At 62.7% G+C, this 56,008-nt stretch carries 54 protein-coding genes, 1 pseudogene and 1 riboswitch (2 of these 56 only partly in view); of the genes and pseudogenes, 32 read left to right on the forward strand and 23 right to left on the reverse strand.

All coding sequences use genetic code 11. The features are described 5' to 3' along the window. Both J4G38_RS14625 and J4G38_RS14630 read left to right on the forward strand, forming a co-directional pair. A protein-coding gene (locus J4G38_RS14625) for a TIM-barrel domain-containing protein (RefSeq protein WP_210518611.1) crosses the window boundary here: on the forward strand, positions 1-2,059 show its 3' portion. The gene continues 983 nt to the left of window position 1, outside the view; 2,059 of the gene's 3,042 nt are visible here — the last part of the coding sequence; the start codon falls outside the window, past its left edge; it ends in the stop codon at positions 2,057-2,059. A 3-nt stretch (positions 2,060-2,062) separates the two neighbouring features. Further along, the gene (locus J4G38_RS14630; protein ID WP_210518612.1) at positions 2,063-2,617 is read left to right on the forward strand and encodes a GNAT family N-acetyltransferase; all 555 of its coding nucleotides are present in this window, start codon (positions 2,063-2,065) and stop codon (positions 2,615-2,617) included. 50 nt (positions 2,618-2,667) lie between these two features. Here the strand turns inward: J4G38_RS14630 and J4G38_RS14635 are convergent, their stop codons facing one another. The 6 genes from J4G38_RS14635 to J4G38_RS14660 form a co-directional block, all read right to left on the reverse strand. After that, positions 2,668-3,297 (reverse strand): phosphatase PAP2 family protein, encoded by a 630-nt coding sequence (locus tag J4G38_RS14635; RefSeq protein WP_210518613.1) that lies wholly within the window; start codon positions 3,295-3,297, stop codon positions 2,668-2,670. 89 nt (positions 3,298-3,386) lie between these two features. Continuing rightward, positions 3,387-4,127 (reverse strand): phosphatase PAP2 family protein, encoded by a 741-nt coding sequence (locus tag J4G38_RS14640; RefSeq protein WP_210518614.1) that lies wholly within the window; start codon positions 4,125-4,127, stop codon positions 3,387-3,389. A 198-nt stretch (positions 4,128-4,325) separates the two neighbouring features. Next, positions 4,326-5,384 (reverse strand): YncE family protein, encoded by a 1,059-nt coding sequence (locus J4G38_RS14645; protein ID WP_226163433.1) that lies wholly within the window; start codon positions 5,382-5,384, stop codon positions 4,326-4,328. A 74-nt stretch (positions 5,385-5,458) separates the two neighbouring features. Continuing rightward, positions 5,459-6,016: a YceI family protein gene (locus J4G38_RS14650; RefSeq protein WP_210518615.1), complete on the reverse strand. Its 558-nt coding sequence runs from the start codon at positions 6,014-6,016 to the stop codon at positions 5,459-5,461. 56 nt (positions 6,017-6,072) lie between these two features. Then, complete coding sequence (locus J4G38_RS14655) at positions 6,073-6,615, reverse strand: hypothetical protein (RefSeq protein ID WP_210518616.1); 543 nt, start codon at positions 6,613-6,615, stop codon at positions 6,073-6,075. A gap of 116 nt (positions 6,616-6,731) precedes the next feature. Next, positions 6,732-7,958 (reverse strand): helix-turn-helix domain-containing protein, encoded by a 1,227-nt coding sequence (locus tag J4G38_RS14660; protein ID WP_210518617.1) that lies wholly within the window; start codon positions 7,956-7,958, stop codon positions 6,732-6,734. Positions 7,959-8,031: 73 nt separating this feature from the next. Here J4G38_RS14660 and J4G38_RS14665 point away from each other — a divergent pair, with 73 nt between their 5' ends. From J4G38_RS14665 to J4G38_RS14685, 5 genes are all read left to right on the forward strand, one after another. Next, the gene (locus J4G38_RS14665) at positions 8,032-9,501 is read left to right on the forward strand and encodes an alpha-amylase family glycosyl hydrolase (protein WP_210518619.1); all 1,470 of its coding nucleotides are present in this window, start codon (positions 8,032-8,034) and stop codon (positions 9,499-9,501) included. A 124-nt stretch (positions 9,502-9,625) separates the two neighbouring features. Beyond that, positions 9,626-10,222, forward strand: a complete 597-nt coding sequence (locus J4G38_RS14670) for a nitroreductase family protein (protein ID WP_210518620.1) — start codon at positions 9,626-9,628, stop codon at positions 10,220-10,222. 98 nt (positions 10,223-10,320) lie between these two features. Further along, positions 10,321-10,710: an SMU1112c/YaeR family gloxylase I-like metalloprotein gene (gene gloA2, locus J4G38_RS14675; protein ID WP_210518622.1), complete on the forward strand. Its 390-nt coding sequence runs from the start codon at positions 10,321-10,323 to the stop codon at positions 10,708-10,710. A gap of 40 nt (positions 10,711-10,750) precedes the next feature. After that, positions 10,751-11,722 (forward strand): aldo/keto reductase, encoded by a 972-nt coding sequence (locus J4G38_RS14680; RefSeq protein WP_210518624.1) that lies wholly within the window; start codon positions 10,751-10,753, stop codon positions 11,720-11,722. Positions 11,723-11,845: 123 nt separating this feature from the next. Then, positions 11,846-12,874 (forward strand): NADP-dependent oxidoreductase, encoded by a 1,029-nt coding sequence (locus J4G38_RS14685; RefSeq protein ID WP_210518625.1) that lies wholly within the window; start codon positions 11,846-11,848, stop codon positions 12,872-12,874. Between the two features lie 79 nt (positions 12,875-12,953). Here J4G38_RS14685 and J4G38_RS14690 read toward each other — a convergent pair whose 3' ends face one another. After that, on the reverse strand, positions 12,954-13,988 hold the full coding sequence (locus tag J4G38_RS14690; protein WP_226163434.1) for a transglutaminase-like domain-containing protein: 1,035 nt from the start codon (positions 13,986-13,988) through the stop codon (positions 12,954-12,956). A gap of 229 nt (positions 13,989-14,217) precedes the next feature. Between J4G38_RS14690 and J4G38_RS14695 the strand changes: the two genes are divergently transcribed. The 3 genes from J4G38_RS14695 to J4G38_RS14700 all read left to right on the forward strand — a co-directional run bounded on the left by J4G38_RS14695 (position 14,218) and on the right by J4G38_RS14700 (position 15,679). Next, positions 14,218-14,934, forward strand: a complete 717-nt coding sequence (locus tag J4G38_RS14695) for a DUF421 domain-containing protein (protein ID WP_210518627.1) — start codon at positions 14,218-14,220, stop codon at positions 14,932-14,934. 26 nt (positions 14,935-14,960) lie between these two features. Then, complete coding sequence (locus J4G38_RS28690) at positions 14,961-15,089, forward strand: hypothetical protein (RefSeq protein WP_262906081.1); 129 nt, start codon at positions 14,961-14,963, stop codon at positions 15,087-15,089. Positions 15,090-15,241: 152 nt separating this feature from the next. Next, complete coding sequence (locus J4G38_RS14700; RefSeq protein ID WP_226163435.1) at positions 15,242-15,679, forward strand: DUF983 domain-containing protein; 438 nt, start codon at positions 15,242-15,244, stop codon at positions 15,677-15,679. Between the two features lie 276 nt (positions 15,680-15,955). On the opposite strand, the gene J4G38_RS14705 is transcribed toward J4G38_RS14700, so the two are convergent. Both J4G38_RS14705 and J4G38_RS14710 read right to left on the reverse strand, forming a co-directional pair. Continuing rightward, entirely contained in the window at positions 15,956-17,959 is a 2,004-nt protein-coding gene (locus J4G38_RS14705) for a M1 family metallopeptidase (protein ID WP_210518628.1), read from the reverse strand. 166 nt (positions 17,960-18,125) lie between these two features. After that, positions 18,126-18,482 (reverse strand): hypothetical protein, encoded by a 357-nt coding sequence (locus tag J4G38_RS14710; protein ID WP_210518629.1) that lies wholly within the window; start codon positions 18,480-18,482, stop codon positions 18,126-18,128. Between the two features lie 105 nt (positions 18,483-18,587). On the opposite strand from J4G38_RS14710, the gene J4G38_RS14715 reads away from it, so the two are divergent. After that, on the forward strand, positions 18,588-20,045 hold the full coding sequence (locus J4G38_RS14715; protein ID WP_210518630.1) for a hypothetical protein: 1,458 nt from the start codon (positions 18,588-18,590) through the stop codon (positions 20,043-20,045). Positions 20,046-20,270: 225 nt separating this feature from the next. Here J4G38_RS14715 and J4G38_RS14720 read toward each other — a convergent pair whose 3' ends face one another. Next, positions 20,271-20,912 carry a hypothetical protein gene (locus J4G38_RS14720; RefSeq protein WP_210518632.1) on the reverse strand — a complete coding sequence of 214 codons (642 nt, stop codon included), beginning with the start codon at positions 20,910-20,912 and terminating at the stop codon, positions 20,271-20,273. Between the two features lie 57 nt (positions 20,913-20,969). Here J4G38_RS14720 and serA point away from each other — a divergent pair, with 57 nt between their 5' ends. From serA to J4G38_RS14740, 4 genes are all read left to right on the forward strand, one after another. Next, positions 20,970-22,871 carry a phosphoglycerate dehydrogenase gene (gene serA, locus J4G38_RS14725; protein WP_210518634.1) on the forward strand — a complete coding sequence of 634 codons (1,902 nt, stop codon included), beginning with the start codon at positions 20,970-20,972 and terminating at the stop codon, positions 22,869-22,871. Positions 22,872-22,908: 37 nt separating this feature from the next. Then, entirely contained in the window at positions 22,909-23,199 is a 291-nt protein-coding gene (locus J4G38_RS14730; protein ID WP_210518636.1) for a hypothetical protein, read from the forward strand. Then, positions 23,141-23,821, forward strand: a complete 681-nt coding sequence (locus tag J4G38_RS14735; RefSeq protein ID WP_210518638.1) for a TlpA family protein disulfide reductase — start codon at positions 23,141-23,143, stop codon at positions 23,819-23,821. The genes J4G38_RS14730 and J4G38_RS14735 overlap by 59 nt, the downstream gene beginning before the upstream one ends. A 173-nt stretch (positions 23,822-23,994) precedes the next feature. Next, positions 23,995-25,050, forward strand: a complete 1,056-nt coding sequence (locus J4G38_RS14740; protein WP_210518640.1) for a T9SS type A sorting domain-containing protein — start codon at positions 23,995-23,997, stop codon at positions 25,048-25,050. Between the two features lie 111 nt (positions 25,051-25,161). On the opposite strand, the gene J4G38_RS14745 is transcribed toward J4G38_RS14740, so the two are convergent. The 3 genes from J4G38_RS14745 to J4G38_RS14755 form a co-directional block, all read right to left on the reverse strand. Further along, entirely contained in the window at positions 25,162-26,334 is a 1,173-nt protein-coding gene (locus J4G38_RS14745) for a serine hydrolase domain-containing protein (RefSeq protein WP_210518642.1), read from the reverse strand. A gap of 160 nt (positions 26,335-26,494) precedes the next feature. After that, entirely contained in the window at positions 26,495-28,345 is a 1,851-nt protein-coding gene (locus J4G38_RS14750; RefSeq protein ID WP_210518644.1) for an FG-GAP-like repeat-containing protein, read from the reverse strand. Between the two features lie 413 nt (positions 28,346-28,758). Next, complete coding sequence (locus J4G38_RS14755) at positions 28,759-30,195, reverse strand: D-alanyl-D-alanine carboxypeptidase (protein WP_210518646.1); 1,437 nt, start codon at positions 30,193-30,195, stop codon at positions 28,759-28,761. A 288-nt stretch (positions 30,196-30,483) separates the two neighbouring features. Here J4G38_RS14755 and J4G38_RS14760 point away from each other — a divergent pair. The 4 genes and pseudogenes from J4G38_RS14760 to J4G38_RS14775 form a co-directional block, all read left to right on the forward strand. Beyond that, a pseudogene (locus J4G38_RS14760) lies at positions 30,484-30,789 on the forward strand (hypothetical protein); the annotation flags it as partial. After that, the gene (locus J4G38_RS14765) at positions 30,773-31,375 is read left to right on the forward strand and encodes a hypothetical protein (protein ID WP_210518650.1); all 603 of its coding nucleotides are present in this window, start codon (positions 30,773-30,775) and stop codon (positions 31,373-31,375) included. The pseudogene J4G38_RS14760 and the gene J4G38_RS14765, both read left to right, overlap by 17 nt. 140 nt (positions 31,376-31,515) lie before the next feature. Next, the gene (locus J4G38_RS14770) at positions 31,516-32,094 is read left to right on the forward strand and encodes a helix-turn-helix domain-containing protein (protein WP_210518651.1); all 579 of its coding nucleotides are present in this window, start codon (positions 31,516-31,518) and stop codon (positions 32,092-32,094) included. A gap of 127 nt (positions 32,095-32,221) precedes the next feature. Then, positions 32,222-33,328, forward strand: coding sequence for an NADH:flavin oxidoreductase (locus J4G38_RS14775; protein ID WP_210518652.1), 1,107 nt, complete (start codon positions 32,222-32,224; stop codon positions 33,326-33,328). 85 nt (positions 33,329-33,413) lie between these two features. Here J4G38_RS14775 and J4G38_RS14780 read toward each other — a convergent pair whose 3' ends face one another. Both J4G38_RS14780 and J4G38_RS14785 read right to left on the reverse strand, forming a co-directional pair. Continuing rightward, positions 33,414-34,610, reverse strand: coding sequence for a trans-sulfuration enzyme family protein (locus tag J4G38_RS14780; RefSeq protein ID WP_210518653.1), 1,197 nt, complete (start codon positions 34,608-34,610; stop codon positions 33,414-33,416). A gap of 145 nt (positions 34,611-34,755) precedes the next feature. Beyond that, a riboswitch (SAM riboswitch) is annotated at positions 34,756-34,870 on the reverse strand. Between the two features lie 134 nt (positions 34,871-35,004). After that, positions 35,005-36,615, reverse strand: coding sequence for a Na+/H+ antiporter (locus J4G38_RS14785; RefSeq protein WP_210518654.1), 1,611 nt, complete (start codon positions 36,613-36,615; stop codon positions 35,005-35,007). A gap of 229 nt (positions 36,616-36,844) precedes the next feature. Between J4G38_RS14785 and J4G38_RS14790 the strand changes: the two genes are divergently transcribed. The 3 genes from J4G38_RS14790 (at position 36,845) to J4G38_RS14800 (ending at position 41,193) form a co-directional block, all read left to right on the forward strand. Continuing rightward, positions 36,845-38,491 (forward strand): CTP synthase, encoded by a 1,647-nt coding sequence (locus tag J4G38_RS14790; RefSeq protein ID WP_210518655.1) that lies wholly within the window; start codon positions 36,845-36,847, stop codon positions 38,489-38,491. A 196-nt stretch (positions 38,492-38,687) separates the two neighbouring features. Beyond that, on the forward strand, positions 38,688-40,487 hold the full coding sequence (yidC, locus tag J4G38_RS14795) for a membrane protein insertase YidC (RefSeq protein ID WP_210518656.1): 1,800 nt from the start codon (positions 38,688-38,690) through the stop codon (positions 40,485-40,487). 175 nt (positions 40,488-40,662) lie between these two features. Continuing rightward, positions 40,663-41,193: a DUF6438 domain-containing protein gene (locus J4G38_RS14800; RefSeq protein WP_210518657.1), complete on the forward strand. Its 531-nt coding sequence runs from the start codon at positions 40,663-40,665 to the stop codon at positions 41,191-41,193. A 24-nt stretch (positions 41,194-41,217) separates the two neighbouring features. On the opposite strand, the gene J4G38_RS14805 is transcribed toward J4G38_RS14800, so the two are convergent. Then, positions 41,218-42,060: an alpha/beta hydrolase gene (locus J4G38_RS14805; RefSeq protein WP_226163437.1), complete on the reverse strand. Its 843-nt coding sequence runs from the start codon at positions 42,058-42,060 to the stop codon at positions 41,218-41,220. Positions 42,061-42,088: 28 nt separating this feature from the next. Further along, on the reverse strand, positions 42,089-43,783 hold the full coding sequence (locus tag J4G38_RS14810) for an ABC transporter substrate-binding protein (protein ID WP_210518659.1): 1,695 nt from the start codon (positions 43,781-43,783) through the stop codon (positions 42,089-42,091). Positions 43,784-43,962: 179 nt separating this feature from the next. Here J4G38_RS14810 and J4G38_RS14815 point away from each other — a divergent pair, with 179 nt between their 5' ends. From J4G38_RS14815 to lepB, 7 genes are all read left to right on the forward strand, one after another. Next, the gene (locus J4G38_RS14815) at positions 43,963-44,772 is read left to right on the forward strand and encodes a ParA family protein (protein WP_210518661.1); all 810 of its coding nucleotides are present in this window, start codon (positions 43,963-43,965) and stop codon (positions 44,770-44,772) included. 26 nt (positions 44,773-44,798) lie between these two features. Next, a complete protein-coding gene (locus J4G38_RS14820; RefSeq protein ID WP_210518663.1) occupies positions 44,799-45,062 on the forward strand; it encodes a hypothetical protein in 264 nt (87 codons plus the stop codon). Positions 45,063-45,165: 103 nt separating this feature from the next. After that, positions 45,166-45,360, forward strand: a complete 195-nt coding sequence (locus tag J4G38_RS14825; RefSeq protein WP_210518665.1) for a DUF433 domain-containing protein — start codon at positions 45,166-45,168, stop codon at positions 45,358-45,360. Positions 45,361-45,444: 84 nt separating this feature from the next. Next, the gene (locus J4G38_RS14830; protein WP_226163438.1) at positions 45,445-46,467 is read left to right on the forward strand and encodes a ParB/RepB/Spo0J family partition protein; all 1,023 of its coding nucleotides are present in this window, start codon (positions 45,445-45,447) and stop codon (positions 46,465-46,467) included. Between the two features lie 90 nt (positions 46,468-46,557). After that, the gene (locus J4G38_RS14835) at positions 46,558-47,298 is read left to right on the forward strand and encodes a DUF5683 domain-containing protein (RefSeq protein WP_210518667.1); all 741 of its coding nucleotides are present in this window, start codon (positions 46,558-46,560) and stop codon (positions 47,296-47,298) included. 98 nt (positions 47,299-47,396) lie between these two features. Further along, on the forward strand, positions 47,397-48,116 hold the full coding sequence (dapB, locus tag J4G38_RS14840) for a 4-hydroxy-tetrahydrodipicolinate reductase (RefSeq protein WP_210518669.1): 720 nt from the start codon (positions 47,397-47,399) through the stop codon (positions 48,114-48,116). A gap of 149 nt (positions 48,117-48,265) precedes the next feature. Next, the gene (gene lepB / locus J4G38_RS14845; RefSeq protein WP_210518671.1) at positions 48,266-49,414 is read left to right on the forward strand and encodes a signal peptidase I; all 1,149 of its coding nucleotides are present in this window, start codon (positions 48,266-48,268) and stop codon (positions 49,412-49,414) included. A 217-nt stretch (positions 49,415-49,631) separates the two neighbouring features. On the opposite strand, the gene J4G38_RS14850 is transcribed toward lepB, so the two are convergent. After that, positions 49,632-50,294: a uracil-DNA glycosylase gene (locus tag J4G38_RS14850; protein WP_210518673.1), complete on the reverse strand. Its 663-nt coding sequence runs from the start codon at positions 50,292-50,294 to the stop codon at positions 49,632-49,634. Positions 50,295-50,408: 114 nt separating this feature from the next. Here J4G38_RS14850 and apaG point away from each other — a divergent pair, with 114 nt between their 5' ends. After that, positions 50,409-50,795 (forward strand): Co2+/Mg2+ efflux protein ApaG, encoded by a 387-nt coding sequence (gene apaG / locus J4G38_RS14855; protein WP_210518674.1) that lies wholly within the window; start codon positions 50,409-50,411, stop codon positions 50,793-50,795. Between the two features lie 71 nt (positions 50,796-50,866). Then, positions 50,867-51,646, forward strand: coding sequence for an O-methyltransferase (locus tag J4G38_RS14860; protein WP_210518676.1), 780 nt, complete (start codon positions 50,867-50,869; stop codon positions 51,644-51,646). Between the two features lie 21 nt (positions 51,647-51,667). Here J4G38_RS14860 and kdsA read toward each other — a convergent pair whose 3' ends face one another. Further along, positions 51,668-52,525, reverse strand: a complete 858-nt coding sequence (kdsA, locus tag J4G38_RS14865) for a 3-deoxy-8-phosphooctulonate synthase (protein ID WP_210518677.1) — start codon at positions 52,523-52,525, stop codon at positions 51,668-51,670. Between the two features lie 100 nt (positions 52,526-52,625). After that, complete coding sequence (locus J4G38_RS14870) at positions 52,626-53,240, reverse strand: methyltransferase domain-containing protein (protein ID WP_210518678.1); 615 nt, start codon at positions 53,238-53,240, stop codon at positions 52,626-52,628. A gap of 125 nt (positions 53,241-53,365) precedes the next feature. Here J4G38_RS14870 and J4G38_RS14875 point away from each other — a divergent pair, with 125 nt between their 5' ends. Next, positions 53,366-54,316 carry a hypothetical protein gene (locus tag J4G38_RS14875; protein WP_210518679.1) on the forward strand — a complete coding sequence of 317 codons (951 nt, stop codon included), beginning with the start codon at positions 53,366-53,368 and terminating at the stop codon, positions 54,314-54,316. Positions 54,317-54,778: 462 nt separating this feature from the next. Here J4G38_RS14875 and J4G38_RS14880 read toward each other — a convergent pair whose 3' ends face one another. From J4G38_RS14880 to J4G38_RS28990, 3 genes are all read right to left on the reverse strand, one after another. Next, entirely contained in the window at positions 54,779-54,934 is a 156-nt protein-coding gene (locus J4G38_RS14880) for a hypothetical protein (protein ID WP_210518680.1), read from the reverse strand. 98 nt (positions 54,935-55,032) lie between these two features. Next, positions 55,033-55,314, reverse strand: coding sequence for a hypothetical protein (locus J4G38_RS14885; RefSeq protein WP_210518681.1), 282 nt, complete (start codon positions 55,312-55,314; stop codon positions 55,033-55,035). Positions 55,315-55,602: 288 nt separating this feature from the next. Then, positions 55,603-56,008, reverse strand: the final stretch of a protein-coding gene (locus J4G38_RS28990) for a T9SS type A sorting domain-containing protein (RefSeq protein WP_210518682.1). The gene runs 512 nt beyond the window's last position; 406 of the gene's 918 nt are visible here — the last part of the coding sequence; its start codon lies beyond the right edge, outside the window; it ends in the stop codon at positions 55,603-55,605.

Consider the following 56,008-nt stretch of genomic DNA (forward strand, 5'->3'; position numbering starts at 1 on the left):
CAAAACCGAGGCCGAAATGCAGCAGGTAGCCACCCGAATGCGCCACGAAAACTTCCCTCTCGATGCGCTGGTGCTGGATTTGTACTGGTTTGGCGGCACTACCAGGCAAGGCGATTTGAGCTGGTACCAGCCCGGCTTCCCCGACCCGGCCGGTATGATGAGCCGCCTGAACCAACAGGGCGTCAAGACCATCCTGATTTCGGAACCTTACGTGATGCGCACCTCGCGCAACGATTCCACGGTGCGCACGCGGGGGCTGGTGGGCACCACGGCGGCCGGGCGGCCATTCACGGTGGCCTCGTTCTGGGCCGGGCCGGCCAGCATTCTGGACGTGTTCAAGCCGGCGGCCCGCAACTGGCTGTGGGGCTACTACCGCACGCTGCACAACCAGGGCGCGGCTGGCTGGTGGAGTGACCTCGGCGAGCCCGAAAACCACCCCGAAGCCATGCACCACGTAGGGGGCCCCGCGCGGGCTGTGCACAACGCCTACGGGCAGGCCTGGGCCAGCATTTTTCAGGAAAACTACGCCCGGGAATTCCCCGAAGAGCGGGTGTTCAACCTGGCGCGCTCGGGCTGGGCGGGCATGCAGCGCAACTCGGTGTTCCCGTGGTCGGGCGACATCAACCGGTCGTGGAGCGGCTACCAGGCCCAGATTCCGGTGATGCTGGGCATGGGCCAGGGCGGCGTGGGCTACATGCACTCCGACGCCGGCGGCTTCTGCGTGGGCGGCATCGACCCGGAGCTGTACACCCGCTGGCTGCAAATGGCCAGCCTCTGCCCCATCCTGCGGCCCCACGGCGAGGGCGTGCCGCCGGAGCCCTACTATTACCCCAACCCCTACAAAAGCAGCGTGCGCGACGCCGTGCAGCTCCGGTATCAGCTGCTGCCGTACCTATACACCCTGGCCTGGCAGAATGCCACTACCGGCGCGCCGCTGGTCCGGACAATGGACTTTGATTATCAGTATGCTTCTGCTTTAATAACCTCGCCTGCACCCCCAACAAAAAGCAGCGAAGCCAGCTATCTCTTTTATAAACAAAAAGTTGAAAGGAATACGAAGCTGGACTCCACAACCGAGAACAACGGCTGGGATATTCCGCTTCCTATCAAATCCACTCAAGCCACTGCTGGCTCATCAGGCGACCTCAATGACCAATATCTTTTGGGGCCCAACCTGCTGGTGGCGCCGGTACTAAACCCCAGCCAGCGGCGGCGCAACGTGTTGCTGCCCAATGGAAACTGGATTGACTTTTACACCAACCAGACCTATGCCGGGGGCCGCACGGTGAGCGTGCCCGCGCCGCTGGCCCACGCGCCGCTCCTGGTGCGGGCCGGGGCCTTCCTGCCGATGACTGCTTACCGGCCCAGCACCGCCCAATACCGCCCCGACACCTTGCTGCTGCGCTACTACCCCGACCCGGCCACTCCGGAATCGGAGTTCACGATGTACGACGACGATGGCCATTCGGCCCAGGCGCTGGCCCGGCACCAGTACGAAACCCTGACCATGCGCGGCTTCTGCACGCCAAAGCAGACCGACGTGATTCTGAGCAGCAACGGCGACTACCCCGGCCAGCCGGCGTTCCGGCTGCTGCGGCTGCTGGTGCAGCGGGTGGCCGCGCCGCCCACCGCCGTGTACCTCGACAACCAGCTGGCCCCCGCCGAAGGCTACGCCTACGACCCCGTGAAGCATGAGCTGGAGGTGCATTTCCTGATGAACGCCGGCGTGGCCGTGAGCATTCGGGGGCTGCGGTTGCTGAATGCTCCGGCCACCGGCACTGACCCCGAAAGCTTCACCCTGGAAGTGCCCGACAGCCGCAGTTTCGGCCCCAACGGCACAACATTGAGCTACGTCTGCGACGCTACTTCCGGGGCGGCGGGCCTGCTGCTCATCCGCAACGCGCAGGGCGGCGTGGTGCGCACCCTGTCCCTGGACCCTGGCCCCGGCCGCCACGTCCTGGCCTGGGATGGCCGCGACGACCGCCACCGCCCCGTGCCGCCCGGCGTTTACGTGGCCGAAACCGCCGGCCAGCACCAGCGGCTGATTGTAACGCAATAACCCATGATTCCAATGCCCTTCATGCAGCCTTTCGACACCACCCGCCTCCATTTCCGGCCCTTCACCGAGGCCGATACGGCCGGCCTGTTTGCCCTCGACTCGGACCCGGCCGTGCACCGCTACCTCGGCGGCATTGGCGGGCAGATGGCGGCCGAACCGGCCCACAGCGCTGCCACCATTGCCTTCATCCAGGCCCAGTACGTGGCCAATGGCATTGGCCGCTGGGCAGTGCTGCTGCGCGCAACCGGCGAATTTATGGGCTGGGCGGGGCTGAAGCTGGTGTCCGGCCCCATCAATGAGCAGCGTGATTTCTACGACCTGGGTTACCGTTTCCGGCCGCAATTCTGGCGGCAGGGCTATGGCTACGAAGCGGCCCAGGCCTGGCTCGACTACGGATTTCAGACGCTGAAATTGCCCCAAATATGCGCGTATGCCGATGCGGACAACGCGGGCTCGCGCCGCATTCTGGAGAAAGTGGGCTTGCGGCGGGGCAATGAGTTCATGGAAGGCGGCACCCGCTGCGTGTGGTACGAGGCCGATAATCCGAGCCCGAAATAAGGCCGAACGGCGGGGCCAGGGCACTCTTGCTTTTACTTTGGAACGACTGCTTAGGGACCAGGCAGCGTTTCGGGCGTGTTGCCAGTTGCTGGAAACCAGCGAAAAATCACCTGCACCAGCAGCACCCAGCCCACGGCGCTGCTCCAGCCGGCCAGCACATCGGACGGGTTGTGCACGCCCAGGTACATGCGCGCCCAGCCCACGGCCAGCGAGAACAGCGGCGCCAGCGGCCAGACCAGCCAATGGGCCCGGTACCGCCAGCACAGGAATAGCAGCGCCGTGGCAATGGCGGCCGTGTCCATGGCGTGCCCACTGGGGAAGCTGAGCGTGTGCTCGGGCCGGATGCTGACCCAGAGCGCAGGCCGGGGCCGCGCCACCAGTCGCTTGATAATCTGCGTGAGCAGCATCGAGCCGCCCACCGACACCGCAAACACCCACGCGGCTCGCCCCTGCCGCCGCACCAGCAGCCCCAGAAAAATGAGCAGCCCCAGGCTCACCATCGGCCAGGTATTTCCGATGATGGTAAGGAAGATAGCCAGCTTATCCAGCCCTGGCGTGGCGTGCCGGTGCCAGAATTCCAGCAGCGGCACGTCCCAGCGCAGGCCGCCAGCGTGCACCACGGCCACCGCCATCCAGGCGAACACCGCCCACGCCACCACCAGTCCCACCAGCAAAGGCATGAGCGGAAGGACGGAGCGTAGACGGGGATGGAGCGGAAACATCAAGCGAGGCCGAACGTGGAATCGGCCGCAATAAACGCCGGAAGCCGCTACGCGGCAGCGCTGGCGGCCTCATTGGGGGCCGATACCACGGTGGGCAGCCACCGGTGCAAGCCCTCGCGCCACAGCCGCCGCAGCTGGTGGAACTCGGGCGAAAACAGCACGTGCAGCCCCGCCACCCAGCCCACCGAGCCCGTCCAGCCGGCCAGCACATCGGACGGAAAGTGCACGCCCAGGTACATGCGGCTCCAGCCCACGCCGAGCACGAACAGCGGCCCCGCCACCCAGGCCAGCCAGTGGCCCCGGTGCTGCCAGAGCAGAAACCCCAGCGCCGTAACCAACGCCGCCGCGCCCATGGCGTGCCCGCTGGGAAAGCTGTAGTAAAACGCCGGCTTGAGGCTAATCCACAGCGCCGGCCGGGGCCGGGCGAACAGCACCTTCACCAGCAGGTTCAGCGCCATGGCCCCGCCCACCGACAGCCCAAAAAACCACGCCCGCGAGCGCGTGCCCCACACGGCCAGCCCCACCGTAATCAGCCCGGCCACAATGCCCATCGGCAGCGGGTCGCCGGCGGCGGTGAAGCCCAGCGCCAATCGGTCCAGCAACGGGGCAGCATGCCGGTGCAGAAACTCCAGAATCCGCTTGTCGCCGATGAAGCCCCCGGATTCCCAGATGTCCTCGGCCACGTTCACAAACACCACCCACGGCAGCACCAGGCCGGCCAGCAGGGCCAGCAGCAGCATTCGGTGCATCCGCAAGCCGTGGCGCAGGCGGAGCCAGAAGGTGGGCATGGGCAATTTGGCGGGGAGTTGATTGGATGAAGCAAAACGCCATGCTGAGCGCAGCCGAAGCAGTTCGCGTGTGGTAGTAATCAAAACCGTTGAACGATTGAGTCACTACCACACGCGAGCTGCTTCGGCTGCGCTCAGCATGACGGTTAATCAGGCATGACAGGTTAATAGCACCTTCGCTGCATGCCCGAATCCGGCCTACTTCCCAAACTCCAGCACCCGGAACGTGCCGGGCACGATGCTGGGCCGGGGGCGCGGGTTCTCGGTGGTGGGCGCCGGCGTGGGGCCGTAGTCGGCGGTGCAGGTGAAGAGGTGGTGCGACTTGGGGTCGATGGCAATGGTGCGGGCCCCGCGGGCGGTGGGCAGGTTGGCCACCACGGTGTATTTGTCGGGGGTATCTTCGTGGATGACGGTGAACGTGCCCGAGCCACCGTTCGACACGATGATGTTGTTGGTGCTGGGGTCGAAAGTGGCCCCGTCGGTGCCCTTGCCAGTGGGCAGCACGGCCACTTGCTTGCCGGTTCTGCTGTCGGTTACCACCAGCTTTTCGTTGGCACAGCCGCTGAACAAGCGGTTGGTTTTGGGGTCGTAGCCGAGGCCGGTGGGCTCTTCGCCGGGAGCCACGGAATGGCGCTTGAGCACGGCCAGGGTTTTGGCGTCGAACTCGATTACCTCGCTCTTGTTCTCGATGTTGACGAAGATGTGGCCCTTGCCGTCGGTGGCGGGGGCTTCCACGTCGCCGCCCAGTTCGGCGGTGCCCACCACGGCCCCGGTGGCGGCGTTGAGCACGGTGCTTTTGCCGCCGTCGTTGCTGAACAGGAACACGCGCTTCGAGAAGGCGTCGTAGAGCAGCGCATCGGGCTTGGGGCCGGTGGGAATGGGCGCACCGATGTGCTCAAACGTTTTCAAATCGAACACCACGCAGGTACTGTTGCGCCCGCAGGTGATGTAGCCGCGGCCCGCGCCGGGCACCACGTCGATGCCGTGCACGCCGGGCGTGTCCTTGACGGTGCCGATGACCTTGCGGGTCTTCAAATCCACCACTTCCACCTGCGTGCCGTGCGACACGTAGAGGCGCTCGCCGGCGGGGTCCACCGAGAGGTAGTCCCAGCCGCCCTCCCCGCCAATGGCAATGGTGTTGAGCAGGTGGTAGGGGGCAGCCGGGGCGGGCGGGGCCACCGGGGCCACCGTTTGGGCCAGGGCCGGCCCACCACATAAAATCAGGCCCAGGGAGGCCACAAGCAGCAGGTTTTTCACAACGAAACGCTTAGGTGAGAAAGATGGCCGCGAAGGTCGCCCCCGATTCTGTAGCCAAGCTGAAGTGCCCCCACCTACCGCGCCACCACATCAAATACCACCTGAAAATCGTTGCGAATAGCGTAGCTGCCCAGGTTTTGAAAGAAGGACGCAGAGTTGTAGTTGACCCCAAACTGGGTACGGTCAACCGAAACGGTACCGCGCAGGCGCAGGCCGCCGCCCGGCGCGGCTTCCACCGCCACCGGAAACGCCACGGGCTTGGTCTGGCCCTTGAGCGTGAGCGTGCCCCGGGCCTGCCCCGCCTTAAATTCCGTGAGCTCAAACACGGCGGTCGGGAATTTCGCGGCGTCGAAAAAGTCGGGGCCGCGCAGGTGCTCGGCCAGTTGGGCCTGGTCGTGGGCGATGGTGGCCATGTCGACCACCACGCGGGCGGCGCGCACCGTTTGGCCCTCCGCGGCAATGCGGCCCTCGCGCAGCCGGATGGTGCCTTGCGGAGCCCAGGTGCCGGCCTCGGCGTGGCCGGTCCAGGTGAGGGTGCTGGCGGCGGGGTCGAGGCGGTAGGTGGTGGCGGCGGGCCGGGCGGCCAGCAGGAAAAACAGCGGCAACAGGGCGAGGATGAGGAGCTTTTTCATAGGAATCAATGAAAAGAAAATGGGTTGAATGGATTGCAGTGAGTGACGGAGGCGGCCTATTCTGGGGCTTGCACTTCGGCTTCCGTTTCAATCAGCCCATAGCCTTTGTAGAGCTGGCCCTGGGCATCTCTGGCGATGACGAACCAGAGGGCATCGCCGCCGTAGAGGTGGGCGGCGCTGTCGGTGTAGCGGTAGTTTTTGGCAAACGTGTAGGTGACGCCGCGCTTGAGCCTGCCGCCGGGGCAGTGGAAAAGCCGGGCAAATTCGGCGGGCGTTTCCGAGAGGTTGCGCTGCCAGCCGGCGTCGCTGTACCAGATGTAGCTGCCGCATTTCACGATTTCGAGGTCAGCCATTTCAGCGCGCACCTGGGTCTGGTGCTTCCAGAGGTAGCCGCCCGGCTCGGCGGGGTTGGGCACGGGGTACACGGGGTTGGGCGTGTGCCAGAGGGTGAGGGCCACGGGCAGGCGGCGCAGCTCATCGGGCAGCACGCGGGAGTGGTTGGTCCAGGCCGGAGCGGGTTGAGCGGGGCTGGTTTGGGCCGGGGCCAGGGCTGGGCGGAGGGCCAGCGCGCACAGCGCCGGCAGCAGGAAACGAGGCATGGGTTGGGGCGTTTGAAGTACGACCCAAAGGTGGCCCTCGCCCCTGCCCGCCATCGCCCCAAAATCGGATGTGGGACGTCCCACATCCGGTTTTGGGCCTTTTTCAGCCTGAAAGCCTAGGCCTGGTACTCGCGCGGGGCCACGCCGGTCACTTGCTTGAAGATGCGGTTGAAGGTGGTTTTGGAGTTGAAGCCGCTTTCAAACGCGATGCCGAGCAGGGTAAACCGGCGGGCATCGGGGGCGGCGAGGCGGCGCTGCACTTCGGCCACGCGGTAGCCGTTCACCAGGTCGTTGAAGGAGCGGCCGAAGCCGGCGTTCACCGTGAAGGATATCAGGCGCGGGGGCAGGCCGGTGTGGGCGGCCAGCTCGGCCAGGGTCAGGGTGGGGTTTTGGTAGAGCTGGTCATCGACGAGGGCCCGGCGGATGCGCTCCATGACGAGCGGGTCGGGCGCGGGCGGAGCTAAAGCCGGTGGCTCAGCTTCTTCCGCCACCGCGCTTTTTGCGGCTGGGATTCCGGCCAATTCCTGAGCCGCTTCGGCCACTTCAGCCGCCGCCACGGGCACGGGCAGCGCGGCCAGTGGCACGGGAGCTGATTCAACCTCGGCCACCTCTTCCGGGGCGAAATGCACGGCCCGCATATCGGCCTGCCGCAGGCCCACGACGCCGATGACGAACACCACCACCCCGAGCAGCTCGGTCGAGTAATCGTAGCGGTAGTACACGCCGAAAAACTCGTGCAGCACCAGTTCCGCCAGCCACTGCCCGCTCACCACGGCCAACAAGAGCAGCAGCCACCGCAGCCAGCGCAGCCGCAGCCGCGAGGTTTCCGAGAAATTATCGAGCAGCCAGCGCCCGTACTGCCGCAGCAGGCGCAGGCTGAGGAACAGGTACACCATCAGCGACACCCAGGTACCGATGAACTCCAGCCGGTAGGTAAACGGCCGGTGCACATGCTCCCAGAAATTGAGGCGCACCGCGTAGGGCTGGAACCGCAGCCACCAGTACAGGCCGGCTTGCAGCAGTACCGGCAGGAAATGCAGCCCGTAGCGCGCCCGCCACCGAAACCCGTGGTTCACGAGGCTGCGCACGTAGAAATACAGCAGCGGCCCAAACCCCAGCGAGTAGTAGATGGGCGAGAAATACAGGCCCGCGTTCTGCCCGTACAGCCCCGAAACGCGGAAAAACCCATCGAGCACCCACAGCGCGATGGCCACCATGAGCAGGGCCAGAAAGCGGTTCGACACCCGGTTGAACGGCGCGCTGGCCAGCAGCCCGGCTGCAAACAAAGCCTGCGCGATGACGGCAAACAATGCCACCGCCATAAAGGAAATCGTGAGTTGCATAGGTGCTCAAAGCCAACCGGCCACCGCAAAGATGCACCCCCGCTGCCTTGCCCGATTTTCTTTACTTTGCGGCATGACTCACGCCTCGTTTTCCTGCCTGCAGTGGGCCTTGCTCCTGCCGCTGTTCGTGCTTGGTGCCTGCCAGTCGGGCCCCAAGTCCACTACCGAAACCGAGACGGCAGCCAAGGCGCCCGTGCCCGATTCGACGGCTTTCACCATCAGGCACCCGGCGTGGGCGGCCAATGCCACCATTTATCAGGTCAATGTGCGTCAGTACACGCCGCAGGGCACGTTTCGGGCGGCCGAGCCGGACCTGCCGCGCCTGCAAAAGTTGGGCGTGGGCATTCTCTGGCTGATGCCGATAAACCCCATCGGCGTCAGCCACCGCAAGGGCACGCTGGGCAGCGCCTACTCCGTGCGCGACTACCGCACCGTGAACCCCGACCTGGGCACGCTGGCCGATTTGCAGCACTACGTAAACACGGCCCACCGGCTCGGAATGCACGTTATGCTGGACTGGGTGGCCAACCACACCAGCTGGGATAATGCCCTCACCACAGAGCACCCCGACTGGTACACCCGCGACAGCACAGGCAATTTCCAGCCGCCCGTGGCCGACTGGCAGGACGTTATCGACCTCGACTACCGCAAGCCCGCCCTGCGCCAGTACATGACCGAAAGCATGGCGTACTGGGTCAAGAACGCCGGCCTCGACGGCTTCCGCTGCGACGTGGCCGGGCTGGTGCCCACCGATTTCTGGAACGACACCCGCCAGGAGCTGGAGAAGATAAAGCCGGTGTTCATGCTGGCCGAGTGGGACGAATTGTTTCCGCCCACCTTCCTCAAAAAAGGCGAGTTCACGCCCCACACCCACTTGCTCGAAAAGGCCTTCGATGCCACCTACGCCCTGCGCCTGCACGGCCTGCTCGACAGCCTGGGCCGGGGCCGGAAACCTACCACCGAGCTGGCCCGCTACTGGGCCGCCGAGCGCCGGATGTACCCGGCCGGAGTGAACCTGATGGCCTTCACCAGCACCCACGACATCAACGCCTGGGACGGCTCGGAGTACGAGCGCCTCGGGGCCAATGCCCTGCCCGAAGCCGTGCTCACGATGCTCTGGCCCGGCATTCCGATGCTCTACAACGGCCAGGAAGCGGCCATGAAACGCCGCCTCCGCTTCTTCGATAAAGACACCATTCCGTGGGGAAATTACCCGCTGGAAAGCTTCTACACTACGCTGTTGCAGCTGAAGAAGCAGCACCCGGCACTGCGAAATTTCGATGCGGCATCAACGTTTCGGCTGTTGCCCAGCCCGCCCGGCACCGTGGTTTTTGACCGCCGTAAAGACCTGGAAGGCGTAGTAGTTGCCGTAAACCTGAGCGACAAATCGCAACGTGTGACTCTGCCAGAAACTCCAAGCGCGCTGGGTTGGTACTACGTTTCGCTATTCGATGGTCACACGCAGTCGGCATTCGGAAAGACCAGTAGCGTAACGCTGCCGCCCCACGGTTACCAGGCCTGGCAACAAGTCGCCATGAAGTGATGCCAGGCTAATTTAAACCCCGGGCTGGATGTTCCAACCGGAATAACGTATCCATTAGTCGGCGCGTCCAACCGGGCTAGCCCAGACTGCGACGGCCCTGTTTTACCTCCCTACATATTTCCGCATGCTCCTTTCCTCCCTTTTCGATACCGAGCAAATCAACCGCCTCATCCGGACCCGGCGCAGCACGTTCATTCCCCAGTTCGTGCCCGGCCGGGTGATTCCCGACGACATCATCTGGCAGCTGCTGGAAAACGCCAACTGGGCACCCAGCCACAAGCAAACCGAGCCCTGGCGCTTCACCGTGTTCACGGGCGCGGGCCTGCAAAAACTGGCTGCATTCCAGGCCGATTTGTACGCGCAAACCGCCGGCCCGGCCTACAAAGCGGGCAAGCATGCCAACCTGCGCAACAACCCGCCACAGTGCTCGCACGTCATCGCCATTGCCATGAAGCGCACCGAGCCGCGCCTGCCCGAAATCGAGGAAATCGAAGCCGTGGCCTGCGCCGTGCAAAACTTGCACCTCACCGCCCACGCCTACGGCCTCGGCGGCTACTGGAGCAGCGGCGGCATCACCTACACCGAGGAAGCCAAAGCGTTTTTTGGCTTAGACGCGGAGGACCGCCTGCTGGGCTTCTTTCAGCTGGGGTACATTGAGGTGCCGTCGCCGCCCGGCGAGCGCGGGTCAATACACGATAAAACCCGCTGGGTAAGCGAGTAGGCCGTTATTTTCTTCCCGGCCCGTTGTACTCACCCGGCATCCGCACCAGACGAGCACAACGGGCTTTTTTAACCCGCGCAAACAATCTCAATTGCTCCATGCCGCCCCTCCTTGGCCTGCACCACGTCGCCGTTATCTGTTCCAATTACGAAGTTTCGAAGCGCTTCTACACCGAAATTCTCGGCCTGGAAGTGTTGGCCGAAACCTACCGCGCCGCGCGCAATTCTTATAAGCTGGACCTGGCGGTGAATGGCCAGTACGTGCTCGAATTATTCTCTTTCCCCAGCCCGCCGCTGCGCCCCAGCTACCCGGAGGCCGCCGGCCTGCGCCACCTCGCCTTTGCCGTGGCCGATGTGGCCGCCGCCATGCAGCACCTGGAGCAGCACGGCGTGCCCTGCGAGTCCGTTCGCCTTGATGAGCTGACCGGCTGCCGCTTCACCTTTTTTGCCGACCCCGACGGGCTGCCGCTGGAATTTTACGAAGCCTGAACCCAGCCCAACTCGTAACTCATAACTCATAATTTCCCCCATGCAAACCCGTGAACTCGGCCGCTCCGGCCTCGCTATTTCGCCCCTCATGCTGGGCGGCAACGTCTTCGGCTGGACCATCGACGAAGCCACTTCTTTCGCCGTGCTCGACGCCTTCGTGGCCGGCGGCGGCAACGCCATCGACACGGCCGACGGCTACTCGGTGTGGGTGCCCGGCCACGTGGGCGGCGAGTCCGAAACCATCATCGGCAAGTGGCTGCAGCGGCGCAGCCGGCGCGACGACGTGGTGATTGCCACCAAAGTGGGCTGGGAAGTGAATGCGGAGCACAAGGGCCTGAAAAAGGACTACATCCTGCGCGCCGTGGAAGGCTCCCTCAAGCGCCTCCAGACCGATTATATCGACCTTTACCAGTCGCACAAAGACGACCCCACCACGCCCGTGGAGGAAACGCTGGAAGCCTACGCCCAGCTGGTAAAGGAAGGCAAAGTGCGCGTCATCGGGGCTTCTAATTTCACGGCGGCGCGCCTGAGCGAGTCGCTGGCCGCCAGCAAGCAGCACGGGTTTCCGCGCTACGAGACGCTGCAAAACCTATACAACCTCTACGACCGGGAGGATTTTGAGCAGAACCTTGCCCCGCTCCTGCTCGAAGAAACCATCAGCGCCATTCCGTATTACGGCCTCGCGGCGGGCTTCCTCACCGGCAAATACCGCGACCAGAACGACCTGCAGAAAAGCCCGCGCGGCGCCGGCATCGGCCAGAAATACCTGAACGACAAGGGCCTGAACCTGCTCACCGCCATCGATGCCGTGGCCAACCGCCAGCAGGCCACGCCCGCCCAGGTGGCCCTGGCCTGGCTGATGCAGGCCCCCGCCGTGACGGCCCCCATTGCCAGCGCCACCAGCGTGGGCCAGGTCACGGAGCTGCTCGAAGCCACCGAGCTGCGCCTTACGGCCGAGGATTTGGAGACGCTGGAAACCGCGCAGCCAGTGAAAGCGGCGGAGGGCGAGTAATTGCCGAACGAAGTGTTTTTCTGCCCCGGCCCGCTCATTTCCTAACCTAGGTCAAGCGGCCGCGGGGCCAACTTGCGGCCGCGTACCAACGCCTTGCCATTCCCTTAAACCCTCGTCCCACCCATGCCCACCAACCACCGCGTAAAACTAGCTTCCCGCCCCGCCGGCGGCCTGCCCCAGCCCGCCAACTTCGAATTCGACGCCGTCGAGACGCCCGCCCTTACCGAGGGCCAGGTATTGGTCAAAATCAGCTACATTTCCCTCGACCCCGCCATGCGCGGCTGGATGAACGAAAGCCGCTCCTACATCAAGCCCGTGCAGATTGGCGACGTGTTCCGGGCCGGCACGGCCGGGCAAGTGGTGGAATCGCAGAACCCCGCTTTCGCGGTGGGCGACTACGTGACCGGCAACCTCGGCGTGCAGCAATACGCCGTGGCGGGCGCCGGGGCCACCGACCCCGCCAGCCCCGAATACCTGGTGAAAGTGGACACCCGCCTCGCCCCGCTCGAAACCTATTTGGCCACGCTCGGCATGCCCGGCCTCACGGCCTACTTCGGCCTGCTGAACACCGGCCAGCCCAAAGCGGGCGAAACCGTGGTGGTGAGCGGCGCGGCCGGCGCCGTGGGCAGCGTGGTGGGCCAGATTGCCAAGCTCAAAGGCTGCCGCGTGGTGGGCATTGTGGGCGACGAGGAAAAGGCCGAATACTGCACCACGGAGCTGGGTTTTGATGCCACCATCAACTACAAAACCGAGAACGTGCGCACTGCCCTGCGCGCCGCCTGCCCCAAGGGCATCGACGTATATTTTGACAATGTGGGCGGCGAAATCCTCGATTTCGTGCTGGAGCAAATCCGCCTGCACGCCCGCATTGTCATCTGCGGGGCCATTTCGCAGTACAACAACACGACGCCCGTGAAGGGCCCCAGCAACTACCTCTCGCTGCTCGTGAACCGCGCCCGCATGGAAGGAATCGTGGTGTTCGACAACGCCGCCAACTACGCCACCGCCGCCCGCGAAATGGCCGGCTGGATTCAGGAAGGCAAGCTGAAATCGCCCAAAGTGCAGGTCGAGCACGGCATCGAAAACTTCCTGCCAGCGCTGCTGAAGCTGTTTTCGGGCGAGAATTTCGGCAAGCTGGTGCTGGCCCCGTAGCGCCGGCGTACTTTGTAATTGGCAGAACGGTCCGGCTGAGCGCAGGCTCAGCCGGACCGTTCCTACTTTTCAGCAATGCCTATTGCGCCGTGATGTCCGAATACTCGTAGTTCAGGGCTACTTCCAATGGCTGGCCATCGGCTTCGGCGTAGGGGTACACGAAGTAGTTGAGCGGCGGGCCGGCCTGCTTGGGCGTCAGCTCCACATCGCGGCCCCGGGTAAATTCGACGCGGTTTTCGTCGTGGGCCCCGAAGAAGTAGGCGCGCTTGTCGGGGTTCTTGGCGGCTTCGGACGCATCGACGGGCACCCAGCCGGTTTCGGGGGTGAAGAACTCGGCCCAGCAATGGTAGCCTTTGATTTCACCCTTGCCCCGGCCCACCGGCAGCGGCAGCCCGATGCTGAACCGCGCCGGAATGCCCAAGGCGCGGCAGTAGCCGATGACGATGGCGTGAAAGTCGGTGCAGTTGCCGCGCCGGGCGTCGCAGGCGTAGTAGATGTCGCCCCGGCCCCAGCCCTGGCCGGTTTTGTCGTAGGCCACGGTGCTCACCACGTGCTCGTAGATGGCGCGGGCTTTTTCAAGCGGGGTTTTGGCGTGGGCTTTGGCCACCACTTCTTCGGCCTGCTGCTTGATTTTGGCATCGAGCGGCACGAGGCGGTCGGGAGCCAGCCAGCGGGCCATATCGGGGTCCGTTCTTTCCTTTTTGGCTTTGCTGGCAGCGTCGGCCGTGGGGCCGTTGGCGCGCAGGTTGAGGTGCTCGCGGCGCGTGATTTGGGCCGTGAGCTTCACCACCAGCGGCGCGGTGGGCACGGCGGCCGGCCGCAGGTGCAGCATCTGGTTGCCGAAGGCGCCCTTCTCAATTTTGTACGGCACCGGGGACTCGATTTTCAGGTCGGCCACGTCCTGGTTGGCGTCGGTGTGGGGCACGGGCAGCCAGAGGTCCAGGGTTTGGGTGCCGGCCGGGGGCACGGGCACGGTGGCCGTGCTGGTGAGCGCAAAGATGCGGCTGCGCGGCGCGGCGGCTATTTGGGCCGAAGCCCCGAAGCCGGACAGCGCCGCCGCCGCGCCCAGCAGCCCCACCCGAATGGCGGGGGAAATCAACAACGAAACGTTCACGGCAACGAGGCAACAGGTCGCTGCTGGCGGGCGTCGGCGAAGCTGGACCGGGACGAAAATCAGTCCCAGCTCGACGGCCAAAGCAAGGCGCTTTGCCCGTTGACGCGGCGCTCCGAAAAGCGCCCGCCAGTCAGGGCCAACCAGACCCCAGCAGTGCGGCAAAGGTACGACAGGCCCAACCGCGGGCCGTCCGGCGCGTACCGGTGGAAGCGCCAACCGCTTTCCGTCCATGCTTTTTCTCGCCGAACCCATCACGCCCTTCGACTGGCACCGCATGCTGTGGACGGCCGACGCCCCGCCTGCCTTCCTGTTCGAAGTGGCCTTCCGCTGCGTGGCTACCTACATATTGTTGCTGGCAGCCCTGCGCGTGACGGGCCGGCGCGGGGTGCGCCAGCTCTCCATTTTCGAGCTCAGCATCATCCTCGCCCTGGGCTCGGCGGCCGGCGACACCATGTTTTACCACGACACGCCGCTGCTGCCCGTGGCGGTGGTGTTTGTGGTGGTGAGTGGGTTGTATTGGTTTTTCAACCGGCTCACCGAGTGGTATCCGCGCTTCGGCGACTGGCTGGAAGGCACGCCCATTTTGCTCATCGAAGAAGGGCGCATCAACGTGAAAAATCTCAACAACCTCAACCTCACGCAAAAAGAGCTGTTTGGCGAGCTGCGCCAGCAGCAGGTGGAGCACCTCGGCCAGGTGCGCCGCGCCTACATGGAAGCCACCGGCAACCTCAGCGCCTACTTTTACGCCCCCGAGGAAGCCACGCCCGGCCTGCCCATCTGGCCCGAACTGCTGGCGGCCTCCCGGCGCCGCATGGACGCCGCCGGGCCCCACGCCTGCTGCCAATGCGGCCAGGTGCAGGAGGTGGCGCGGGGCGAAACGGCTACCTGCCCCGTGTGCCAGAATGCGGAATGGGTGCCCGTGTGCAGTGCCAAGCGAGAGGCGTAAGCCCCTGTTTTGTGCATTAGCCCGTCATGCCGAGCGCCGCCGAACCCAGCCGCGCCCTCCGGCAAATCCGGCAGTTTGGCGCCCTGCTCAACCAGTATCATCGCACCCACCTCAACGCCCCGTGCCGCCGGGTGCTCAACACATTCGTCCTGTAAAGCCCCGCAAACGGGCTGCAAAGGAGGGCTAAGCGCCGGGTAATTTTGGGGGTTAATGCGGCCGAGGCCGCGCCGGCCAGGCGCGCATGAGCGCGGGCCGCATTTTCCCGTATAATTTCAGTTGCCTCATGCATACCTCCCCTGCCCCGGTTATGACTGGACCCACCGATACTTCCGAATTCGTCGATTCTACCGCGCTGGCGCTGCTCCACCTGCGCTGCCCCCGCTGCCACACCGGCAAGCTGTTCAGCTACTCCGCGCTGAACGTCACGAAATTTGCCCAAATGCCGGCGCAGTGCCCCGACTGCGGGCAGTCGTTTGAGCCTGAGCCCGGCTTCTACTTCGGCTCCATGTACTTCACCTTTGGCTTCAACGTGGCCACCTTCCTGGTGCTGGGCGTGGCGATTTACTACCTGCTCGGCAACCCCGATACATGGGTGTATGTGAGCATCATTACCGGGGCCACGGTGCTGCTCACGCCGGTTATCCTGCGCTATTCGCGGGCGCTGATGCTGTACCTGTTCGGCGGTGTGCAGTACAACCCCAACTGGCGGCAGCACCGCCGCGTTGGCGCGTCGAACGAGGACTGAGCAACGGCTGTAGAGACGCATAATTGCTTCTCGTCGCCCGCACCGTTTGGGTGTTTGTTCAACCAGGTCATCGTTCAACGCTGAGATGCCAGGTATGGCGCCTCTACAATCGTTCACATACGCAAAGCCCCGGCCGCTTAAGAAGTAGCCGGGGCTTTGCGTTTCTCAAAAAATAGCTCAGCGTTGATTGCGGCGACCAAGCACGCCGAAATCGTATTGCGGCCGGCGTAAACGGCTTGTTCCAACGGGCCGAAATATAACTTCGGGGTACTCGTTCTAGCGCAGCACCTGGGCCCGCCACACGTTGTTGCCGGGGTTCACGTCGGGCAATAGCTTGGTGGGGTTGAGGCGCACCAGCGTGAGCGGGGTGGTGGAATTGTAGCGGAACGTCCAGGTGCCGCCGCGCTGCCAGATTTCGACCGGCAGGTGCACGCGGGAGACGTTGCCGCTGGTTTCGGTGACTTCGGCGGTGACGGGCATGGCGGCCTGGCCCCGGTTTTCGATGGTGATGAGGGCGCCCTGGGCGGGGTCCTGGTTCACGTAGGCCACGGTGGTCACGGCCTGGTCCAGAATCCAGTTGTTGTACACCCACTCGCGCCAGAACCAGGTCAGGTCCTCGCCGCTGGTTTCGTTCATGGTCCGGAAAAAGTCTTTGGGCTGCGGATGCTTAAAGGCCCAACGCTTGATGTAGGTGCGGAAAGCGTAGTCGAACCGCTCCGGGCCCAGGATTTCGGAGCGCAGCAGAAACAGGCCGAAACCCATTTTGCTATACGCCGCGAAGCCCAGGTTGCGGGCCTGCGTCACGTCGGGCACGGTGTAGGGCGGGTCGGTGGCGGGGTCGAGGATGCCGCGCACCACGCCGCCCACCAGCCGGGCCGTGTCGTTGAGCTGCTTCCGGTACTCGCCGTTGTTGAAATCGTTGCTGGACAGGATGTTGATGAAGGTGTTGAAGCCCTCGTCCATCCACGGGTATTTGCGTTCGTTCGAGCCCACAATCATCGGAAACCAGTTGTGGCCGAATTCGTGGTCCGTCACGCTCCAGAGGCTGGCTTTGCGGGCGTTCACGCCGCAAAACACAATGCCCGGATACTCCATGCCGCCCACCACGCCGGCCACGTTGGTGGCCACCGGGTAGCTGAACTCATACCACTGCTTCGAGTTGTATTCGATGCTCTTCTTCACGTACTCCGTCGCGCGGTTCCAGGCCGTGTCCTGCGCCGCTTCCACGGGGTAAAGCGACATGGCCAGCGACTTGCGCCCGCTGGGCAGGTTCATTTTAGCTGCGTCCCACACAAAAGCCGCCGACGCGGCCCAGGCCACGTCCCGCGCCCGCTGGCAGCGGAAATGCCAGGTGAGGCGGCCGTTTTTGCCACTAGGGCGCGAGCCGGCCTGCGTCACCTCATCTACTGAACGCACGATGACGGTCTGGTCCGAGCCGGCGGCTTTGGCCAGGCGGTTTTGCTGGGCGTTAGTCAGCACTTCGGCGGGGTTCACCAGCTCACCCGAGCCGCCCACGAGGAAGTTGGCGGGCACGTTGAGGGTGTAGTCGAAGCTGCCGTATTCGAGGTAAAACTCGGCCGCCATGTAGGGCAGCGTGTTCCAGCCCTCCACGTCGTCGTACACCTCCATGCGCGGGTACCACTGCGCCACCTCGAAGATTTCGCCGTTTTTGGTTTTAAGCCGGCCGAGGCGGTCGGCGCCGTATTCGGGAATATTGAAGCCGTAGGCGACGGTGATTTTCAGCTTGTCGCCGTGGGCTTTCAGCGCCTCGGGCAGGATGATTTGCATCCGCGTGTCATACACGTGGTAGTTGGCCTGCACCTTCTTGCCGTGCAGCTCCACGGTCACGGTTTGCAGCGAGTCGCCGCCCTTGAACCCCCGGGCCGAGTTGCCAAAGCGGCCGCCCACCACGGGCGTCACGGCCGCCCCGCGCGAGTCGGTCCGGAACAGGTTCTGGTCCACTTGCAGCCACACGAAGGGCAGGTTGTCCGGGCTGTTGTTGGTGTAGGTGATGGTGGCGGTAGCCGTTACGCGGGCCGCTTTCTCGTCGAGGCTGGCGTTGATTTGGTAGTCGGCCGCGTTTTGCCAATACGCCGCGCCGGGCTGGCCGCCGGCCGTGCGCGTGGGCGTGGCCAATTGCTCAATAAACGAGGGGTTGAACAGCGTGCGGGCGTCATACGCCGGGCCGGTAGGCACCGGTGGTTGGAACTGCGCCACGGCCGGGCCGGCCACGAGCAGTGCCGCGCCCAGCAGCCAGCCGGGCAGGAAATTTATTTTCATGCGAAAATTCAGGAAGAAAACGAAGAATAATTACACAAATGAACGTCATGCAGAGCGTAGGGAAGCATCTCGCGGGCCACCGCTACATATTGATGGCATCACGATTGAGTCACTTACCCGAGCGAGATGCTTCCCTACGCTCTGCATGACGTTCTTGCACACGCCACTACAGCCGGGCGCGCACCAAGCTCATCAGTCCGTTCAGGTCGGCCGCGTCCATTTCCGGCGCTTCAATCAGCGGCGTCAGCGCCCCGGTTTCGGAAGCGGCAAAGGCGGCCGGCAGCGGATGCGCCCTCCACTGCGGGTAGTCGCGCACAAACTCGTCGCGGTGCAGGAATCCGACCGGCATGGGCAGCTTTTCAATAAATTCTTTCCACTCCGGCCGCATCGACGTGGCCCCGTAGGTGATGGCGCACAGCGAGCACGGGTAGGTGCTGGGCGAGAGGATTTTGTGGAACATATCCTTCAGGCCCACCAAGCGGCCGCCGGCGGCATTGTACACGAAAAGCAGGCGGTGGGGCATGGGCAAAGTGGGAAGCGGAACAGGTTTGGCCCGCAAGATAAAGCCGGCCAACCCGGCGGAACGGCCAACCGGCCCGGCCTATCTTGCGCCCCTTATCCTTCGGCCTTGCAAGACACTCCTTCGCTCCTTCCACCGGCCCGCGCCGGCCGTTTCCATTCGTTGCTGTGGCTGCTGCTGGGGAGCCTGGTGCTGCTCTACGGCGGCCTCTACAACGGCTTCCCGCTCGTGACCTACGACACGGGCACTTACCTCGGCAGCGGCCTCAGCGGCATCGTGCCCGACGACCGGCCCATTACCTACGGCCTGTTCACGCGCCTCACCAGCCTGAATTTCTCGCTGTGGTTCGTCATTTTTTTTCAGTGCCTGCTGCTGGCCGGGCTCCTGCTGCGCTACCTGGAAGTGTACGTGCCCCGGGTGCGGCACCCGGCCACGCGGCTGGCCTTGCTCCTGGCCTTCATGTGGGCCACCGGCCTGTCCTGGATTAGCTGCGAATTGATGCCGGATATTTTCACGGCCATCGGGCTGCTGGCCCTGGGGCTGGTGCTGCTGGGCCGCGCGCCGAGCGCGCCGGGCCGGGTGGGGTTGCTGCTGCTCACGCTGGTTTCGGCCATGATGCATTCGTCCAACGTGCTCACGTTTTCGCTGGTGGTGGGTGGTTTCGGGTCGTTGGCGTGGGCGCGGGGCTGGCTCCGGCGGGGCTGGGTGCGCCCGGCCTACTGGCGCCAGAGCCTGGCCACGGTGCTGGCCGCGTGGCTGGTGCTGCCGGCCCTGCACGCCGCGTTTGGGGGCGATTTCGCCATTTCCCGCGCCGCGCCGGCCTTCCTCATGGGCCGCTTATCGGAAACCGGCATCCTGGAGAAATTCCTCGACCACAACTGCGGCGATAAGCAGGCATACTCCCTCTGCGCCTATCGCGACTCGCTGCCCAACACTGCCAGCGCCTTCGTGTGGAGCCCCAAAAGCCCCATGAACCTGACCGGCGGCTGGAACGCCCACCTCGACGAGTACCGTGGCATTATCAAGCAGGTTCTCACCACCCCGCGCTACTACCCCTACCTGGCCTCGGAGGCCGTGCAGGCCACTTTTCGCCAACTCACCCACGCGCTGCACGGCGCCGGCGCACCGCCCGCCTGCGGGGTCGATACGCCGCCGTGGTCGCAGGTCAGGCTCTTCCGAAACGGCTACGAGCTGAAGGAATACATGGCCTCGATGCAGAACCAGAGCCTGCTGGACTTCACGGCCCTCAACGAGCGGCTGCCGTGGGTGTACCTGCTCTCCATCGTGGCCCTGCTGGTGGGTTTGGCGCAGCCCGGCATCCGGCGCCGAGTGGGGCCGGCGGGGGCCATGCTGCTGGTGCTGGTGGGCGTGATGCTGGTGGCCAACGCCTTCGTGACCGGCAACCTGGCCAACGTGCTCGACCGCCTGCAAGTGCGCATGGCGTGGCTGCTGCCGTTCGCGGCCCTGCTGCTGGCGGTGCAGCACGGCCCGGCGGTGCTGGCGGCGGGGCTACGGCGGCTGCTCGCGCAAGCCTATGAGCCCCCAAAGGAAACAGACAGTGATTGATGGTAGCAGTTAGGCAGTTGGATAGTCGAAATAAGCCGCAAAGCGGCGACACGTTGGTAGTACCTAAATTAAAAAACAGGAATGAGCCGCAAAGCGGCGGCACTTTTCGCTGGTTGAAATGCCGCCGCTTTGCGGCTCTGAACGCGTCGGCAATCACAATAATACCAACGTGACGCCGCTTTGCAGCTAAGATATTGCGCCAACTGCGCAAGTCATATGGCACAATTATTCCTGGATGGTCAGCTTAGCGTAGGTATAGCTATTGCCTTCGTGATTCCCATTCCACATTCGCTTCTTTAAAATCAAAACATTAGTGGAAAGCCAGTATACATCATTTGGCTCCCAGGTCATGGGCTCAATGGATGGTTCCAGCTTCCAAACTTCCCGCCATTTATCATTCTCAAACCGAAACAGGCGAATGCTATTCGGATAGGCCCAGTATTCTATACCGCCCGAAATAGCGACAAAACTTTTGAAGTCGGGCGAATACCTAGGCAAGTCGTACAGCTCCGTCTTCTGCCCACTTTTATCGAGCAGAATAAAGTTTGACCATTCGTAATGATTGTGCTCAATTAAGTGGCATTCAAACTGCGGCAAGTAGCCGCGATATGCAAATTTTTCCCAGTCAGGGTTTTCTTCATCGATGTTGTTGTCGCGGAAAACCCGATTGCCTTTTGCCGTAGGAATCGTAATTCGTCCATGCTGCTTTTTCAACGGAAACGTCATTACCGGCCTGGTTAAAACACACGTGTTTTTCGCCGCCAAATACGCCGCCTTCGTCAACGGGCTGAACGTGACCCGCACCGGAGCCGGCCCGGCAGGAATTCTCAGCAACAACGCCAGCAGCAACAGGAGCGCAGGTTTCATAAAATACTTGGGTTGCGAATACCCCGACAAGGTAGCGCCGGCCGCATCTTTGTAATCATGCCCAACCCCGCCGCTCCCCTGCCCTACCTCGTTTTCGATTTTGACAGCACGTTCACCCAGGTCGAAGGCCTTGATGAGCTGGCCGATATCGCCCTGCAAGGCCACCCCGACCAGGCCGCTGTGGTGGCCCAAATCCGGGCCCTCACCGACCAGGGCATGGCCGGCGAAATCGGCTTTCAGGAGTCGCTTTCCAAGCGGCTGGCGCTGCTCGGCGCCAACGAGCGGCACCTCGCGCCGCTCATTGCCCGCCTCAAAACCAAGGTGAGCGAGAGCATCCGGCGCAACGGGGCCTTTTTCCGGCAGTTTGCGGATAGGATTTACGTGGTCAGCAGCGGGTTTCGGGAGTTTATCGAGCCGGTGGTGGCCGAGTTCGGCATCACGCCCGACCATGTGCTGGCCAACACCTTCACGTTTGACGCCGCCGGCAACATCACCGGCTGCGACCCGGCCAATGTGCTGAGCCGCGACGGCGGCAAAATTCGCCAGCTCGTGCTGCTCGATTTGGACGGGCCCGTGTACGTGCTCGGCGATGGCTACACCGACTACCAAATCCGCGAAGCCGGCCTGGCCCACCGCTTCTACGCCTACACCGAAAACGTGGCCCGCCCCACCGTGGTGGCCCGCGCCGACGAAGTGCTGCCGACCTTTGACGAGTTTTTATATCAGCTTAAGCTTCCGATGACCCTTTCGTATCCCAAAAACCGCATCAAGGTTCTGCTCCTCGAAAACCCCGACGCCCGCGCCAAAGAGCTGTTCACCCAGGAAGGCTACCAGGTGGAGGAAGTGAAAGGCGGCCTCGACGAGGACGAGCTGATTGCCCGCATCGAAGGCGTGAGCATCCTCGGCATCCGCTCCAAAACGCAGGTAACCCAGCGCGTGCTCGACGCCGCCAACCGCCTGATTTCCATCGGCGCGTTCTGCATCGGCACCAACCAGATTGACCTCACCGCCGCCATGAAAAAGGGCGTGGCCGTGTTCAACGCGCCGTTTTCCAATACCCGCTCGGTGGTGGAATTAGCGCTGGGCGAAATCATCGTGCTGGCCCGCCGCATCCCCGAGAAAAACCCCAAGATGCACGCCGGCGAGTGGGACAAATCGGCCAACGGCTCGTTCGAGATTCGTGGCAAAACCCTCGGCATCGTGGGCTACGGCAACATCGGCAGCCAGCTGTCGGTGGTGGCCGAGGCCGTGGGCATGAAGGTGGTGTACTTCGACGTGGCCGAAAAGCTCCAGCTCGGCAACGCCGTGAAGTGCCGCACGCTTGAAGAATTGCTGCCCCAAGCCGACGTGGTGACCCTGCACATCGACGGCCGCTCCGAGAACCAGAACTTCTTCGGCTCAACCGAATTTGCCCTGATGAAGCCCGGCGCGCTGTTTCTCAACAACGCCCGGGGCCATGTGGTGGACGTGCCGGCCCTGGCCGCCGCCCTGCGCAGCCGCCACCTCGGCGGCGCGGCCGTGGACGTGTTTCCGTACGAGCCTAAAACCAACCACGAGAGCTTCGAAAACGAGCTGCGCGGCCTGCCCAACGTGCTGCTTACGCCCCACATCGGCGGCAGCACGGCCGAGGCCCAGCGCAACATCGCCGAGTTTGTGCCCGAGCGCATCATGCAGTACATCAACACGGGCAACACCCAGCAATCGGTCAATTTCCCCAACATTCAGCTGCCCACGCAGCAGGCCCACCGCCTCATCCACATCCACGCCAACGTGCCCGGCGTGCTGGCCAAAATCAACAACGTGCTGGCCGCCCACCACGTCAACATTCTGGGCCAGTACCTGAAAACCAACGAGCTAATCGGCTACGTGATTACGGATATTAACCGCGAATACGACCACGACGTGATTCAGGCCCTGCGCGAGGTGGAGCACACCATCAAGTTCCGGGTGCTGTACTAGGTTCCGGCAAATTCTACCTTTCCAATCTGCTGCTGCGGTGAAAAAATACGTCCTGGCCGTATTGCCCGGCTTCCCGGCGCTGGCCCAAGCCCAAGCCCCGGCGGCTTTTACTTTAAAAGGCAGGCTGGCTCAGGTGGCAGGCCCGGCCAAGGCGTACCTGCGCCGCGAAGGCTTGCAGCACGCCAAAATCACCGGTTCGGCCCTGACTGCCGAATACCAGGTGCTGACGGCACAGCTCAAGCCCAGTACCGAGCAGCTGGACGCGCTGTATGCCCAGTACCGGGCCGCCCCCGGAGAAACAGCTGGACACGCAGACCGATGCCCTTGAAAAGGTGCAGATGGGCATTTTTGCCGCTTACATCAAGGCCCACCCGCACACCCTGATGAGCCTCGGCGCCGTGAGGGAACTGGGTGGGGCCGTGCCCAACTACGCCACCGTGGCACCGCTCTTCAACCTGCTGGCCCCGAGCGTGAAGGCGACGCCTGAAGGCCCGGCCTACGCGGCCACCCTGCAAGCGCTGCAACGCATAGCCATTGGGGCGCAGGCTCCGGATTTCACCCTGGCCACGCCCGAGGGCAAGCCCGTGGCCCTGTCCAGCTACCGGGGCAAGTACGTACTGGTCGATTTCTGGGCCAGCTGGTGCGGCCCCTGCCGCCGCGAAAATCCCAACGTAGCGTCGGTATACCAAACCTACAAGGACCGGAATTTCGAGGTTCTGGGCGTGTCCATCGATGTGGAGCGCAACCGGGCGCAGTGGCTCAAAGCCATCAAAGATGACAACCTGGCCTGGACGCAGATATCGGACCTGAAACAGGAAAACGAGGCCGCAAAACTATACAGCGTGCACGCCATCCCACAGAATTTACTGGTTGACCCCAGAGGCAAAATCGTGGCCACGAACCTGCGCGGCGATGAGCTAAAAACGACCGTAGCACGCTTTATTCCTTAGTTGATTAAGGCTGACAGTCCAGTTATTGCCCGTGCACATGTAGTCTTGCAAAGCGCTTCAGCAGTACCCCAAGTAAGCATAACAGTTCGAATGCTAGCCAATTAAACCAATAGGGAATTCTTGCTTCTGCGATTTAAGTGTATTAATTTACGATACACTTACACTAAATCGTTATGGCAAATTTCAACCACTTTTCCCCAACGGTGCGGCCGGTGTGGCCCAATTCAGCAACACCCTGGCCATTGCTTTGGCTACTGGCCGCGATTTCGCTGCTGGCCGCGCAGCCCGGCTGGGCGCAGGATGTGTCGCAATATCGATTTGCGGCCAGCAGCAGCACTTTTACGCCCATCGTTGGGGGCACAGCCGTGAGCAATCTATCGGCAAATGATGCCATCTCGGCCAATATCCCGCTGCCGTTCACTTTTTACTACGGCGGCCGGGCCATCAATTCCATTCAGGCCACTACCGACGGGTACATCGACGTGCGGGGAAGCAGTACGTATTCGCAGTCAATCAATGGGTTGGGCCTGGGCTTGACGACCATCGCGCCGTACTACGACGACATGACCGGCGTAAACGGCACGGCCTCCTACGCCGTCACGGGCAGCGCGCCGAACCGGGTGTTCACGTTTGAGTGGCTGAACTGGGCCGACGGCTACAACGCCACTACGCCCAGCCTCTCGTTTCAGGTCAAGCTCTACGAAGGCACCAACGTAATCCAGTTCGTGTACCGGCCCGAAGCGGGGCCTTTTGACAGCAGCATTGCCAGCGCGTCCATTGGCATCGATGGCGGCTCGGCGGCGGCGGGCGGGCGCGGCAACTTTATCTCGCTGGCCGATGCCTCGGCCAGCCCCGCGGTGGTGAACAACGCCACGGCTGCCCTGCCCGTCAACACCATCAATACCCGGCCCGCCACCGGCCAAACCTACACCTTCGCCCCGGCAAATGCCCTGGCCGCCCACGCGGCGCTTGGCGCGGGCAGCATCGAAGTCTTTCCCAACCCCGCCCAGCGTGCCTTCACCCTGCGCCTGCCGGCCCTGGCAGCCGAGCGCACGGCCCAGGTCACCGTCATCAACAGCCTGGGCCAGCCGGTGCAAACCCGCTTGCTGGAGCTGAACCCCGCCGGCACCCAAACGCAGGTCGACGTGAGCGCGCTGGCGGCCGGCCTGTACACCGTGCGGCTGCAGGCCGGCGGCCTCAAGGCGGCCCAGCAGGTGGTGGTAGAATAAGCCTGATAATGTAGAGACGCGACCCTTCGCGTCTTGTCGTTGCTGATGTTGTTGAGAATGCGCAGCACCAGTCGTTCAACGAAGAGACGCGAAGGGTCGCGTCTCTTCGTTCTAATACGGCACGTAATTTTCCCACTGCCAGGGCGTGGTTTTGTCGCCGAGCAGCTTCTCCAGCAGCTCTTTGAAAATATGCTCGGCGTTGGAGCTGTTGCTCATCAGCAGGATGGCCTTTTTGCGGTCCTGGAAGATGACGCTGTGGTTTTCCCAGCCGTCGTCGTGGCCTTCCTTGAAGTAGGCGTGGCCGTAGGGCGACTCGAACGTGCCCCAGCCCAAGTCGTAGGCCAGCCGGATGGCGCGGTTACTATCGGGCACGACCACGGATGCCATGGGGCCAAACTGGCCCTTGAACGGGATGCGGACCTGGGGCCGGGTCATTTCGGCCTGGGTGGCAGGCTTCAGCAGCTTGCCCTGCATCACGCCGGCCAGGAAGGCGGCGTAGTCGGCGGGCGTGGTTTCCATCGAGCCGGCGGCCTGGGCTTTGCTGCGCTTGTGCGTGCCCAAAACCTGGCCCTGCTCGTCGTAACCCAGGGCGTAGTTGGCATCGAAGGCCGGCTGCCACACGTAGCTGGTGTGCGCCATGCCCAGGGGCTGGAATATTTGCGTGGCGCTCAACTCCAATAAGCCTTTTTGGGTGATGGCTTCGATGACCAGCTGGAGTATTTGCAGGCCCTCGCCGGAGTACCAGTATTGGGTGCCGGGGTTGAATTTGAAGCGCAGTTTTTTATCGGGCGCGAGCCAGCGCCAGTTGGGCAGGCCGGTGGTGTGGGTGAGGCACTGGCGGGCCGTGAGGAGCTTCCACCGGTCGTCGCCGGCCAGGTCCTGGTAGGCCTCGTATTCGGGCAGGGGCTTGGGCAGGTATTGCGCCAGGGGCTTGTCGAGGCCGAGGCGCTTTTCCTGCACCAGCTGCATCACCAGGCAGGCAAAAACTGCCTTGCTGAACGAGGCGGCGTACATGGAAGTCCCGGTTTCCAGCGGGGCTTTGGTTTCGAGGTTGCGGTAGCCGTAGGCTTTGAGGTAGCTGACTTTGTTGTTTTCCAGCAGCGCCAGGGCCAGGCCGGGAATGTGGGCCGTGTCCATCAGCTGCTTCACCAGCCGGTCAATTTCCGGGCCTTTCAGACTGCGGCCATCCAGGGTGTGAAACGTGGCGGCGGACTGCGCCCGGGCTTCGAACGAAGCAACAAAAAGCGCGTTGAGCAGCAGGCAAATAGGAAGCATCGTTCGCATAGCAGCGGCTGGAATGGACAGAATTGAAAAGCTGCGCTAAAGAAAGCATTTCCGCTCCAAACGAACCATGCCGGGCAAAAGCAACGGCCCCCGACACTCCATGACGGAGGCCGGGGGCCGTGGTTATTTCAGACTAAATCCCGGCTCGAAAATCGTCGGCTTATTGCCGGGTCACTTTGCGGGTGATGGTGCCGGTGGCGGTGATGAGGCGCAGCACGTACACGCCGGGGGCCAGGGCGGGCAGGGCCACCAGGGCCTGGGGCGCGGCGCTCAGCTGGAGCTTGGCAGCGTATACCGGGCGGCCGGCCAGGGTGGTGAGGCTGACGGCCGTGGCCTGGGGCTGGTAGCTGCCGGGCAGGGCCACCGAAAGGCTTTCGGCGAAGGGGTTGGGGTAGGCTTCGGCGGTGGTAACGGCGGCAGCGGTGCGGCTCAGGGTAACTACCGGCGAGTAGGCCACCGTCCCGTCCAGGTCTACCTGGCGGAGGCGGTAGTAGCGGCGGGCGGCAGCCAGGGCCGTGGCCGAAGCGTCGAGGTACTCGTAGCTGCGGGCCGTAGCGCTATTGCCGGCGGCGGCCAGCTCGGCCACGGCGGCGAATTCGGTGCCGTTGGCCGAGGCTTCCACCACGAAGCTGGCGCTTTTCACTTCCTGAGCGGTGGCCCAGCTCAGGCGGTTGCCGGTGCTGGCGGCCTGGCCGGTGAAGGCGGTGAGCACCACCGGCAGCGGCGACGACGACAGGGCGGCCACTTGGTTCTGCTCGAAGCGGTAGATGGTACCGTTGGCGTCACCAACCAGCAGGTCCAGGCGGCCGTTGCCGTCGAGGTCGGTGATGAGCGGGGCGGCGTAACCGCCTTCGGCGTTGGCGGTGGTGCCCGCCGTGGTGCCCATGTTGATGGCCATACTGCCGTTGGTGGTCAGGTTGCCTTTGCTAACGAAGGTGGTGGCGTAGCGGGCCGACTGCTCGTAGCGGGTGATGGCGCCCAGCTGGCTGCCCATGATGAGGTCGAGCAGGCCGTTGCCGTCCAGGTCAAACACGAGGGGCTTGGCCGTGCCGTTGGTGGCGGCGCCGTCGGCTTTGATGTTGGCGCCGGCGGCCTGGATGTTGCCGGCATCGGGAATGAACGTTGTGGCGTTCACCGAAACAGCCTCGTAGCGCTTCAGCAGGCCGGAGTAGTCGCCAATCAGCAGCTCCAGCTTGCCGTCGCCGTCCAGGTCCGTCACGGCCGGGCGGGGGAATTGGCCGCCGGTCACCAAATCGCCGCCGGTGCTCACCTGAATATTGGTTTTGGCGGTGAAAGCGACCGAGCCGGCAGCCGTCTGCTCGAAGCGGGCAATGCGCTGGCTGTCGCCGGTGCCCATCAGCAGGTCGAGCAGGCCGTTGCCGTCGATGTCGCACACGGTTGGCTTGGCGAAGTTGGCTACTTTGATGTCGGTAGCGCCCACTTGCAGGTTGCCGATTTTGGTGTAAGCCAAGCCGTTCACGGCCGTTTGTTTCCAGTATTCGATGTTGCCGTTGCCGTTGCCAATCAGCAGGTCGGCGCGGCCGGTGTTGGTGAGGTCGGCGCAGGTGGGCGTGGAGTAGGACACCGTGCCGTAGGCAGGTATGGTGGCGGCCGTCACCCGCATGCCGCTAAAAGTGCTGCCCTTGGCAGTCAGCTGCGGGAAGCTGGCCCCCGACGAGCCGCGGGTGATGCCCAGCTGGTTGGCCGAGACGGCGTTGCCGGCGGCCGTCGTCACCACCAGTTTGCCGGTGCTGGCGGCCACGGGAATCGTCACGAGGATGGCCGTAGCCGTGTTGGACGTAATTTTCAGGGACTGGCCGTTCAGGAGCACCGCAGTGGCACTGCCCAGGCTCAGGCCGGTGATGGCAACGACTGAGCCGGCGGTGGCCGAAGTAGGCGTAAACGAGGTAATCGTTTGGGCCGAAGCCGCGACGGGCAGGAACAAGGCAAAGGCCGCCAAAGCCGTCCGGCGCAGGGTTTGCAAAGAATCGGAAGCGGAGAAAAACGACATATTGACGACAGAAGAAGTGGCGGGGATGAGGGGTCTGCGGTGGTTGTTCCGACTTGACGATACAAAGCTGGCGAGAGCCGCCCGCCGTTATTTTTCCTATCGTTTAACCCCGGTCCTCCCTCGTCGGACCCTCCTTAATTCCCAGCGAACGGAAAGGCCCCGCCCCACGCCCCACGGGCTGCCGGGGCGGCTCATTGCATCAGAGCATGTTATGGGTATAATGGCCTGGTGCACCGCAGCAGCCCAGAACCAGCCGCGGGCCGGACCAGCCCGGCATTTCGCAGGCGTTGCGCGGTAGGCTGGCAAAATCACGCGCCCCCCCGGCACGGGGCCACTGCCGCGGCACCCAACAGGCGTTGCGGCCGGTCAGCATCCGGCATTCTCCCTATCCGAAGCGTTGCGCCACTTATAGCTTACAGCCGCTCGCGCACCTGGCGCAGCACTCGTTCCACCTCGTTGCGCATGTCGCCGCTGTCTACCACGTGGTTGTTGTTCATGAAGCTGAAGGCCACCAGCCGGCCGCTTTTGGTGCGCAGGTAGCCGCACACGTTGAGGTTGTTGCTGAGGGTGCCGGTTTTGCCCCACACCCAGGGGCCGGCCGCGTCATGGTAGCGCTTGCGCAGGGTGCCCTGGCCTCCGCCGGCCGCCAGCAGGCTGAGCAGGCGGCGCTCCGGCACTTCCTGGTGCAGCTTGAGCAGCAGGGCCGTGAGGGTGCGCGGGGTGATGAGGTTCAGCCGCGAAAGCCCCGAGCCATCGACCCAGAAAATGGGGTCGGGCAGGCCGGTGAGCAGGTTTTTGCGGGCGTAGCGAATCACACGGGCCGTGCTGAGCGAGTCGTGCTTGCCGATTTTGGTGCTGCACATCAGCAGCAGCTGCTCGGCCAGGAAGTTGTCGCTCACGCGCAGCATGCGGCGGTAGAGGGAGTCGACACGCAGCCCGTTGAGCGTCCGAATGGAATCCAGGCCCGGCCGGGGGCGCCACACGGCCCCGGTGGTGGCCCGGCGCAGGGTGTCGCCCAGCAGCCGCAGCATCAGCCCGCTGCTGGTGACGAAGGGCGTTTCATCGACCCACTTTTTGTTGGTGGGCAGCACGTAGAAGCGGTTTTCCTTGGGCGTGCGCAGGACGTGGGTGTCTTTGTCGAAGTCGGGCGTGAGCAAATCGGGCGAGGCCGGTCCCACCAGCGGCGCGAAAAAGCGCGGCAGCACCCGCACCCGCGACTGCGGCGGCAAGGGCGAACGCACGGCGGCCACGCCCCCGGCCCGCACTGGCAGCGGCGGCGTGGCATAGAAGCGCACCGTGTTGCCGTAAATCGGGAAAGCCGTGCGCTCGGGCTGGAAGTAGTAGCCGTAGTCGTCCCAGGTCCAACTGGGGCCGAAGGGCGCGACGCAGGCAATGGCGCAGTAGGCCAGGTTGTGTTCGGGGCGGTGCAGCAGGAAGCTGTAGGCGCGGCGGCTGGGCACGTCGCCGTGCAGCAGCGTAGGGTCGCCGGTGCCCTGGAAAAACAGCGTGTCGTTGCGGCTGAAGTAGCGCAGGCTGGGCAGCGAGTCGCCCAGGATGTGCAGCCCGGCGTAGAAGCTGAACATTTTCATGTTGCTGGCCGGGGTGAAATACTTGGCGTCCTGGTAGCCGTAAAAAGGCCGGGCGCTGTCGGCATACGCCAGGCTCAGGCCCACCTGGTGCTGGCGCAGCACCGGCGAGGCGGCCAGCAGCGAATCGAGCCAGGGCAATGGGTGGCCGGGCGTGGCCACCTCCGGCGCGGCCGGCCGCTTATCGGTGCCGGATTGGGCGCAGGCCGGCAGCTGGGTGGCCCCCACGATGAGCAGCAATAGAAAGTAGAGCGGACGTAGCATCGGCCGCAACTTACGCAGCAAACGGGGCTGGGGCGGCTTTATAGGCAACAAAAGATGCAGCAGCGAGCGTAGCGCGGACTTTGTAGTCCGCGTCCCGGAACGAGCTGGCGGCGCGGGGACGCGGACCACAAAGTCCGCGCTACAGCAAAAGAGCAGGGCTTTGGATTGGCAAATCCGTAGCTTCTGAATATGGTGGCTGAGGGCGTCCGCAAATTTGCCACGCTGTACAAGCTGCTGGCCAATGGCACGCTCACGCCCGAAACCACCCTGTTCTGAGACGAGCCGGAGGCCAACCTCAACCCTGCCCTGCTAAAGGAAATGGCCGCCGTGCTCACCGAACTGGCCAGGGCGGGCTTCCAGATTATTCTGGCCACGCACAGCCTGTTTTTGCTGAAGGAGCTGCACATTCTGGCGCAGCGGGAGAAACAGCCGGCCAGGTATTTTGCGCTATTTGCGGGCGAGAACGGGGCCACGCAGGTAGAAACCAAGGACGATTTTATCCAACTCGAACACGTTGCGGCACTGGATGCGGAGCTGACCCAGACCTTCGATTTTGAGGATGCCTTAGACCAGGACTATGCCGGTGATTCCTGAGGGCAGCCTATTGTTTGATTTCCCGGACGCCGACAACTGGCACGCTTTCAAGTACGACGAGAAGGACAAGTCCAGGCCTGGTTTCTACCAGGAATGCCTCGAAAAAACGGACGGCATCAAAGGCGTGGACATTGTGGCCGGCATTTCACCCGGCTTTCACACCATTACGCTTATTGAAATCAAGGATTTCAGCGGGCACGCGCACGACTTGAAAGAGGAGGTGCGCAGCGGAGCAATCCCCTTGGAAATTCTCCAAAAAGCCCCGCATACGTGCAGCGGCCTCTACTTGGGGGCGCGCAACAAAACCCCATTGCTAGCCCCCGACCTGCGGGCAGCGGTTCGGCGCCCGTCCCAACGATTGGAAGTGGTTTTCTTTTTGGCCGAAGACCCCGTGCGGACTTCCTTGCCCGCCCATGAGCGGCGGCAGAAAGAGCTTAGCCGCCGTACTCGCCGGCAAGACTTGCTGAAAAAGATGCGGGAGAAATTCAAGCCGCTGGGCATTCCGTGCGATTTGGCGGAGTTGGGTGACCTACCGGAGCGTTGCGGCTGGACGGTGACCACCCCCCAAGCCACTGACGAAACCTAGCCAATGAAACATATTCCTCTTGCAAAGCCGAATATGTTTCACATCTTGAAACTTATTCTGTGCTTGCCTGCGAATATGTTTCAACGCTTGAAACTTATTTTGTTCTTGTCTGCGAATATGTTTCACCACATTCCAGCGTCATGGCCCGTCCTTCCAATTTCCCCGATTCGCGCCTGGCCATTCTGCGGAAATACCTGGGCTTGCAGCAGCAGGAGCTGGCCGGCTTTCTGGGCATCAGCCGCAGCCTGCTGGCCAACCTCGAAGCCAACCGGCGCTCCATGAGCCGGGAGGTGAGCGAGCGAGCCGCGCCCTTGCTGGTCCTGTTGCCCGAAGCGGCGCTGCTTGCCGTGCTCGCCCCGCCCACGCCGCCCCCCACCCTGCCGGCGGTGCCCGCCCCCGGCCCGCTGGAAGCCCGCCGCGACTTTTGCCTATGGCGGGCCGCCAACCTGCGCTACGAGCTGCGCACCCTGCATGCCCAGGCTACCATCGCCAACCGCTGGCAGCAGGCCGGGCCCACGCTGCTGGCCGCCCTGCCGCCCGCTGCCCCCGACCCGGCCCCGCCCGGCGAGTGGGCCCGCCTCACCTACCCGCGCCTGCTGGCGGAGCAGTGCGCCACCGCCTTCACCCCCGACGACGCGGCCCGCTACCACCTGCTCCGCCTCCAAGCCGAAGCGTTGGAAACGGAAGCGGCCGCTCTGGCCGTGCTCCTGGGGGCGTAGGACGGCGGGGCTGGTTACATCAACGCAAAGCAGAACGTCATGCTCATCATGGCCGCCAAAAAATCAAATCCACCCATCAAGCGGTTGTTGTCGACTTTCCTCTATCCCCCGCAACCAACCGCATAGTATGTCCACCAACGCCCTGTTCGCGCCCTTTGCGCTGAAATCGCTGCAACTCAAAAACCGCATCGTGATGGCCCCCATGACCCGCTCCTTCTCGCCCAACGGCGTGCCGGGGGCCGATGTGGCCGCCTACTACCGCCGCCGGGCCGAAGGGCAGGTCGGCCTCATTCTCTCCGAAGGCACGGTGGTGGAGCGCCCGGCCTCGTCCAACGACCCCAACATTCCGCATTTCTACGGTGAGCAGGCCCTGGCCGGCTGGCAGCACGTCATCGACGAAGTGCACGCCGCCGATGGCAAAATGGGCCCGCAGCTCTGGCACATGGGCGTGATGAGCGGCCACCGCTCCGGCTGGCAGCCCACCGAAGCCTTCGAAGGCCCTTCCGGCCTGCTCAAACCCGGCCAGCCCACCGGCAAAACGATGACCGAAAACGACATCACCGACACCATTGCCGCCTTCGGCCGGGCCGCCGCCGATGCCAAGCGCCTGGGCTTCGACTGCCTGGAGCTGCACGGCGCCCACGGCTACCTCATCGACCAGTTTTTCTGGGCCGGCCTCAACCAGCGCACCGATGCCTACGGCGGCGACGCCCTCACCGCCCGCAGCCGCCTCGCCGTGGAGCTGGTGCGGGAAGTGCGCCGGCAAGTGGGCGACGATTTCGTTATCAGCCTGCGCCTCTCGCAGTGGAAGCAGCAGGACTACGACGCAAAGCTGGCCCACACGCCCCAGGAAATGCAAGCCTGGCTCGCGCCCCTGGCCAACGCCGGCGTGGATATTTTCCACTGCTCGCAGCGCCGCTTCTGGGAGCCCGAGTTTGAGAACGAAGGCTCTGAGTTGAACTTCGCCGGCTGGGTGAAAAAGCTCACCGGCAAAACCACCATCACAGTAGGCTCGGTGGGCTTATCGGGCGAATTCCTGGCCGGCTTCGCGGGCGAAGCCTCGGAGCCGCGCTCGCTCGATGAACTCCTGCGCCGCTTGGACCAGAAGGAATTTGACTTGGTGGCCGTGGGCCGCCAGTTGATTGTCGACCCGAATTGGGTGGAGAAAATCCAGCACGGTCGTTCCAATGAGCTGAAAGGCTACAGCCGCGAGGCGCTGCACACGCTGGTGTAAGCCACGCAGGCAGTAACAAGAAAGGCCGTCATGCCTCGGCCACGCTCGGCATGACGGCCTTTTTTGAGCCAAACAACACCAACCGCTACGCCAGCACCGCTTCCGTTTCCAGCACGGCCGGCGCTTCTGCTCGCTCACTCAGCCCGTCCAAGGCCTGCGTGAGGTCGGCAATCAGGTCGTCGGCCGCTTCCAGGCCGATGGAGAGGCGGAGCAGGCTATCGGCAAAGCCGGCGGCGCGGCGCTGCGCGGCCGGAATGGCCGTGTGCGTCATCGACGCGGAGTGGCACACGAGGCTCTTGCCGCCGCCCAGGCTCACGGCCAGCTTGAAGTAGTGCAGGCTGGTGGCCAGTTGCGTGGCTGCTTCCACGGTGTCGTCGTTCAGCACCAGCGCGATGATGCCGCCGAAACCATCCGGCTGCTGCTTCCGGGCAATGGCGTGGTTGGGGTGCGATTCCAGCCCGGGGTAGTACACGGCGCTGATTTCGGGACGGGTTTGCAGAAAGCGGGCCACCTGCAGCGCCGCGCTGCAGTGCTGGGCAATGCGCAGGTGCAAGGTTTCGAGCCCGCGAATCACGAGGAAGGAATCGAACGGCCCGAGGATGGCCCCCGAGGCGTTCTGGATGAACTGGATTTGTGCGCCCAGCTCCGGCGTGGCGGCTACCACGGCCCCGGCAATCAAATCGGAATGGCCGCCCAGGTACTTGGTGGCGCTGTGCACCACAATGTCGGCCCCCAGCAAAATAGGCTGTTGCAGCACGGGCGAGGCAAACGTGTTATCGACGCACAGCCAGGCCCCGGCGGCGTGGGCCAGCTCTGCCAGCGCGGCAATATCCGAAATCTTGAGCGTGGGGTTCGAGGGCGTTTCCAGCCACACCAGCTTGGTGCGCCCGGTGATGGCCTCGGCCACCTGCGCCAGGTCGGCGGTGTCGCAATACACGATGTCGATGCCGAAACGGCGGTAAACGTGCTCAAACAGGCGGAAAGCCCCACCGTAGATGTCGTCGATGGCCACAATCTGGTCGCCGGTCGAGAGCAGCTTGAGCACCGCATCGATGGCGGCCATGCCGCTGGCAAAGGCGTAGGCCGAATGGCCGTGTTCGAGGCCGGCCAGCAGCTGCTCCAGGGCGCTGCGGGTGGGGTTGGCGGTGCGGGAGTAGTCGAAGCCCTTGTGCACGCCCGGCGACTCCTGCACGAACGTACAGGTCTGGTAGATCGGCACCGAGAGGGCACCGGTTAGCTCGTCGACGGGGAAGGACTGAATGAGGCGGGTGGAAGCTTGCATGGGTATCTGGCGTTTTTGTGGTTGAGACGAAAACGCACCCGGTTACCTAAGCACTTACGCAAGATTTCTTACCGAAAGAGCCTAAAAAAAGCCCTTCCGACAAGTCAGAAGAGCACAACCGCTGCAGACGGGAAAGCATCTTGTAGACTTATCTTCTCCCAAGCCGACCGAAGTCGCCTCAGAACAGGATTTAGCACCTGGTATTGCTACTGGTTGCTAAGGCATCGCAGGGCCTGTCCCTCCGCCTTTCTTGATAAGTGCTCCGATTAGGGAGCGCACCGCAAATATAGCGGCCGGATTAAATCGCGCAAGCAGTTAGGACTGAAAAAAATTTGGCCGTCATGCTTCGCTGCGCGCTGCATGACGTTTTGCTACCAACACTCCACCTCCGCCCCTACCGCTCAATGTGCTTCACCTTCGCCTCGTCCAAATCGAGCTGGGCTTCCTGCTGGCTCAGCACCTCGTCGTCGAAGGAATCTTGGCGGCGCAGGTGGGTCAGGGCCTGGCGCTCCACGTCCAGCACGTCGAGCAGCACGAGGTGGTACTGGCGCAGAGTGTCGCGGCCCGACTCATCGATTTCCAGCGAATTCAGGGTGCGGGTAGTCAGGCTCACCTCGGTTTCCATGCGCTGCTGGAGGCGGGCAATGAGCTCATTGCTCGCCAGCTCGGCGGGGTACTTGCGCTTGAGGTGGGCCACGGCGGCCGTGCGCAGATGCAGGCGCACGCCGGCTTCCTGGGCTTCGAGCGGCTGCCGGTCGTCGCGCTCCACTATTTTGGTGAGGCGAATAATGACCGGCAGCGAGAGCCCCTGGAGCACCAGCGTGACCAGAATGACCACGAAGGTGATGAACAGTATCAGGTTGCGCTGGGGAAAAGCCTGCCCATTGGCCGCCAGCAGCGGCACCGACAGCGCCGAGGCCAGCGACAGCACCCCGCGCATGCCCGCCCAGCCCAGCACCAGCGTGCCCTGCCAGCCGGGGCTGGGCTCGCTGGCCCGGATGCTACGGCTCAGCCAGCGCGGGATGAAAGCCGCCGGAAACATCCACAGCAGCCGAATCACAATCACCAGCCCGCTCATCAGCAGGCCGTAGGTGATGGCTTGCTGCAGGGAATAATTGCCCAGGCCTTCCACCGCAATGGGCAGCTGCAAACCGATGAGGATGAATACCAGCCCGTTCAGAATGAAGCTTACGCTGGCCCACACGCTGTTGGCCTGGAGCCGGGTATTGGCATCAAAAACCTGGTGCGAAAGATGCGAGAGCAGCAGCCCACCGCTCACCACGGCCAGCACGCCCGAAAAATGGAATTCCTCGGCCACCAGATACATCACGTAGGGCGCCATGAAGGTGAGCACTGTGTTGATGCTGGGCGTGGTGGGCAGGTATTTATGAATCAGGAAAAAGCCATAGGCCACGCCCAGCCCCACGGCCAGCCCCATGCTGCTGACCACCACAAAGCTGGTGGCCGCCTGCTGCCACACAAACAGGCCCGAGAGCACGGCCGCCAGCGCAAACCGAAACACAATGAGGCTGCTGGCATCGTTAATCAGGCTTTCGCCTTCCAGAATGGCCGTCACCCGCCGGGGCACCCGAATGCCGCGCAGCACCGAGGTGGCCGCCACGGCATCGGGCGGCGAGATGATGCCGCCCAGCAAGAACCCCAGCGCCAGCGTGAAGCCCGGAATGATGGCCCGCGCCACGTAGGCCACGATGAGCGAGGTAAAGGCCACCAGCCCAAACGCGAGCAGCCCGATGGGCCGCCGCCAGCGCCAGAAGTCGTTCCAGGAAGTCGTCCAGGCCGCTTCGTAGAGCAGCGGCGGCAGGAATATCAGGAAAATGAGGTCGGGCGCGATGGCCACGCGCGGCAGGCCGGGCACGAAACTCAGCGCCAGCCCGCCCAGCACCAGGAAAATGGGGTAGGAAATGTGCAGCTTCTGCCCCAGCATCACCAGCAGAAAGACGGCGAAGAGCAGGCCGAGAATAAGCAGGAGGGTGGAGTGCAGCATGGGAATTGATTGGATTGAGCAGCCCAAAGAAACGTCATGCTGAGCGTAGCCGAGGCATCTGGCGTGCAGCAGTAACTCAATCCTTGAACAAAAGAATTACTCCCCCACGCGCGATGCTTCGACTGCGCTCAGCATGACGTTCTTATCAGGCATGAGCCCCTGCCAGCCGCCCTCACCGCGCAGATTTTTCCCAGTACCAAATCCCTAAGCCGTACTTTTGACCCCCGTCATGCCCGAACGCTCCAACCCCTCCCCCTCCGCGTCGGCAGCGAAATACATTTTCGTTACCGGCGGCGTCACTTCTTCACTCGGCAAAGGAATTGTTTCCGCCTCGCTCGCCAAGCTTTTGCAGGCCCGCGGGTTCCGAGTCACCATCCAGAAGTTCGACCCCTACATCAACATCGACCCCGGTACGCTGAACCCGTACGAGCACGGCGAGTGCTACGTGACCGACGACGGGGCCGAAACCGACCTCGACCTCGGCCACTACGAGCGGTTCCTGAACACGCCCACCTCGCAGGCCAACAACGTCACCACCGGCCGGATTTACGACCACGTCATCCGCCGCGAGCGCGAAGGCGCTTTCCTCGGCAAAACCGTGCAGGTGGTCCCCCACATCACCGACGAAATCAAGCGGCGCATGCTCCTGCTGGGCCAGACTGGCCAGTTCGACGTGGTTATCACCGAAATTGGCGGTTGCATCGGCGACATCGAGAGCCTGCCCTTTGTGGAGGCCGTGCGCCAGCTCCGCTGGGAACTGCCCGAGTACGATTCGCTGGTTATTCACCTCACGCTGCTGCCCTATCTGAAGGCCGCCGGCGAGCTAAAAACCAAGCCCACGCAGCACTCCGTGCGCGATTTGCGCGAAGCCGGTTTGCAACCCGACATTCTCGTCTGCCGCTCCGAGTACCCCATTCCGGCCGAGATGCGGCGCAAAATCGCGCTGTTCTGCAACGTGAAAATCAACTCGGTCATCGAAAGCCTCGACGCCGACAGCATCTACTCGGTGCCGCTGCTGATGCGCAAAGAAGGCCTCGATGAGCGGGTTATCAAGCGCCTGAAACTGACCGGTGGCGCGCAGCATCCTGATTTGGAAGCCTGGAAGGACTTCCTCGGCAAGCTGAAAAACCCCACCGAGGAAGTGACCATTGCCCTCGTGGGCAAATACGTGGAGCTGCCCGACGCCTACAAATCCATCAACGAAGCCTTCGTGCACGCCGGCGCTCAGAACGAGTGCAAAGTCACGGTGCGCAGCATTCAGTCCGACAACATCACCCACGAAAACGTCGCCGCCCTGCTGCACGGCTGCGACGGCGTGCTGGTAGCGCCCGGCTTCGGCGAGCGGGGCTTCGAGGGCAAGATTGCCGCCGTGAAGTACGTGCGGGAGAACAACATTCCGTTCTTCGGCATCTGCCTGGGCATGCAAGTGGCCGTGGTGGAATACGCCCGCAATGTCATGGGCCTGCCCAACGCCAACTCCACCGAGATGGACGCCCTCACGCCCAACCCCGTGGTGGCCATGATGGAAGAGCAGAAAAACATCACCCTCAAAGGCGGCACCATGCGCCTCGGGGCCTACGCCTGCGACCTGCGCCGGGGCTCGAAAGCGGCCAAGGCCTACGCCAAAAACCACATCAGCGAGCGCCACCGCCACCGCTACGAGTTCAACAACGAGTACCTGGCCCAGTTCGAAGCGTCGGGCATGCAAGCCACCGGCACCAACCCCGAAACCGGCCTGGTGGAAGTAATTGAGCTGCCCACGCATCCGTGGTTCGTGGCCGGCCAGTTCCACCCCGAGCTGAAAAGCACCGTGGAAAACCCGCACCCGCTGTTCACGCGGTTTGTGCGCGCCGCCATTCAGCACCGCAAGGGCTGATTCAATGGTCAGCCCTAAAATCTGACGTGCCCCGGTTCTTTGCGTAAAGCAAAAGAGCCGGGGCATCGTTTACGCACCCAGCACCACTTCGCGCTTTTACCGGACGGATTGCCGCGTTCCGCGGCGCTCCACTCGCAATGACAATGAAGCCCGCGTGCGCGCCGTACCTTTGCCCCTTCGCAACCCTTACCAACTAATGGATAAAAATCAAGCAACCGGCCTTTTCCTGATTTCGGCCTTGCTCCTCGTGTACCTGTTCTTCTTCAGCCCGAAGAAGCCGGATGATAAAGCCACCGGCAAAACCCCGCCTGCCACTACGGCCGCCGCCAAAGCCACCGCTGCTGCCGTTCCACCTGCTTCGGTGGCCGCCATTGCCCCGGAAGCCGCCCTCGATTCCACGGCCGGCGTGGTGAAGAACGACAGCCTGACCAACGACAACCTCCGCATCGCATTTTCGAGCCGGGGTGGCCGCATCACGGCCGTGCGCCTGCGCAAGTACAAGACGTTCTTCGGCAAGCCGATGGACTTGTTCGATGCCAAAACGGCCCGCATGGACACCAAATTCCGCACCGTGGACGGCAAAACCGTCAAGTTTTCGGATTTGAATTTCCAGTCCGTTGCCTCCAAGGCGACCGATGGCGCTTCGGTGCTCACCTTCACCGCGCCCGTGGCCGGGGGCAGCATCGTGCAGACGTATTCGCTGCCCGCCAACAGCTTCGAGCTGAAGTACGACCTGCGCCTGAACGGCCTGGAGCGCACCGTGGCCCAGGAACCGCTCACCTTCACCTTCGTGGATGAGGTGCGCCAGACCGAGCAGGACCTCAAGCAAAACCGCAACCACACCACCATCAACCACTACCTGGCCGCCGGCGACCAGGGCGCCCTGGCCGAAGCCAGCGAGAAGCCCGAAGAATTCAAAGCCGCCGGCCCGGTACGCTGGGCCGCCCACAAGCACGACTTCTTCGTGGCCGGCCTCATCGCCGACCAGCAGCCTTTCAGCGGCGGCGCGTTTAATGCCGACGTCAACCTAGGCGATTCCACGACCATCAAAACGCTGAGCACCACGCTCACCCTGCCGGTGGCGGAGGTGGAGCAGGGCCGCGGCCAGTACCGCTTCTTCTTCGGCCCGAACTCCTTCAACCTGCTGAAAAGCGTGGCCCCCGAGTTCGACCGCAACGTGTACCTCGGCTGGGGCCTGTTCCGCTGGGTGAACCGCTTCGTGGTGCTGCCGGTGTTCCACTTCCTGGAGCAGTACATCAGCTCCTACGGCCTGATTATCGCACTTTTGGTGCTGCTAATCAAGCTGGTAACCTGGCCACTGACTTACAAAACCTACGAGAGCCAGGCCCGCATGAAAGTGCTGAAGCCGGAGATTGACGAGTTGAAAGCCAAGTACGGCGACGATGCGACCAAGGTGCAGCAGGAGACGATGAAGCTCTACTCCACCTTCGGCGTCTCGCCCCTGAGCGGCTGCGTTCCCACGCTGCTCACCCTGCCGATTCTGTTCGCCATGTTCCAGTTCTTCCCGAACGCCATCGAGTTGCGCCAGCAGACGTTCCTCTGGGCCAAGGATTTGAGCAGCTACGACGTATTCATCAAGCTGCCTTTCTTCGTGAAATGGTACGGCGACCACGTCTCCATGTTCACGCTGATGATGACGGCCTCCACCCTGCTCATGACCTGGCAGAGCAACCAGACCAACACGGCCATGCAGGGCCCGATGAAGACCTACAGCTACCTGATGCCCATCATCTTCCTGTTCGTGCTGAACAGCTTTGCCGCCGGCCTCACCTGGTACTACTTCGTGTCGAACGTCATCACCTTCGCCCAGCAGGCCATTACCAAGAGCTTCGTGGACGACACCAAAATCCGCGCCCAGCTCGACGCCAACAAAATCAAGAACAAGGACAAGAAGCCCGGTGGCATCCAGGGCCGGATTGCCGATGCGATGAAAGCCGCGCAGGAGCGCGAGGCCCAGGCCAAGCGCAAATCGTAGTCAGAACAATAATAAAAAGCACGTCATGCTTCGGCTACGCTCAGCATGACGTGCTTTTGACGTGCTGTTTTCTGTTAACAATTCTCCATAACCGGCAGAACGAAACCCCAGGCACGGTTTTCGTTCTGCCGGTTTTTTGTTTGCCTACTTTCACCGCTCAATCCTCAAACCCGCCATGCGCTACCTCCCCCTCCTGTTGCTGCTGAGTTTCTTCAGCTTCGCGCTGCCCGCCTGCGCCCAAAAGGCTACGACGACCCAGAAAACCAAGACCAAAAAACTCAGCAAAAAGGCTGTTGCCGCGCAAGCCCGGGCCACGAACGACGCCGCCCCGGTTCTCACCTTTGAGCGCACGCCCTGCTTCGGCACCTGCCCGGCCTATTCCATGAAGGTTTTTGCCGATGGCCGCGTGGCCTACGAAGGCCGCCACGCCGTGCCGATGATGGGACCAAAGGAGTTGAAATTGCCCGCCTCGGCCGTAGCCGATATGCTGCACCAAACGCAGGAAGCTCATTTCGACCAGTTTCAGGCCAGTTACTTGCGCGGCACCACGGACCTGCCCAGCACCATCATCGGCGTGAAGCAGCCCAACGGCCAGTTCAAATCCGTGACGGTGGAAGAAGGCGCGCCGGATAACGTGAAGATGCTGGTTACCTACCTCAGCAACCAGTTTGATGCGCTGGCGCAGCTAAACGGCGCGGAGAAATAACCGGCGGCCAGTGCCGATTTGACCCTAATTCACCTTGCCTGCCCCGGGCTTAAAAACCGTCCGGAAAGCCTTGAGGGCCGCCGGATGATAAATCGTGGCGTGGGTTTCCTGCGGCATGGGCTCGTAGTGCCAGGCGCCGGTGCGGGTGGCTTCGGGGCCGGCGGCTTGTGCCAGCTGGCGCGTGGCCTTAAGGTCGCCCTGGCTGCTGGTGGCCAGGTACACGACGGGCAATGGCTTGCCTGCGGCCCGCACCAACGAGGCGGCCTGCGCGGCGAGTTGGCCGTTGTTCCACCACAGGCTGGGGTCGAATGCGAGGTAGGTATTGAACAGTTTGGGTTCCAGCAGCAGGGTTTCGACCACGAACAGGCCCGCCAGCGACTCGCCCACGATGGCCGTTTCGGCCGTGGTGCGGTAGCGCTGCTTCACCTGCGGCATCAGCTCCTCGCGGATGAATTGCCGGAACGCGGCCGAGCCGCCCACCTTGGGCGCAATTTTCTTGTCCTCGGCGCTGGTGGTGGGGCCCGTCAGGTCGCGCCGGCGCTGCGTGTTTTCGATGCCTACCAGGATGAACGGCCGCATGGTGCCGTTGCCCACCGATACCTGCACCAGGCCCGCCACATGCAGGAAATCCTCCGCCATCCCGCCATCGGGCATGTAGAGCACCGGCAGCCGCAGCGTGGCCGAATCGGCATAAGCCGGCGGCAGATACACATTAATGCGCCGGGTTTCGCCCAGCACTTTGGAGTCGAGCGTGAACGTTTGCCCCATCACCAGCGGGGCGGCCGGGCTCGGGGCTTGCCCGCGCACGCCCGCCGTTCCGGCCAAGGCCACTGCCATCGTTGCCACTACAATTCGCAAATACTGCATAGTCTGGTTTGAGTGAGTTGAGTAGCTGCTACTCCTTCCGCACCCGTTCCAGCAGCAGCTGGTTCATTGGGTTGGGCGTGAGGCCGCGCACGTTGTTCTGCGTCAGGCGTACCACTTCATCGTAATACAGGCTGATAACGGGGCATTCTTCCACGATTATCCGGTCCATGGCCTGGTACAGGGCCGTGCGCCGGGCCACGTCCGGCGTCCGACGGGCCTCGTCGTACAGCTGGTCGTAAGCCGCATTTTTGAAGTGGGTTTTGTCGGGGCCGGCGGGGCTGAAATTGGGGCTGTAGAACAGCGCCAGGTAGTTTTCGGCATCGGGATAATCGCCCAGCCAGCTTTTGGCGAAGAAGGCCACCCGGCCATTGTCCACCAAGTCCTGCTGGGCCGCCGATTGGTTGATGTCAATCTGGACCTGCACGCCCACATCGGCCCACTGCTTCTGCAAATACTCGCCTGTCTCCTTGCGTTCCAGCACCGTGCTGAGGCGCAGGCGGAGCGGGCGCTGCGGCCCGTAGCCCGCGGCGCGGAGCAGCTGCCGGGCCTTTTGCGGCTGGTAGGTGTAGCCGGGCACCAGCTTCTGGGAGAACGACGGCAGCGCGGCCGGCACGAAACCCGAGGTGCCCGCCTGCCCCACCCGGTTGAGGATGTAGGTGAGCATTTCGGGCTTGTTGAGGGCATAGTTGAGGGCCTGGCGCACGCGCTTATCGCGCAGGGCGCGGCCCTGGGTGGCTTGCTCGCCGGTCAGGTTGGCCGAGTCGAGCTGGAAGCCCAGGTATTCGTTGTTTAAGTACGGCACTTTCTGCACCGTGAATTTGCCTTTGAAATCGTCCCGCGTGGTGCCGTCCGGGTTCATTATCAGGTCGCGCGAGCCGGCCCGGATGCCGGACAGGAAGTCCAGCTTGCCCTGCATAAAGGTCAGAAACTCCGTCTTGCGGTCGGCCAGGAAGCTGATGGCCACGGCGTCGAGGTAGGGCAAGCGGCGGCCCTGCTGGTCGCGCCGCCAGTAATTAGGGCTGCGCTCGTAGAGCAGCACGTTGCCCTCGTCCCAGAGCTTGAACCGGAACGGGCCCGTGCCCACCGGATGCTCGCGAAAGTCCTTGCCGTATTTTTCCACGGCCTCGTACGGCACCACATAGGCGTAGGGCATGGTGAGAATGCCCAAAAACGGAATGAACGGCTCCTTCAAATGAATGCGCAGCGTGGAGTCATTCGCCGCCACGAAAGCCGTGTCGCTGATGCTGCCATCGGGCTTCTCCAGGACTTTACCCCGGAAAATCCAGCCGCCGGTGCTGGCCGTAGCAGGGTCCAGAATGCGTTTGAAGGAGTATACGAAGTCGTGCGCCGTCACCACGCGGCCTTTACCAGCGGGAAAAACGTCGCTGTCGTGAAACCGCACGCCGGGCCGCAGCACGAAAGCATACGTTCTGCCATCGGGCGAAATACTGAACGAGCGGGCCAGCGCCGGGCTGGGCAGCAGGGTCGAATCGAGTTCCAGCAAGCCGTTGTAAAGCTGCGCCACGGCCCAGGAATTGGCCTGGTTGCGGGCAAAAGCGGGGTCGAGCGAAGTGAGGGCCTCGGGCTGGTTGTAGCGAAACACGCGGCGCTCGGCGGCGGCGGGGCGGGCCGCGTCGTGGCAGCCGGCCAGCGCGAGCAGGGCCAGCCAGAATCCAAAGGGCTTAGCCAAGGCACGGGCCCAACGAGCCAAAAAAGGGGGCATGTGAACAGGGAAAGAATGTATCTTTGTGCAATGCTACGGCAAAAGTTATTAGTTATTAGTTGGCAGTTGTTCGTTGTTAGTTGTTAGTTAGGAGCCATTGAATGGCCCAGTAACTGACAATGAAGAACCAACCGCCGCCATCCGACAACTGACAACGAACAACTGACAACTAGAGACTCATGGGAAAAATCATCGCGGTAGCCAATCAAAAAGGCGGGGTGGGCAAAACCACTACTTCCATCAACCTCGCGGCGTCCCTGGCCGCCCTGGACTACCGGACCCTGCTCGTCGACGCCGACCCCCAAGCCAACGCCACGTCCGGCGTCGGCTACGACCCCAAGGACATCCAGAACAGCATTTACGAGTGCATGGTGGACGGCATCAACGCCCAGGACATCATCCTGCCCACCAATATTCTGCCCCACCTCGACCTCATGCCCTCCCACATCGACCTGGTGGGCGCCGAGGTGGAGATGATAAACCTGCCCAACCGCGAAGAGAAAATGAAGGAGGCCCTGCGCCCCCTCGCCGAGCAGTACGACTACATCATCATCGACTGCTCGCCCTCGCTCGGCCTCATCACGGTCAACGCCCTCACGGCGGCGCACTCGGTCATCATCCCCGTGCAGTGCGAGTATTTTGCCCTCGAAGGCTTGGGTAAGCTCCTGAATACCATCAAAATCATCCAGAGCCGTCTCAACACCGAGCTCGAAATCGAAGGCATCCTGCTCACGATGTACGACGTGCGCCTGCGCCTCTCCAACCAGGTGGTGGAGGAAGTGCGCATGCACTTCCAGCAGCTGGCCTTCGACACCATCATCCCCCGCAACGTGAAGCTGAGCGAGTCGCCCAGCTTCGGCATCCCCGTCATCCTGCACGACGCCGAAAGCAAAGGCTCCATCAGCTACCTCAACCTGGCCCGCGAAATCGTGGAGAAGAACAGCGTGGAAGCGCGGCCCGAAGAAACGGCTGAAGACGAGCGGATTTAGAGCGTTGACTTTATTCGGTTCTGATTATGATTGATAAACGGACCGCCCCAGTCGCTTGGTCAACCTTGATGTATGAGCTAGAAGATGCGCAAGAGCATCTGATGAACTTGTGCAAAGAGATGAATTGCAACAGCGAATACAGCGATATTGAATTCCAAATCGATATCGCTCACATCTATTCCCATCTGAATCGGGCCTGGAATGGAAGAAACGCTACGGAGAAACAGTCAGATGATGAGGTCCTATGGCGCCAGTGGAGTCAATTCCCGACTGATATTGAGCCGCTGTAACCGAAAGCAGCTTTGACCACAGCCCCGGCGGGGCGGCATTTGTTGAACAGGTGCCGCCCCGCCGGGGCTTTACAAAAGCACAAGTCCGTAACTTACTGTCCATATGTACACCTCGCCAGACCATCCGTTGATTGGCATTGACCCGGAAATCCGGTTCGGCCGGGCGTGCATTATCGGCACCCGAATCAGTGTGGACGATGTGCTGGGCTGGCTGGGCAACGCCGACATTATTGAGGATTTCCCGGAATTGGATGAGGACTTGATTCGCGCCTGCCTGCGCTACGCGGCGGACCACTAACCAGCCTAAGTTTTAAGCTGCACCTCCCGCCCCAAACTTCCCGGCTTGTGCTTCGCCCAACAATCCGTAATTTTGAAGTTCCGTATGCGCCGCACTTTCGGCCAACAGGACCTTGCCGAGATGACCCCAGAGAAGAACGACGAGAAAAACGCGCTGCCCACCCCATCCCAGCTCGTGCCCAAGCGCAAGATTGGCGGCCTGGGCCGGGGCTTGAATGCCCTGATTGAAGGCAGCTACGAGAAAAAGGGCGACCGCCCCGGTCCCGGCGACCGGCTGGTGTCGCACCCCGTCAATTCGGTGGGCTTTATTTCGGTCGACCACATCGAGGCCAACCCCTACCAGCCCCGCACGCATTTCGACCAACAAGCCCTGCAGGAACTGGCCGAAAGCATCAAAATTCAGGGCATCATTCAGCCCGTGACCCTGCGCCAGCTCGGCACCAATTCTTACCAGCTCATTGCCGGCGAGCGCCGCCTGCAAGCCTCCAAGCTGGCCGGTCTGGAGACGATTCCGGCCTACATCCGCAAGGCCGACGACCAGCAAATGCTGGAAATGGCCCTGATTGAGAACATTCAGCGCGAGAACCTGAATGCCATCGAAATCGCCCTCAGCTACCAGCGCCTGCTGAGCGAGTGCAACCTGCGCCAGGAAGAGCTGGGCGACCGGGTGGGCAAAAACCGCTCAACCGTCACCAACTACCTGCGCCTGCTCAAGCTGCCGCCCGACGTGCAAATCGGCCTGCGCGATTCGGAAATCACCATGGGCCACGCCCGCGCCCTCATCAGCATCGACGACCCCAAGCTGCAAGTGGAGCTCTTCCGCAAGATTGTGGCCGAGGAGCTGTCCGTCCGCCGCGTGGAGGAACTGGTGCGCGCCGGCTTCGGCCGGCCCACGGATTCAGCCAGCAACGGCGGCTCAACCAACGGCCCCGCCGCCCAGCCCGTGGTGCCCGCCGCCGAGCTGCGCCGCACCGAGCGCTACCTCGCCGACCGTTTTGGCTCGCGCGTGCAGGTGCGGCCCGGCCCCAAGGGCAGCGGCGAAATCAAAATCGCCTTCGATTCGGTGGAGGACATGCAGCGGATTCTGCATATTCTGCAGCCGTCGTAGCGGCAGCCGGTGGCCGGCGATACCGCGCCCGGCGGCTCCATTCCATGTCAAACACGCTAAAAACCGGCGCTTTCCGTTAGCAGGTTTGTTATGAACAGATTGTATTCCCGCTTCGCGATTTTGCTGGCCCTGGCCGGCTGGCTGCTGGCCGGCCCGGCCGCACAAGCCCAGGTTTTCACCCCCACCACCCCGACCGTTATCCGCCCCGATACCACTGAGCGCCGGGAGGTGGTGGTGTCGCCCCAGGCCAAGAGAAGCAAAGCTGCGGCCGATTCGGCCAAGCGCACCGAGCACATGTTCCGGGCCTTCGGCTACAAAGGCATCCGCCTGACGCGGCCGGGCAAAGCCGCGCTGCTGGCCGCGATTTTGCCGGGCTCCGGCCAGATTTATAACCGGGCGTGGTGGAAACTCCCCTTGGTGTATGGCGGATTGGGCGGCGTGATTTACGGCGAATACTTCTACCAAAAAGGCTACCGGGAGTTCGCCGATGCCTACAATCACATCACGGAAAGGCAGGACAACCCGGTTACGGGCGCCAAATTCAAGATTGGCGACCAGGAATTGGGCTCCCGCGCCAAGCTATCGAACAGCGTGGAGGCACTCAATACCGGCGTGGTGGCCTATCGCGGCTCCCGTGACATTTTCTACCTCTACACCGGCCTCGTTTACGGCCTGCAAATTGTTGATGCCCTGGTGGATGCCCACCTCAAAAACTTCGACGTGAGCGACGACCTGACCTTCCACTGGGAGCCCACACTGATGGCCGTGCCCGGCCAGGCTTCTGCCCTGCCCACCGCGCCGGGCCTGCTCTTCGCCCTGAAGGTTAAATAGCGGCTTTACGCGACGGCTAAGGCCGGACGGTGCCGGCCAAGCCAGAAACCCAGGCGGCCACCACCAAGCCTCAACCTCCTGATTAACTACCTATTCGCATGAAAATTCTACTCATTGGTTACGGCAAAATGGGCCAGACCATTGGCGCGCTGGCGGCCCAGCGCGGCCACGAGATTGCCGGCATTGTGGACCTGCACGCCAGCCAGGCCACCATTGCCGATTTCACGCCCGCCACGGTCGACGTAGCCATCGAATTCACGCACCCGGATTCAGCCTTTGCCAACGTGATGGCCTGCCTGCGCCAGGGGCTGCCGGTGGTGTGCGGCTCCACGGGCTGGCTGCACCACTTTGAGGAAGCCGCCGCACTCACCAAAGAATTGAACGGAAGTCTGTTCTACGCTTCCAATTACAGCGTGGGCGTGAACCTGTTTTTCCACTTCAACGAGTACATGGCGGCCAAAATGCACCAGTTTGGCGGCTACGACGTGGCCGTGCGGGAAATTCACCACACCCAGAAAATCGACCAGCCCAGCGGCACGGCTCTCACGGCCGCCGAAGGCATCCTGCACCACTTCCCCGGCAAAACCACCTGGCGCAACGCCCCCGCCGAAACGCCCGCCGAACTGGCCATCCTCAGCGAACGCACCGGCGACGCGGTGGGCACGCACATCGTCACCTATACCTCGGCCGTCGATACCCTGGAACTCAAGCACGAAGCCCACAGCCGCGAAGGCTTTGCGCTGGGAGCCCTGCTGGCGGCCGAATGGCTGCCCGGCCGGCACGGCGTATTCGGCATGAAAGAGCTGCTGGGGTTGTAGCCGCTCTGGCGGTTGGCTTTCCACTGCGTTTCTTTGCATGATTTTAGATGCCAGGCCAAGCGGCGGGGCATCCAAACCCTGGTGATTAACTGAACACCGTAGCGCGGCGGTCCGCATGCTGACTACTTCCTACTGGCTACTTCTGATATATGGCTTTGCTCAAAACCGACCCCACCACCGCCCCCCAGGCGCCCAAAACGAAGACCCGCGAGTGGGCCGATTCGCTGATTTTTGCCATCGTGGCGGCCACGCTCATCCGCTGGGCCACGTTTGAGGCTTATACCATTCCCTCGCCCAGCATGGAAGCCTCCCTGCTTGTGGGTGACTACCTGTTCGTGAGCAAGCTGCATTACGGCCCCATCACGCCCCAAACGCCGCTGCAAGTGCCCCTCACCCACCAAACCATCTGGGGCACGGGCCTGAAGAGCTATTCTGACCTCATCCAGCTGCCCACCTACCGCCTGCCGGGCTTCTCCGAAATCAAGCGCAACGACGTGGTGGTGTTTCACGTGCCGTGGGAGGCGCAGTACCCGGCCGATTTGCGCACCAACTACATCAAGCGCTGCGTGGCCGTGGCCGGCGATACCCTCGAAATCCGCGATGCCCAGGTGTACCTCAACGGCAAGCCCGGCGTGGCCCCTCCCGGCCTGCAAACCACCTATTTTATGCAGGTGGACAACCCCAACGACGAAGTGCTGGCCGCCCTGCACGCCCAGGGCGTGGTCGACTATGAGCAGCCCAACGGCATGCCGCAGGCCGTGGCCCAGGCCGATGGCAAATTTGGCTACGCCATCAGCTGCACGAAAGCGGCGCACGATTACTTCGTGAAACAGCCCTACGTGAAGCGGATGGACGTTATTCAGCCCGAAGTGCAGCTGTTTCCCGACGTGGCCGATTTCCGCAATTCCGGAGCCATGAGCGCCACCCCGCGCAAATGGTCACTCGACAGCTACGGCCCGCTGCCCATCCCCAAGAAAGGTCAGACCATCACCCTTTCCCCCGGCAATGCCGCCATTTACTACAAAATAGTGGCCCACTACGAGCACAACGACGGCATTACCTGGAAAGACGGCATGATTTACCAGAACGGCAAAATGCTCACCAGCTACACCGTGAAGCAGAATTACTACATGATGATGGGCGACAATCGCCACAACTCCGAGGATTCCCGCTTCTGGGGCTTCGTGCCCGAAGACCACGTGGTGGGCAAAGCCGTCCTCATCTGGCTGTCCATCGACCCCAACGCCGATTTCTGGCACAAAATCCGGTGGAGCCGCCTGTTCAACATCATCCACTAAAGCGAAAACCACGCTGTCATTGCAAGTGGAGCATTCCGCGCATCAAGCGGAGACGCAACGCAACAACCCGTCCTATCAACGCCACCAGCGCTGAAATGTGATAAGCCCCGGTATTGCTCTTGTTGAGCAGTGCCGGGGCTTATCGTTCTAGAAAGTGTTTGGGTTGTACAGGACGGATTGCCGCGTTTTGCGGCGCTCCGCTCGCAATGGCAAACACCTACCACCTAATCGGCTCAAGCCCTTCACTCACCAGCCAGGCATTGGTCTTGCTGAATGGTTTGCTGCCGAAAAAGCCCTTGTCGGCGGCGAATGGCGACGGGTGTACCGATTTTATTATCAGGTGTTTCCGCTCGTCAATCAACTCGGATTTTTTGCCGGCATACGCGCCCCAGAGAATGAAGACGACGTGTTCTTTCTCTTCCGAAACCTTGCGGATAACCGCATCCGTGAATTCCTCCCAGCCTTTCTTTTGGTGCGAAGCGGGCTCGCTGGCGCGCACCGTGAGGGTGGCATTCAGGAGCAGGACGCCCTGCTGGGCCCAGCGGTCGAGGTTGCCATGGGGCGCGGGCGCGGTGCCGGGAATATCGGCTTGTAATTCTTTGAAAATATTTTGGAGCGATGGCGGCGTGCGCTGGCCTTCCTGCACCGAAAACGACAGCCCGTGCGCCTGATTGCGCCCGTGGTACGGGTCCTGGCCCAGAATCACAACCTTCACCTTGTCGAACGGCGTGGCCGCGAAGGCGTGAAAAATCTGCGGCCCGGCCGGATAGACGGTGGCCGTGGCGTATTCGCCTTTCACAAAGGCAATAAGGCGCTGAAAATACGGTTTTTCGAACTCATCGGCTAGCACAGGCTGCCAGCTTTCGGTTATCTTTACCATTGAGGTTTTGAAGAAAATAAACGGGCTTCCTCGGCGTTCAATAGCCGATTTTGCGTAAAAACAATTTCAGCGGGCGGCTGTTACGCCCGCAGCTACCTTTTAGCTACGACACCTATGCCCACCACCACTACGCAAGGCGTCACCGTTTCGGTTACGACCAATTACCTGCCCGACTACTCCAGCCCCGGCCAGGAGCATTTTGTGTTCGCTTATAAAATTGAGATTCGCAACAACAGCGAGTTCACGGTGAAGCTGTTGCGACGCCACTGGCACATCCACGACGCCAACGGCGTGGTGCGCGAAGTGGAAGGCGAAGGCGTGGTGGGCCGCCAGCCGGTGCTGGAGCCCGGCGAGGCGCACCAGTATGTGAGCGGCTGCAACCTCAAATCCGGAGTGGGCAAGATGCGCGGCACCTACCTCATGGAGCGCCTTGCCAACGGCCAAGAATTCTCGGTCGAAATTCCGGAATTCACCCTCATGGTGCCCTACCGTCTGAATTAGGACCTTTCAAGTAGTAGCAGGATAGTGGGCGGCGGTGCGACCTTTGCGGCTCGTATTTGCCCGCCCGCTTCTTGTTTCAACTCCTCGCTTACCTCCGCTTCTGGCTCCGTTCGGGCAATGCCCACGGGCTGCACTCGCCGTTCGTGTTTGGGCTCTACACCTCGGTGGTGCGGCACACCGGCAGTTTTGGGGCTTACACTGCCGTGGAGGCCCGGCGGCGGCAGCTGCTTACTAGCCGGGAGCGCATCAGCGTCACCGATTTTGGGGCGGGCTCGCACACCGGCGCGGGCCAGCTGCGCCGCGTGGCCGACATTGCCCGTACGGCGGCCAAGCCGCCGCACCTCGCGCAGCTGCTGTTTCGGCTGGTCAATCATTTCCGGCCCGCCACCATTCTGGAGCTGGGCACCTCGCTGGGCCTCACCACCGCTTATCTGGCCGCCGCCGATTCGCGCCACCACGTCGTCACCTTCGAGGGCTGTCCCAATGTGGCCGCCGTGGCCCGCGAAACCTTCGCTATGCTGGAATTGGGCAGCATCGCTATCGTAGAAGGAAATATCGACGACACGCTGGCCCCGGCCCTATTGGCCCTGAAATCACCCGTTGATTTCGCCTTTTTCGACGGGAACCACCGCTACGAACCCACGCTGCGCTACTTCGAGCTGTGCCTGGCGCACCGCACCGAAGAGTCGGTTTTTATCTTCGATGACATTCACTGGTCATCCGATATGGAACGGGCCTGGGAAGCCATCAAAGCCCACCCCGAGGTGATGCTGACGGTGGATTTGTTCTACATCGGGCTGGTGTTCTTTCGGAAGAATCAGCCCAAGCAGCACTTCTCGCTGCGGGTGTAGCGCAAGTGAGCAGGTTCGTGTTTACGGCAGCTGGTTCAACTCCACCTCGCCGGTGTCCTGCAACGCCTGGCGCAGGCGCGTGAGCCGCTGCAACAGGGCTTCCAGCTGGTCGAGGGGCAGCATATTGGCACCGTCGGATAGCGCGGTGGCGGGGGTGGGATGGGTTTCGATGAACAGGCCATCGGCCCCCACTGCGATGGCGGCTTTGGCGATGGTTTCGATGAGGGCGGGCTGGCCGCCGGTCACGCCGCTGCTTTGGTTGGGCTGCTGCAGGGAGTGGGTTACGTCCATCACCACGGGCACGCCGAAGCGGCGCATGGCGGGCAGGTTGCGGAAATCCACCACTAGCTCGGAGTAGCCGAAAGAGTTGCCGCGCTCGGTGAGAATGACGTTTTCATTGCCGGCCTGGCGCACTTTGTCCACGGCAAATTTCATGGCCTCACCGCTCAGAAACTGACCTTTTTTGATATTTACCACCTTGCCGGTTTGGGCAGCAGCGATAAGTAAATCGGTCTGCCGGCACAGGAAAGCCGGGATTTGCAGCACGTCGACGTATTCGGCGGCCAGGGCGGCTTCGGTCGATTCGTGGATGTCCGTCACGGTGGGTACGCCGATTTCGCGCCCTACTTTTTGCAGGATGCGCAGCGCCGTTTCATCGCCGATGCCGGTGAACGAATCGGCCCGCGAGCGGTTGGCCTTGCGGTACGAACCTTTGAAAATGTAGGGAATCCGGAGCTTATCGGTGATGTGCTTGATGCGCTCGGCGATGCGCAGGGCCATGTCTTCGCCCTCGATGACGCAAGGCCCGGCCATGAGAAAGAACTGGCCGGAATTGGTGTGGCGAAAATGCGGGAGGGTGTTGGCGAGAGCGGTGAGCATGGGCTTTGGTATTGAGTAAGAAGTAGTGAGTCATCAGAAAAAGAGGCCGTTAGATTATCAAGAATAACATAACTGCTCTCCATACTTTCTACATACCACTTTATTCTGGTTTCTTTTTCAGACAGATGAAAAGTTCGCGCCCCTGCCGGGGCTTGAGGGAATTGGTGGCAGTTTCGAAATGCCGGAAATCAAAATACGGAGCAAAATAGTCGCGGTATTCGTCTTTGCTGCCGCCAAACGGCGGCTCCTGCACCGGGCCAAAATCGGTATCGAACAGCACGCCCATGAGCGTGCCGCCGGGCCGTAGCAGCGCCGCGCACTGCTGGGCATGCGCGGGCCGCAAGGCAGGGTTGAGGGCGCAAAAAAACGTCTGCTCCACAATTAAATCGTAGGGCGGGTCGTTGGGCAAGGCAAAGAAATCGGCCAGCAGAAGGTGTTCTTTCGGAAAACCGGGCACGCGGGCAGCCAACGCCTCTAGTGCTTCGGGCGCGATATCGGCTACGAATACTTGCTGGAAGCCTTGTTGGTGCAGGTATTCGGCCTCGTAGGCCCGCCCGGCGCCGGGGATGAGGATGCGCGGCTGCTGCACTACATCGAGCTGGTCGAAATAGGCGCGTAGTGGCGGGGTGATGGTGTGGGCATCCCAGCCGTCGCGGCCGGCGGCGTAACGGCCTTGCCAGTAGGCCGCATCGAAGTCTGGGAAAACCGTTTCCATTCAGCCAAAGTATAGTAGAAACTTGCCAGGGGACCAAAGTCCCCTATTTTTACGCCCAAAGGTACGTGCCGCGTCGCGGCAGGCATCTCGAATCTCTCACCCTTTTCTCGCTTAACTATTCCCGTATGGACCCGAACGAAACCCCCGAACCCCGCTCCAACAATAGCCGCGTCCTTCTTTGGGTGGCCCTCGTCCTCGTGCTGCTGGGCATCAACGGCGTCCTGTTCTACCTCAACAACCAGAAGGGCCAGCAGAACGAAGTGCTGACCACCGAAGTGAAAGCCAAAGACAGCAAGCTGCAAGAGCAAATCAAGCAGTACGAAGCTTTAAAGTCTGATTTTGAGCGCCAAAGCCAGGAACTCCAGGCTCTGGGGCTAAGCAACGACTCGCTCGAAGCCAAGATTGCCGGCGTGAATGCGGACCTGCTGAAGCTGCGCTCCTTCAAGGCCGGCAGCTTCTCCATTGCCCAGCAAAACCTGTTTAAGAAGCGCGCTCAGAACCTGGAAAGCCAGCTGCGCAAGAAGGACGACGACATTGCCCAGCTCAAAAAGGACAACGAAACGCTCTACACCGAAACCACCACGCTGAAGGAGAAGCAGAACAAGCTGACCGATACCATCAGCACCGTGGTGCGCAGCAACAAGGAGTTGACGGAGAAAGTGGGCGTGGCCTCGCGGCTGCAATCTGAAAACATAAAAGTGGCCATCATCACCTCCAAAAACAAGGAGAAAGTTGACGAGAAAGAAGAGTTCAAAGCCAAGCGCGTCGAAAAAATCAAGGTCACCTTCAACCTGTCCCGCAACGACGTGTCGCCGAAGGAAACCAAAGCCATTTACCTGCGCATTCTGGAGCCCGATGGCGCGGCCCTCTACAACCTGAGCACCGGCGGCGGCACCTTCACCGTGGACGGCCAGGAAGCCTTCTACACGCAAAAACAGGATGTGGTGTACGACAACACAAAGCAGAAGCTGGAATTTGTGTACGCCAAAGGGGCCGAATACAAGAAAGGCCAGCACACGGTGGAGCTGTACGAAAGCGGCCAGCTGATGGGGAAAACCACGTTCACATTGAAATAGCAACGGTGCGGGCGGACGCCTCCCCCCGGCCCCCTCTCTGAAAAGGAGAGGGGGAGCTAGCCATCAGGAGCAAAACCGGTGCCCCCTCTCCTTTTCGAAGAGGTGGTCAGGGGGTGAGGCGCCTGCCAGAACAGTACCACTTGCACATGGTCGATTGCTGCGTTGCGCCAAAAAAAAGCCGCTCCTGGGAGCGGCTTTTTTTGTGGGCACCGGGCCCTACACGGGCAGGTGGGGCGCAGAGCCGTGAGGGCGGCCACGTAGGCCGCAGCCTCGTCATAGAGCGGCGTGGCGATGTGCAGCTCGTACTTGTGTAGCTCTAAGGTCGTCCTCGCCGTGGCTGTCGGCCTGGCTGGTGAGGCGGCCGATTTCGGACTGCGCGGCCACGATAAGCTTGGGGTTGGTGAGGGTGGCGAGGTCGGCCTGGGCGTCGGTGATGTCGGTGACGAGGCGGGTGGCCTCGGACTAGCGGGATTTGGGAGAGCCCAAGGTTTGGATTCCGACGCCGAGTGTGCCCTTGCGGGCACCGGCCACGTCGCGCTTGAGGGTGAGGGGGGGCAGCATGGCGTCCACGGTGCGCTGGGATTTCACGCCGCTCAGGTCGGGAATGGCAGTAGGCATAAGCTGGAGATTTGGTTGCGATTAGAATTAAAAATAAGGAACTTCCGGGCGCAAGGCACGGGCCGCATCCGGTTCGGCAAGGGCCGGGGGCAGGCCGGTCACAGCGGCGCTCGCGGGGCCGGGCATTTCGGCGGCGCGGCCCCGTTGTGGGTGTGCCACTCGGCGGCGTCCCCTTGCAGCTGCCCCAGCCGCCCCAGCTGGCCCTGGCGCTGGGTGGGGGTGAGCGGGGCGGTAGCTCCGGTGCTGGCCAAGGCAAAGGGCAGGGCCTGGGCCGCGTTCAGGCGGGCGGCTCCGGCGCGGGCGCGGGCGGGCAGCTCGTGCGTGAGCGCCACGGCCAGCACGGCGGCCTGGGCTTGGCAGCGAGCCAGGCGCTGATGCACGGGTTCCCAATCGGCCGGGGGCGGGGGTCGGGCGGGGTGGCCAGCAGGGGCCGGGTGCCGGCCTCGGCATCGTTCACCTTCCGCTGGGACACCCCCAGCAGGGCCCCACATCGGCCTGCGACAACCCGAACCGCCGCACAGCCTCCAGCAGGCCAGGCGGCATTGCTTTAATCCATCGTTGCCATATGTGTTGGCGCTATTGGGGCCACCGCTCGCCCGCAGCCCCGCCGCAAGTTTATGCCGGGCCAGGGGTTGGATTTTTACTTTTTTCCAAATCCAACCCCGCCCCTACTCCACCAGCAGGCGCTGGGCCGGGCCGGCGCCGCGCAGCAGGTAGAGGCCGGCGGGCAGGCCGAGCAGGTCGAGCGCGGCCTCGGGGCCGGCTGGGGCGGGGTAGTGGCACACGGCCCGGCCCAGGGCATCGGTCAGGGTCAGGGGCGCGGGGACGGTGCCGGCGGGCAGGCGCAGGGTGGCCGTATGGCGGGCGGGGTTAGGGTAGAGCGTTGCCGGAGCCAGGGCGCGCCCGGCGGCCTTAGCCGTGAGGGTGGCGTCGGTGAGGGCGGCGAGGAATCCAAGGTTTGTGTTGAGGTTCGGGTTGGTCAGGGTGATAGCGCTGAAGCCCGCCGTGTGGCTGGCAAAATACCCGGCCGCGTACACGCTGGTTCCGCTCACGGCCAGTGCGTTGGCTCCATCA

The organism is Hymenobacter terricola (assembly GCF_017921975.2).
Lineage (GTDB): Bacteria > Bacteroidota > Bacteroidia > Cytophagales > Hymenobacteraceae > Hymenobacter > Hymenobacter terricola.

Coding starts and splice junctions, on each gene's coding strand:
- J4G38_RS14630 (WP_210518612.1), top strand. CDS start 2,063: ATGATTCCAATGCCCTTCATGCAGCCTTTCGACACCACCCGCCTCCAT.
- J4G38_RS14635 (WP_210518613.1), bottom strand. CDS start 3,297: ATGCCTTTGCTGGTGGGACTGGTGGTGGCGTGGGCGGTGTTCGCCTGG.
- J4G38_RS14640 (WP_210518614.1), bottom strand. CDS start 4,127: ATGCCCACCTTCTGGCTCCGCCTGCGCCACGGCTTGCGGATGCACCGA.
- J4G38_RS14650 (WP_210518615.1), bottom strand. CDS start 6,016: ATGAAAAAGCTCCTCATCCTCGCCCTGTTGCCGCTGTTTTTCCTGCTG.
- J4G38_RS14655 (WP_210518616.1), bottom strand. CDS start 6,615: ATGCCTCGTTTCCTGCTGCCGGCGCTGTGCGCGCTGGCCCTCCGCCCA.
- J4G38_RS14660 (WP_210518617.1), bottom strand. CDS start 7,958: ATGCAACTCACGATTTCCTTTATGGCGGTGGCATTGTTTGCCGTCATC.
- J4G38_RS14665 (WP_210518619.1), top strand. CDS start 8,032: ATGACTCACGCCTCGTTTTCCTGCCTGCAGTGGGCCTTGCTCCTGCCG.
- J4G38_RS14670 (WP_210518620.1), top strand. CDS start 9,626: ATGCTCCTTTCCTCCCTTTTCGATACCGAGCAAATCAACCGCCTCATC.
- gloA2 (WP_210518622.1), top strand. CDS start 10,321: ATGCCGCCCCTCCTTGGCCTGCACCACGTCGCCGTTATCTGTTCCAAT.
- J4G38_RS14680 (WP_210518624.1), top strand. CDS start 10,751: ATGCAAACCCGTGAACTCGGCCGCTCCGGCCTCGCTATTTCGCCCCTC.
- J4G38_RS14685 (WP_210518625.1), top strand. CDS start 11,846: ATGCCCACCAACCACCGCGTAAAACTAGCTTCCCGCCCCGCCGGCGGC.
- J4G38_RS14695 (WP_210518627.1), top strand. CDS start 14,218: ATGCTTTTTCTCGCCGAACCCATCACGCCCTTCGACTGGCACCGCATG.
- J4G38_RS28690 (WP_262906081.1), top strand. CDS start 14,961: ATGCCGAGCGCCGCCGAACCCAGCCGCGCCCTCCGGCAAATCCGGCAG.
- J4G38_RS14700 (WP_226163435.1), top strand. CDS start 15,242: ATGACTGGACCCACCGATACTTCCGAATTCGTCGATTCTACCGCGCTG.
- J4G38_RS14705 (WP_210518628.1), bottom strand. CDS start 17,959: ATGAAAATAAATTTCCTGCCCGGCTGGCTGCTGGGCGCGGCACTGCTC.
- J4G38_RS14710 (WP_210518629.1), bottom strand. CDS start 18,482: ATGCCCCACCGCCTGCTTTTCGTGTACAATGCCGCCGGCGGCCGCTTG.
- J4G38_RS14720 (WP_210518632.1), bottom strand. CDS start 20,912: ATGAAACCTGCGCTCCTGTTGCTGCTGGCGTTGTTGCTGAGAATTCCT.
- serA (WP_210518634.1), top strand. CDS start 20,970: ATGCCCAACCCCGCCGCTCCCCTGCCCTACCTCGTTTTCGATTTTGAC.
- J4G38_RS14735 (WP_210518638.1), top strand. CDS start 23,141: ATGCCCAGTACCGGGCCGCCCCCGGAGAAACAGCTGGACACGCAGACC.
- J4G38_RS14740 (WP_210518640.1), top strand. CDS start 23,995: ATGGCAAATTTCAACCACTTTTCCCCAACGGTGCGGCCGGTGTGGCCC.
- J4G38_RS14745 (WP_210518642.1), bottom strand. CDS start 26,334: ATGCGAACGATGCTTCCTATTTGCCTGCTGCTCAACGCGCTTTTTGTT.
- J4G38_RS14750 (WP_210518644.1), bottom strand. CDS start 28,345: ATGTCGTTTTTCTCCGCTTCCGATTCTTTGCAAACCCTGCGCCGGACG.
- J4G38_RS14755 (WP_210518646.1), bottom strand. CDS start 30,195: ATGCTACGTCCGCTCTACTTTCTATTGCTGCTCATCGTGGGGGCCACC.
- J4G38_RS14765 (WP_210518650.1), top strand. CDS start 30,773: ATGCCGGTGATTCCTGAGGGCAGCCTATTGTTTGATTTCCCGGACGCC.
- J4G38_RS14770 (WP_210518651.1), top strand. CDS start 31,516: ATGGCCCGTCCTTCCAATTTCCCCGATTCGCGCCTGGCCATTCTGCGG.
- J4G38_RS14775 (WP_210518652.1), top strand. CDS start 32,222: ATGTCCACCAACGCCCTGTTCGCGCCCTTTGCGCTGAAATCGCTGCAA.
- J4G38_RS14780 (WP_210518653.1), bottom strand. CDS start 34,610: ATGCAAGCTTCCACCCGCCTCATTCAGTCCTTCCCCGTCGACGAGCTA.
- J4G38_RS14785 (WP_210518654.1), bottom strand. CDS start 36,615: ATGCTGCACTCCACCCTCCTGCTTATTCTCGGCCTGCTCTTCGCCGTC.
- J4G38_RS14790 (WP_210518655.1), top strand. CDS start 36,845: ATGCCCGAACGCTCCAACCCCTCCCCCTCCGCGTCGGCAGCGAAATAC.
- yidC (WP_210518656.1), top strand. CDS start 38,688: ATGGATAAAAATCAAGCAACCGGCCTTTTCCTGATTTCGGCCTTGCTC.
- J4G38_RS14800 (WP_210518657.1), top strand. CDS start 40,663: ATGCGCTACCTCCCCCTCCTGTTGCTGCTGAGTTTCTTCAGCTTCGCG.
- J4G38_RS14805 (WP_226163437.1), bottom strand. CDS start 42,060: ATGCAGTATTTGCGAATTGTAGTGGCAACGATGGCAGTGGCCTTGGCC.
- J4G38_RS14810 (WP_210518659.1), bottom strand. CDS start 43,783: ATGCCCCCTTTTTTGGCTCGTTGGGCCCGTGCCTTGGCTAAGCCCTTT.
- J4G38_RS14815 (WP_210518661.1), top strand. CDS start 43,963: ATGGGAAAAATCATCGCGGTAGCCAATCAAAAAGGCGGGGTGGGCAAA.
- J4G38_RS14820 (WP_210518663.1), top strand. CDS start 44,799: ATGATTGATAAACGGACCGCCCCAGTCGCTTGGTCAACCTTGATGTAT.
- J4G38_RS14825 (WP_210518665.1), top strand. CDS start 45,166: ATGTACACCTCGCCAGACCATCCGTTGATTGGCATTGACCCGGAAATC.
- J4G38_RS14830 (WP_226163438.1), top strand. CDS start 45,445: ATGCGCCGCACTTTCGGCCAACAGGACCTTGCCGAGATGACCCCAGAG.
- J4G38_RS14835 (WP_210518667.1), top strand. CDS start 46,558: ATGAACAGATTGTATTCCCGCTTCGCGATTTTGCTGGCCCTGGCCGGC.
- dapB (WP_210518669.1), top strand. CDS start 47,397: ATGAAAATTCTACTCATTGGTTACGGCAAAATGGGCCAGACCATTGGC.
- lepB (WP_210518671.1), top strand. CDS start 48,266: ATGGCTTTGCTCAAAACCGACCCCACCACCGCCCCCCAGGCGCCCAAA.
- J4G38_RS14850 (WP_210518673.1), bottom strand. CDS start 50,294: ATGGTAAAGATAACCGAAAGCTGGCAGCCTGTGCTAGCCGATGAGTTC.
- apaG (WP_210518674.1), top strand. CDS start 50,409: ATGCCCACCACCACTACGCAAGGCGTCACCGTTTCGGTTACGACCAAT.
- kdsA (WP_210518677.1), bottom strand. CDS start 52,525: ATGCTCACCGCTCTCGCCAACACCCTCCCGCATTTTCGCCACACCAAT.
- J4G38_RS14870 (WP_210518678.1), bottom strand. CDS start 53,240: ATGGAAACGGTTTTCCCAGACTTCGATGCGGCCTACTGGCAAGGCCGT.
- J4G38_RS14875 (WP_210518679.1), top strand. CDS start 53,366: ATGGACCCGAACGAAACCCCCGAACCCCGCTCCAACAATAGCCGCGTC.
- J4G38_RS14880 (WP_210518680.1), bottom strand. CDS start 54,934: ATGCCTACTGCCATTCCCGACCTGAGCGGCGTGAAATCCCAGCGCACC.